This window comes from Fusibacter tunisiensis (genome assembly GCF_016908355.1).
GTDB classification, from domain to species: Bacteria; Bacillota; Clostridia; order Peptostreptococcales; family Acidaminobacteraceae; genus Fusibacter_D; species Fusibacter_D tunisiensis.
The window spans coordinates 1-56,980 of sequence record NZ_JAFBDT010000006.1 but is presented as its reverse complement, the minus strand read 5'-3'; the positions used below and the strand labels follow the sequence as shown (position 1 = coordinate 56,980).

Genomic DNA, 56,980 nt, shown 5'->3' with positions numbered 1-56,980 from the left:
CCTATTTTCTGAATGCGTTCATTCAGAAAATAGGGGGTTTATATTACGCGTCGCGCCAAGTTTCAAAACCTTCCATAACTTTGTCGTATGTTTGCTGGGAGATTTCAGGTAATTCCCCACCAAACGCTTTTTTCGCAGCTTCAAAGCCTTCTTTGAAAGCACCTATAAGGGTATCAATTTTTGAGGGGTCTCCGCCGGAAATGGCTTTTGCAAATTCTAAAATACGGTCAGACGTTTGTGTAACGCCCCAATATCCAGTTTCTGAAACGGCTTCTTGAGCCAAAGCTTGTGTCTCAGCGTCTACTTTTACTGTAACTTCTTTACCTTCTGCCAGGGATTTTAAAATTTCGTCAACTTTACCGCCCTGTTTTTCGATCATATTTTGAACCATTAGTTTAAAAGTTTCGGTATTTTTTGAAAATTCTTGTTTGATTTTAGCCAATTTTTGGGTGTCGATTTTATAAGTTCCAAAATCTTTTTGGTTTGTGTTTCCCAGTGTCAAAGTATCTTGTGGTGCAACATTTTCAGATTTATTTTCTGCTTTTTTTGGGGTGCGATTATGCATGGCATTTGAATGTTGCTGAATTTTAGCGTGTTCTAAAGATGTTCCTAATGTTTTCGTATCCATAACAGTTCCTCCTTGAAGCAAATCATGATAAAATAGTGACAATAGCAAATGCATCCTTGCATTAAATAGTATCGGCAAAATCTGCTGATAACTTTAGAGCATATCAATGAAAGGAATAACTGATGACTTCCAATGATAAAGAATCTTTAACTCAGAAAACGGTCAATCTTATAAGGGCATCTGTTAAAAATGGCTTTTATAAACCGGGAGATCGATTGCCAAACGAAATGGATTTGTCTCAAGAACTGGGAATATCTAGAGCGACATTGCGTGAAGCAATAAAAGTACTTGTAAGTGCGAATGTGCTTGAAGTGAAAAGGGGCATTGGTACATATATTTCCAATCCGCCAGGTGTATCAGATGATCCGTTGGGACTTTTTTATTTAAACCCAATAAAGGAAAAGAATCAGGTGGTGCGTTTAAGCAAAATGCTACTAAAAGAAGTGGGTGCTTATATTAAAGTAATGGCAGTGCAAAATCATATTGAGCTACCGGAAAATCCAGTTTCAGCTGATCACTCTGTAAAAGCTGTTTTTGGCTTGTTCAAGCATATAACAAATGAGATGGCGCTTGAAGTTTATTATAGAGTTCTAGTCTTGCTTGAAAATGCTCTACTTCAATTGGTTCAATCAGACCTTGACGTAACGGATTCTGTTTTATCAGGGTATGTTAATAGAATCTATAGTGCGGTCTATCAGCGTTCAGTAGAAACCTTAGCAGATGAAATAGACGGTTGGCTTGATATGTTTATCATTCAAGTGAAAGAGGTCGATTAAAATGGATATGTTTGAAATTCTAGCGGCGAAAGAACTGGAACAAAAGGCACCACTAGCAGAGCGTATGAAGCCTGAAAGTTTGGAAGATTTTTTTGGACAACATACTATTGTAGGGAAAGACAAACTCCTAACAAAGCTGATTGAAGCAGATCGTATGGGTTCAATTGTACTCTATGGGCCTTCGGGGAGTGGCAAAACATCTCTTGCGCGAATAATTGCGAAAAAAACAAAAGCGGAGTTTGTCAGTCTAAATGCAGTTACGTCAGGTGTAAAAGATATTAGAGATATGGTTCAACTTGCTAAAAACAACCTCTCCATGTACCAAAAAAGAACGATTTTATTTATTGATGAAATTCATAGGTTTAATAAAAGTCAACAAGATGCCTTACTGCCGTTTGTTGAAGATGGCACTTTGGTGCTTATTGGTGCAACGACTGAAAATCCATATTTTGAAGTAAATAGTGCCCTTTTATCTAGATCATCGGTTTTTCGTTTAGAGCGACTTGAAGTGTCGGATATTGTAAATATTTTAAAACGGGCACTTTCAGATGAAACTAAAGGAATGGGTGGATATGCTGTAGAAATAGAGCCTAAGGTCATTGACCACATCGCAGAAATTGCTGGTGGGGATGCAAGGCGGGCATTAAACGTGCTTGAACTTTCAATCTTATCTAAATCAGATTTGTCTGGGCGTATTGTTGTGACACATCAAGATGTTGAAGCGTGTGTACAGATGAATTACATGACATATGATAAAAGTGGCGATAGTCATTATGATATCGTTTCAGCCTTTATTAAAAGTATGAGAGGATCAGACCCAGATGCGGCGGTTTATTACTTGGGTAAAATGATTTACGGTGGAGAAGACCCTCGGTTTATAGCCAGACGAATTGTCATATGTGCATCTGAAGATGTTGGAAATGCCGACCCAATGGCGCTTGTTGTGGCGAATAATGCGGCGCAGGCTGTAGATTTCATAGGGATGCCCGAAGGGCGTATTGTTTTGGCACAAGCGGCCATTTATGTTGCAACAGCACCTAAGTCTAATGCGGCTTACAATGCGATTAACTCAGTTTTGGAAGATTTGGCGCATGCTGAAACAGGGACAATTCCTTATTATTTGAAAGATGGCACCAGCTTAAAACTTGAAAGAAAATATGGCCAATCAGGACAGGGTAAAAAGTACTTATACCCTCATGACTATGAGATGGGCTACGTCAAGCAGCAATACTTGCCAGATACAATTCAGGGCAAAAGATATTATGTACCAAAGACACTTGGCCACGAGAATAAGATTATTGCCTATTTGGAACAGACAAAATATAAGAAATAAGGGGTTGCTTGGCGTATAAAATGGGTATATATAAACGTAACTTATAGAAAATTATAATTAAGGTGGGAACTTATGAAAGCATTGGTAAAGTTGGGATATTTGGAACTGGCAACGTTCTGTTACCAATATGCAGTTGTTTTAAAGGCGGGGTTGCCGTATCTTGAAGCAATAGCACTTATTTCTGAAGAAGTAGAAGCGCCATTATTACCCATAGCTAAAGACATTTCGTTTCGCGTATCACAAGGGGAAGGACTGGCTGAAGCCCTCTCTGCACAAGATATATTTCCAGTTTATATGATTGAAATGATTAGAATTGCTGAAGTGTCTGGCCGTTTGCCTGAAACATTTGACAATTTATCGGTATATTATCAGAAACAGAATCAGATGCATCGAGATGTGAAAAATGCGTTGATGTATCCTGCCATTTTATTAGGGCTTATGACGGGTGTTATTTTGCTAATTGTTCTCAAAATATTACCTGTGTTTACAGATATTGTTGAATCCGCAGGGGGGCTCATTGAAGGCACTGAAAAAACTGTATTGTCCCTTTCTGTTGGGTTTCAGTGGGCAGTCCTTGGAATAATAGGTCTTTTAGGTGTTGGTTGTGCGATTTTGTTTTTTGTTCTAGGACGAAGGCAATCAAGTCCTCTTAAAGACAAATGGATGTTGGGGTTGCCTATTATTGGCCGGTTTACAAAATTATCTGCTATTATAAAGTTTGCCAGAGGCATGCGTATGCTTTTGAACAGTGGTATGGACTTGCACCAAGCCTTTGAAATGCTAATTCCAATGACAGATAATGAAACGATTCGCGCTGACTACCAAATCATTCAAGAAGCCCTTGAAGCAGGTGAATCTTTGTCAGATGCTTCTGAAAAGACGAACTTGTTCCCAAATTTATATCGAAAAATGATGCGTTTAGGAGAAAGAACTGGGACTTTAGACGATGTGTTTCTTCAAATATCAGAAATATATGAACTGGAAATGTCCAATCGACTTAAAAGAACAATAAATGCACTAGAACCCGGACTTGTGATATCACTTTCAATTATTGTTGGCATTATTATGTTGTTGGTACTTATGCCACTTATAGATATTATGTCGTCCATTGGATGATGGAGGCGTTTATGAACCGATTTTTTAGAATTCAGATGGTATGTGTTGCGGTAATTTTGTGTGGTATTTTTTTTCAACTGATTTCAGGAATAGCAACATTTGATCAGCAATCACAATTGGAGCGTGTAACAGTTGTAGAAGACGCAATATTAAGTGCGGCTGTGCAGTGTTATGCCATTGAAGGTGCTTACCCACCTAACATTCAGTATCTTGTTGAAGCGTATGGTCTTGTTTTAGATGAAAAACGGTTTATTTATCATTATGAGGCGATTGCTTCTAATATTAAACCAAAAATTTCCGTTTATAGGAGTTGGTAAAATGAAAGGCTCAACAAAAAAGCCACCTACGCAATTGTTTTTTGGACTTTTACTCTTTGTTTTATTTGGCGTGTTGTTGATGACATTAGCCGGTAGTGGAAGCTCAAGCTACACTGCATTGGTAGAACAAAAAAAACACGATGATCAACTTCGAATTGCATCCTCTTATTTGACCAATAAAGTAAGACAAAATGATGTGGAAGATTGCATCATTGTGTCGAAGGATTCTGAAACGGGACATGCCTTGTTAAAGGTTCTGGAAAATGGTGCAGACGCTTCTGTTATAACATGGATTTACTATCATGACGGCTATATCAAAGAAGCGACTTTTGTTGATGGCGCCGCTTTTGACCCTGAATTGGGCTTTGAAATTGCAAAGCTTGATGTGTTTGCTTTACAACATTATGAAGACAATATTATCTGTTTAGAACTTGGAATTTCAGGCTATGATATAAGAGATGTTTGGATTGCCTCTAAGACAGGATATATCGAGGAGGGGTTGCAATGAGACGAAGACGTGGGTTTTCAGTTATAGAAATAATACTTTCTCTTGCAATGATTTCTGTGTTTGCCATTGTATTTGTTCAATTGTTCTTAAAAGCACAGAGCCTCAATGAACGTGCCCATAATTTGGATCTTTGTGTAACGGTTGCTGTTGGCATCGCAGAACGTTTAGAAAATGATGGGGGTTTAACCGATCTTTTAACCTATGATGATTTATCAAAGGGAACGGTTAATCAAGAAAATGACCATGCTGTCTTTAAAATTGCCTATGATAATGACTGGCAAACGGTGGTTTATAACTCTGATGCGGCAGTATACCAGTTAAATTTAACTGAAGGTGTTGTAAATAAGAGGTTAAGGTCTTATAAAATAGATATTTTCGACGGGGAGTTGTTACTTTATGAACTCGATTTTGAACATTAAAAGTGAATCGGGAAGTGCGTCTGTGTTAGTGGTGATGGTTGCTTTAATGCTTTCTGTTTTTGGAATCCTTGGGTTGGTTACAGCCAATGCCAATTATAAAATGGCTTTTAAGAATGCAGAAAGTGTTCAACACTTTTATGCTATGGAAAGTGAAGCCAACAGGATTTATCGCGATCTTGAGCAAATGCATACGCAGATTGATTTAGAGTCTATGCCAAATTTCTTGACAGAAATTGAACCTGGTATTTTTTCCTACTCGGTAACAAGGGAAAATGACAGGGTATTTGAAGTTGGTTTAGATGCCGATTTACACATATTGTTTTGGCGCGAAGCTGCTAGAACATTTTTGTATGATGAGTCGCTCGATTTTGGTAATCCAGGAGGATTTTAATGTTTGATATAATTAAATTGCTTGAAGAAGCCGTAGCCCGAGATGCTTCTGACCTTTTTATTACAGTGGGCGTACCACCGACTTTTAAAATACATGGTAATTTGGTGCCATTTGGCGAAAAAAAGTTGACGCCTCAGGAATCCGAAAAACTGGTTAAGTCTTTATTTTCGAGAGATGAATTTTATGGCGAGTTTTTGGCTTTTGGCGAAAAAGACTTTTCGTTTTCTTTAAAAGGTGTTGGACGATTTAGAATTGATGCCTATACGCAAAGAGGGTCTCATGCAGCGGCTATACGTGTTTTAAAGTTTGAAAAATTGAATCCGGAAATGCTTGAAATACCTGGGACTGTATTGGATTTTAGAAAGCGAACTAAAGGACTTGTTTTGATTACAGGGCCAACAGGCAGTGGAAAATCGACGACATTATCCTGTATTATAGATCAAATTAATAAGGAAAGAGCGTGTCACATTTTGACGTTGGAAGATCCGATAGAGTATGTGCACCGCCATGATAAGAGCATTGTGGATCAAAGAGAAGTTGGAATAGACACACGCAGTTATGCAGATGGATTGCGATCGGCATTACGACAAGCACCAGATGTGATTTTAATTGGTGAAATGAGAGATCTTGAAACGATGTCTATTGCGTTAACTGCTGCTGAAACAGGTCATTTGGTTTTTTCGACTCTACATACCGTAGGCGCTGCGAAAACAATTGATCGAATTATTGATGTATTTCCTTCCAATCAACAGCAGCAAGTTCGTGTTCAGTTGTCTACAGTTTTACAAGGTGTTGTTTCTCAACAGTTGGTATCCGCCTTAAGTGGTGATCGGGTTCCTGCGTTTGAAATTATGTCAATGAATCATGCGATCCGAAATTTAATTCGCGAAGGTAAGGTGCATCAAATTGAAGCTGCAATGCATTCGGGATCAAAAGAGGGCATGGTTAATATGGATGCCGCGTTGGCAGACCTGGTGAAGGCTGAAAGAATTTCCATTGAAGAGGCTGAACTCCATAGCATTAGCTTGGACTCTTTAAAACGGTATTTATCAAGATAAGGTGGTGATTTTATGAAACTCAAAATAACAGTGGGTATTGCTTTGGTGATGATTTTAAGTATCTGGACAGGTGTTGTGACAGCTGAAATCAAAGAAATCGTTGATACAAGTTCACTTGAAAAAGGCATTGTTTCTATTGCCTATACAGGTGATGACGCTTCAATTTACAAAGTCCTTATTGCCAAGGGTGAAGAACGCATTATTTATCCTTTTTCGGCTGATGGTGTGTCAGAAACTTTTCCGCTTCAAATGGGGAATGGGGTTTATAAAATTGGACTGCTTAAAAATACAGGTGGAAGCAAATATGCTTATGTGACGTCTAAAACTGTCGATTTACAACTTGAAGATTCTACGGTTGTTTACTTGAATTCCATTCAAAATGTTAAATGGGATGAAGCAGATCCACCAATCTTATTTGGTGAGACCTTGTTAAAAGATGTTTCTTTAAAGCGTTCAAAAGTTAAAACTTTGTATGATCATATGATTGTGAATATGGACTATGACTATGATAAAATTCCGACTTTAAAACCTGACTATATACCGGACATTAACAGTACTTATGCTGAAATGAAGGGGATTTGTTATGATTACAGTGCTTTGTTTGCTAGTATTCATAGGAGTCAAGGGCTCCCTGTAAGGTTGGTTAAAGGCTATTCAAGATTTGTTGAAGGCTATCATGCGTGGAATGAAGTTTTTCTTAATGGTAAGTGGTACATACTTGATGCCACTGTGGACAGTACCTGGTACGGCACCAAGATAACTTATGAAATGTACAAGGATTCTGATGATTACACAAAAGTTTATGATTATTAAGTTCTGGAGGCAAATATGGTTTATGTTTTTTTTGCAGATGGATTTGAAGAAGTTGAAGCACTTTCTATTGTAGATGTATTAAGAAGAGCGGATATTGATGTTAGAATGGTGGGGCTGATTTCAAGTGTTGTAGAAGGGTCACATGGCATAAAAGTAGAGATGGATGATATTTTGGCAGATGTTGTTTTTGATGGTTCTGTAGAAGGGATGATACTTCCAGGAGGCATGCCGGGCACGGCGAATTTAATAAACTCTAATTCTTTAAAAGAACTCCTGCAAAAAGGGGAATCTGCTGGAATATTGATAGGCGCTATCTGTGCTGCGCCTAGTGCTCTTGCAGCATTTAATATTTATGAAGGCAAACGCGCGACCTGTTACCCAGGGTTTGAACATAAAATGAAGCATTATCAACTTGTATCAGACCGCGTTGTGGTGGATGGTCAGCTTATTACCGGAAAAGGAATAGGGACGGCTTTGGAGTTTGCTTTATCGATTGTGGGTGTTCTTAGAGATGATCTTTTGTCCGCTACTCTGGCCAAGAATATGATTATGAAATAGAAAATCCTGTCGTGGTATTTGTAAGGAATCCCACAACAGGATTTTTTTAACATAAAATTAATTGAGTTTTCGCCAATAGAGTTCTTTGGAAGGCTTGTTTTTGCTCCCTTTTGCAGTGAAATCTTCCTCATCATTAGACAGACCAACTGTAATCACTAAATCATAATGGCTGTATAAGTCTCCCAGTGTGTCTTCTTTTGGGGGTGCAAGGTCTGGATAGGTTGCGGAAGCTGCACCGGCAAGTGCTTTCAAGTAGAGAACAGCAAGTTCTTTTGAACGTGCTTCACTTGTGCCAGGTGCGACGATAATGGCAATGCCAAGCGTATCCCTTTGTGGAATGATGCCAGCGTCTTTTACGTCAACATTTTTTGTGATTTCATCTGTTGCAAGTTGGATCATTTCATCAGTAACAGGATAATCAATTTCAATTGTGTCGGTTTCTTCGGGATCAAATAGACTGCCTAAACCACCTTCTAGTGATTCTTTCCCTTCAAGATCAACGCTGAGTTCGTCATAGGGCGACGTGAAGCGTAATATTATAAAAAATAATAGAACAATGGCAAGTGGCACTGCTAAATGGATTGGCTTAAAGGTGTAGGATTTTTTGGGTTCTGGACCAATTTCTTTACCTTGTTCAGCCAATTTACGTTCCAACCGATCCTGAATAGATTCAAACCTACTTACAACACCAGAGACCTCCTGTGCATGTATTAATTCAATCGCCTGATTACAAATGGCGAGGGCTTCTTGGCATCGGTTTCTTTTTTCAAGGAGTCTAATGGCACTGTCATAGGTTTTGGATATTTTGGGCGTATAGTTTTCAAAGATCTCCAAGTAAATATTTAAGGCCACTTCTTCATTGATTCGTTCCATTTTTTGCGCTTTTTGTGTTAGTATGAATAATTCATTTGATTTTTCTGACATGGAATCACCTCTCTAAATAAATATCGGAAGAAATTAAATAAAGGTTTAACAAATTGTTCAAAAGTTTATTCCAAGATAAAGTTGACTCAAATAATCGGATATATTATAATAGGGATGATTTCATAGTAAATAACTAGGGATTAAAAAGGAGTGTATAGATTTGAAATTATCAACGAGAGGGCGATATGGTCTTAAAGCAATGTTTGACTTGGCGCTTTATTATGGTGAAGGGCCCATTTCTCTAGCCAGTATTGCAGAACGCCAGGCCATTTCTGTGAATTATCTGGAGCAATTAATTGCCCCGCTTAGAAAATCAGGACTTGTAAAGAGTGTGCGTGGTGCTCAAGGGGGCTATATGCTGGCCTTATCTCCTGAGTTGATAACAGTAGGTGCCATACTTACAACTTTGGAAGGGCCTTTAGCACCAACGGATTGTGTTGTAGAAGATGATGCGGACGCCCAATGCGATCAAGCACTTTACTGTGTAACGAAGGTAATTTACGAAAAAATTTATGAGAGTATTTCAAATGTGGTGAATGCGATAACCCTTCAACATATGTTAGAAGATTATGAAGTGAATCACACACAGTCATTGGTACATAACATTTGTGAATGCAAATAACAGATTAAATGGGGAGGTACACGATTTGAAACGCGTTTATATGGACAATTCAGCGACAACACCTGTAAAGCAAGAAGTGCTCGATACGATGCTGCCTTATTTTACAGAACATTATGGCAATGCTTCCAGTATTCATAGCTTTGGACAAGAAGCCAAAAAAACTTTGGAAGCTTCTAGGAAAATAATAGCAGATACACTTAATACGTCATCAGACACAATTTATTTTACAGGCGGTGGATCTGAGGCTGATAACTGGGCACTTAAAGGTGTTATGAAAGCAAATGCTCAAAAAGGCAAACATTTAATTACAAGCACAATTGAACATCATGGTATTCTTCACACTTGCAAAGCGCTTGAAAAAGAAGGGTATGAAGTGACTTATCTTGAAGTGGATTCAGATGGATTGATTGATTTGAAAGAACTTGAGCAAGCCATTCGTCCAGATACTGTTATGATTTCAATTATGTACATCAATAATGAAATCGGGACCATGCAACCCATAAAAGAGATAGGCCAAATTGCGCGTAAACATAAAGTGATTTTTCACACAGATGCAGTTCAAGCTTACGGAAATGTAGGCATTGATGTAGAAGCACTTCAGGTGGATTTGTTGTCTATTAGTGCCCATAAGATTTATGGACCAAAAGGGATTGGGGCACTCTATATTCGTAAGGGAATCCGCATTCAAAATTTAATTGAAGGTGGTGCTCAAGAAAGAAGAAGACGTGCTGGAACTGAAAATATTCCAGGAATTGTTGGTTTTGCAAAAGCTGCGGAATTGGCTCACGACAATTTAGAAGCCCATGTGGCAAAATTAATTGAAATGCGGGATCGGTTGGCCAAAGGCATTTTAGAAGCTATAGACTATTCCAAATACAATGGGCATCCGACTCAAAGACACCCAGGAAACGTCAATATTTGTTTTGAATTTATTGAAGGAGAAGCACTCCTCTTGAGTTTAAATGCAAAAGGTATCTCTGGATCAAGTGGTTCGGCATGTACATCTGGGTCCCTAGATCCATCACATGTACTAATGGCAATTGGCCTTCCACATGAAATCGCTCATGGTTCATTGAGACTGTCGGTGGGAGACTTCAACACGATTGAAGAGGTTGACTATGTAATTGAATCTCTGGTGGAAATTGTCCATAAATTGAGGATGATGTCGCCTTTATATGATAAAGTCAAGGGAGGAAAATAAGTGATGTATACAGATAAGGTCATGGATCATTTTATGAATCCACGAAATGTTGGGGAAATTGAAAATGCGGATGGGGTAGGCGAAGTTGGCAATGTAAAATGCGGCGATATTATGCGTATTTACTTAAAAGTTAACAATGACGTCATTGAGGATGTTAAGTTCAAAACGTTTGGCTGTGGTTCTGCTATCGCAGCTTCATCAGTTGCGACAGAACTTATAATGGGCATGACAATTGAAGAGGCACTTAAACTTACCAATAAGCAGGTTATAGAGGCACTTGGCGGTTTGCCACCAGTTAAAGTGCACTGTTCTGTTCTAGCAGAACAAGCCCTTAAAGCAGCTATTTATGATTATGCAACAAAAAACAATTTAACCTATGCTGGTCTTGAAGGCTATGACCCTTCAGAAGCTGATGACGATCATCATGATGTCGTAGACATAGATTTTTAGAAAAAGTATTGATGTTTTTAGGAAAATTGTGTAAACTAATTTAAATATGTATAGTGAAAAAGCGTTGATGGAGAAGAGTAGACCAAACCGTTAGAGAGTGCCGTCTGGTGAAAAGGTACATTTGGTTGAAGCAGCTCCTGAGCACTACTTCTGAAGTAACAGTAGGAAGTGGCGTTAGGCACACGATATAGTGCATTTTGACCTTCAAAGTGATTGGCAATTGCCAGTAAGCAGGGTGGTACCGCGATTTTTGTCGTCCCTGCATATAGATTTGAGGGTCTTTTTTATGTTTGGTTTAAAAGTTATTTAGGAGGTTATTGCCATGAGAAAAATGGGGTTAAATGAAATTAGAAAGGCATTTTTAGATTTTTATGCGGAAAATGACCATTATGTAACGGCGAGTTATTCACTTGTTCCTCAAACTGATAAAAGCCTACTGTTGGTAAATGCGGGTATGCAGCCCCTTAAAAACTATTTTACCGGAACTGAGACGCCACCAAGTTCAAGAATGGCAACGTGTCAGAAGTGCATGCGAACAGGTGATATTGAAAATGTTGGTGTTACTGCACGTCACGCAACTTTTTTTGAAATGCTTGGCAATTTTTCATTTGGAGATTACTTTAAGGAAGAATCTTTGAAACTTGGATGGCGCTTTATTACAGAAATTTTAGAAGTTCCAGAAGAAAAGTTGTGGCCATCTGTTTATTATGAAGATGATGAAGCCTTTGATATTTGGCGGGATGTTATTGGTGTTCCTGAAGAAAAAATCGTACGTCTGGGAAAAGCAGATAACTTTTGGGAAATTGGTACAGGACCTTGTGGCCCGTGTTCTGAAATTTATTATGACCGTGGTGAAGCTTACGGTTGTGGTGATCCGGAGTGTAAACCTGGCTGTGAATGTGAACGTTATTTGGAGTTTTGGAATCATGTGTTCACACAATATAATAAAGACGAAAATGGGAATTATACAGAACTCGAAAAGAAAAATATTGATACCGGAATGGGACTTGAGCGTATCGCTTGTATTATGCAAGATGTGGATACAATTTTTGAAGTGGATACCATTCGATATATTAGAGACCGTGTTATTGAAATGGCGGGCGCTCAATATGGAAAAGAACGCCAAACAGATATATCAATTCGGATTATAACCGATCATATTAAAGCAGTTGTTTTCATGGTTGGCGATGGAATTATGCCAAACAATGAGGGGAGAGGATATGTCCTTAGAAGGCTTTTAAGACGTGCTTCCAGACATGCAAAAATGTTGGGGATGACAAAAGCGGTTTTAACAGAACTTGTAGACGCGGTTATTGAGGCATATGGCGAAAGTTATGAAAATCTTGTTGCTCGAAAATCATTTATCAAAAGAATTGTAAAAATTGAGGAAGATCGGTTTCAAACAACAATTGATCAAGGTCTTAATATTTTAACAGAGTATATGGATGCCCTTAAAGCTGAACAAAAGACAGAGTTGAGTGGTGAAAATGCGTTCAAACTTTATGACACATATGGGTTTCCGCTGGAATTGACTATGGAAATTTTAGAAGAATATGACATGACAGTGAATCAAGTGGAATTTTCGCAGCACATGGCAGCTCAAAGAGAACGGGCCCGAACTGCTAGAGGAGATGGCGAGGCACTTGGCTGGGCAAGTGATGCAGTAGACGCCCTGCCAAAGGAAATACAGTCTAGATTTAATGGCTATGACTTTTTAGCCATGGAAGCGGAAGTGACAGCAATTGTAAGTGAGGAAATATTGGATGAAGCCTTTGAAGGTATGGACGTTTCTATTATTTTAAATGAAACCCCATTCTATCCTGAAGGTGGTGGCCAAATTGGTGATGTTGGATTTATTAAAGCAGATGGCTTTTTAGCAGAAGTCGTTGAAACCCGTAAAGGTGTTGAAAATCGAATTGTACATCATGTGAAAGTACTCGATGGACATATAAAGGTGTCAGATCGTGTGATGGCTTCTGTAGACGTAAAGAAAAGAATGGCCACTGCTCGCAACCATTCTGCTACACATTTGCTTCATAAAACCCTTCGTGAGTTGGTGGGTACGCACGTGGAACAAGCGGGATCTTATGTAGATGACACCCGTATGAGATTTGATTTTTCACATTTTGAACCCATTTCAAAAGAGACGCTTCTTAAAATTGAAACTCAGGTCAATCAGCAAATTTTTATGGCTTTGCCAATAGAAGCCAATGAAATGTCCATTGAATCTGCAAAAGATAAAGGCGCTATGGCTTTATTTGGAGAAAAATATGGTAAAACGGTTAGAGTTGTGACCATGGGTGATTATAGCATTGAACTCTGTGGTGGGACACATCTTAGAAATACGTCTGAGATTGGTTTGTTTAAGATTGTATCAGAAACAGGGGTTGCAGCAGGAACGAGAAGAATAGAGGCAATAACAGGTGAAGCTGTTTATAAATTAATGTTGGAGAACGATGATAAGTTAACGAGAGTCTCTGATTTGCTTAAAACATCGACGCATGATTTAGAAAGTAAAGTTCAAAGTGTTTTATCTGATATCAAGGTGCTTCAAAAAGAAAATGAACACCTAAAAAACAGATTGGCAAAACACGATCTTAAGCAAATTGAAGAATCTGTTAAAATGATTGGTGCGTTTCAAGTTATTACTGCACGTTTTTCAGATATGGATATGAACACGCTTCGAAACCTTGGGGATCAGCTTAAAAACAAATGGGAGTCTAGCGTTGTCGTGCTTGCAAATGAACACGAAGGAAAAGTAGAACTCCTTGCGATGGCATCTGATCTTGCAGTGAAAAATGGGGCACACGCTGGAAATATAATTCGAGAAGTGGCGAAAATCACTGGCGGTGGTGGCGGTGGAAAACCGAATATGGCCCAAGCTGGTGGTAAAGATGCCAACAAAATTGATGAAGCTTTACAAAAAGTTTATGCTTTATTGTCATAAAAAGGGTATAATGACACCATAAAAGGGGGTGTGGTTATGAATCATACTAGAAAATTCAGTGTTGAGGATTATTTGGAGCAAGGTGGCCGTAAAGAACTTCTTTTATATGTGTTTACAGCTCTAGAAGAAAAAGGATATAATCCCATTAACCAATTGGTAGGGTATTTGCTAACTGGAGACCCGACTTATATTACCACTTACAATGACGCACGAACTATGATAAAAAAAGTTGAACGCGATGAGATTTTGGAAGAATTAATTACACATTATATCGAGTGTAACAAAAAATGATTTACACACAACTTGGGAAAACAGGTATTGAGGTTTCAAAAATAGCTTTCGGAAGTTTGACCATGGGCCCTCTTCAACGGAATATGTCTGCTGAAGAGGGTGCATTTCTAATTGAATATGCCTTTCATGAAAAAGGCATTAATTTCCTAGATACAGCCGAATTGTATGAAACATATCCACACGTGGCATTGGCACTTAAAAACATTCCACGAAAAGCATATCGGATTGCTTCAAAAAGTTATGCCTATTCGCGTGAAACCGCAAAACGAAGTTTCGAAACTGCTCTTGAAGCCCTACAGACGGATTACCTAGATCTATTTATGTTACATGAACAAGTGGATGAATGGACATTTAGGGGCCATTATGAGGCAGTTGACTATTTTATGGAAATGAAGGAAAAAGGGGTGTTAAAATCTTTTGGCATATCAACCCATTATATTTCAGGTGTTCGTGCAGCAATAAAATTTCCTGAAATTGATGTGGTACATCCCATTGTAAATAAAAAAGGCCTTGGCATTTTGGATGGTGGTATTGATGAAATGGCTCAGGCGCTGATGACCTATAAAGCCCGGGGTGGCGGCGTGTTTGGTATGAAACCTCTTGGTGGTGGAAATCTCTTAAATTCTATTGATGAGAATTTTGAGTTTGTGCTTTCACGGCCTTATTTGGACGCGATTGCATTTGGGATGCAAAGTACAGATGAGATTGATTATAACGTAGCAAAAATTATGGGCGATCCGATAGATGAACAGTTGAAGCGTAGACTTAAAGGGCGCAATAAGTCACTACAAATTGCAGATTGGTGTATAAAGTGTGGTGCTTGTGTTGAAAAATGCGACCATAAGGCCTTAAGTCTAACTGAAGCAGGCATTGTGATTGACCATTCAAAATGTGTTTTGTGCGGCTATTGTGCTTCGGTGTGTCCGGAATTTTGTATAAAAGTGTATTAATAGTTGTTATCAATTGCAAATTAAGGTATACTGGAGGATAGAATTATGCGTATCATGGGATTGGATGTAGGCGATAAAACAATTGGAATAGCAATTAGTGATGCGCTTCAAATTACGGCTCAAGGTAAGGAAACACTTTTTAGAGAATCTCTAAAATCAGATATTGATCAGTTGGTTCAGTGGATTGTATCGTATGAAGTCCACAAAATCGTTGTGGGGTTGCCATTGAATATGAATGGATCATTGGGGCCTCAAGGTGAAAAAACAAAACAATTTGCAGAAAAACTTGAGAAAAAACTTAAGCATTCTACGAGAATTACAGAACCTGTGGAAATCGTTTATTGGGATGAACGTTTAACAACTCTTGGCGCAAATCGAATGCTTATAGAAACAGATATGCGTCGGGAAAAACGAAAAAAAGTTGTTGATACAGTAGCGGCGGTCTTAATTCTGCAGGGTTATTTAGATGGAAATCGAGAAGCTTAACATACAAAGTAAGAGGTGACTTATGAAAAAGGAAGAAAATTTATTTGAGGTTGTTTATAATAATGACCAAGACCATGAACACGTTCATGATGATGTCGTGGAGTTGTTTGATGAAAATGGAAATCCAGTACAGTTTAATATAATTGCAAACTTGGAACTGGATGCGGTAGAATATGCAATTTTATCAAATGTTGATGACGAAGAAGAAGTGCTTATTTTTAAAGTAACTGAAGAAGATGAAGGCTTTGTGTTTGAAAGCATTGAAGATGAAGCAACTCTTGATGCTGTCATTGAAGCCTATAATGAGTTGTTGGATGAGTTTGAAAACGAAGAGTAGCGCTCTGTGATAGGTTTATATGTGTTAAAATGAAATAAAAGAAATAAAAAGAAAGTGCCGAGGTGTTTATATGAGTTCATGTCATGATGATTATAAGAAAAAACTGAAAGAGGCGGGGTATAAACTTACGCCACAGAGAATTGCCATCATTAATGTCATATCAGAAAATAAAGGTGAGCACCTAAGTACTGAAGAAATATATGATATTGTGAAACAAAGAAATCCAGAAATGGGACTTGCAACTGTGTATAGAACGCTTCAAATGTTGGATGAACTTGAGGTGGTTTCTTCCCTTAACTTAGAGGATGGGTGTACACGGTATGAACTTTATTGTGATGATGGCGCCCATAACCACCATCACTTAATCTGCACAAAATGTGGCGCAGTTATTGAAGTTGAAGGTGACCTTCTGGATGAACTTGAAGATAAGATTGAAAAAGATTATAATTTCGAAATTCTCGATCATAAATTAAAGTTCTATGGAATATGTAGCAAATGTAAAAACCTTGTGTAACAACAGGGTTTGTTTTTCGTATTTGCTAAGTCACAAGTTCTTTGTTGTAGGATCTTATTACGTTTGGCAAGATCGGACAATATTTTAAGCCGAACAATTAAACAAAGAGGTGTTAAAATGACAAATCAAAATCAAAATCAAAATCAGCCCAAGCATAAGGGCAATCAATTTAAGCGTCGTAAAAAACCGGCGCAATCAAACAAGACAAATGAGCAAACACATTCGACGACTGAGTTGCTTAAAATCATTCCGTTGGGTGGAATGAATGAAATTGGCAAGAATATGACAGTTTATCAATACAAAGATGATATTTTTGTTATGGATTGCGGGATGGCGTTCCCAGAAGAAGACTTGTTGGGCATTGATGTTGTAATCCCTGACTTTACCTATTTGAAGCGAAATGCAAATAAAATAAAAGGCATCATTCTGACGCATGGACATGAAGACCACATAGGTGCATTACCGTATGTTTTAAAAGAAATAGATGCGCCAATCTACGGAACACGGCTAACACTTGGTCTTGTGGAAAACAAGATGAAAGAGCACCGTTTAAAGCCAAAGATGATTACCATTGTTCCTGGACAAGTTATCAGACTTGGCGCTTTTGAAATAGAGCCGATAAGGGTTTGTCACAGTATTGCAGATGCAGTGGCTTATGCGGTAACAAGTCCGATGGGCACAGTTGTTCACACTGGAGACTTTAAAATTGATTATACGCCAATAGATGGACAAAAAACGGACCTACATCGATTTGCCGAACTTGGACAAGCAGGTGTTTTGGCGCTCCTTGCAGATAGTACCAATGTGGTGCGTGAAGGCTATACAATGTCCGAAAGCACGGTTGGAGATACGTTTGAAGAAATATTTAGGCATGCAAGTAGCCGTATTATTGTCGCTTCTTTTGCATCAAATATTCACAGAGTACAGCAAATCATTAATGCTGCGGCCATGAACAACCGTAAAGTTGCTTTTTCAGGAAGAAGCATGGTCAATGTTACAAGTGTGGCCTTGGAACTTGGTTATTTAAAAGTGCCATCAGATACAATCATTGAAATTCGAGATATTGACAGATACCCTGAAAATGAATTGGTTGTTGTTACGACAGGGTCACAAGGTGAGCCAATGAGCGCACTTACACGTATGGCGAATTCAGAGCACAGACAAATGGAAATACAAAAAGGTGATCTTGTAATTTTGTCTTCATCTCCAATTCCAGGAAATGAAAAATCTGTTTATAAAGTGATCAATCAGTTGATTAAAAAAGGTGCAAAGGTTATTTATGAATCTTTAGCCGATGTACATGTATCAGGTCATGCAAAACAAGAAGAACTTAAATTGATTCATACCCTGGTAAAGCCCAAGTATTTTATGCCAGTTCATGGGGAGTATGTTCATTTAGACCGACATAGACAACTGGCGCTTGATTTGGGAATGCAAGACAAAAACATTTTCATAATGAGCAATGGCACAACAATGGAGTTTGATCAAAATGGCGCCAGATTTGGAAAATCTGTTCCAGCAGGTCGCGTATTTATTGATGGCTTAGGTGTTGGAGATGTTGGAAATATAGTGTTAAGAGACCGAAAACATTTATCGGAAGATGGCTTAATTATAGTTGTCGTCGCCATATCCAGTTCCACAGGCGAACTGATTAACGGACCGGATCTTATTTCAAGAGGCTTTGTTTATGTAAGGGAGTCAGAAGCCTTAATGGAAGGCGCTAAAAATGTCATTGAAGAGGAACTCAAAAAATGTTTTGACAAGAATATTAAGGATTGGGCTTCGTTGAAGTCTTCAGTTAAAGATACTTTAAGTCAGTACATTTATCAGAGCACAAAGAGATCTCCTATGATTCTGCCTGTTTTTATGGAAGTTTAGAAATGAGGTAAACTGATGAAGCGATTCATTTATATTATGGCCATCCTAGTGGTGGCCTTTTCTTTGAGCGGATGCGCTGCGGTACTTGAAAAATATTTTACACCTGTTGATCCAGAGAGCACTGAAGAATTGGTTGTAGAAATCCCTTCTGGATCCACAACAACAACTATAGGGACAGTTTTGTTTGATGAAGGATTGATTCAAAATGTCAATGCTTTTAAAGCGAAGGTAAGGCTCATGGAAGTTGATGGCAAAATGATGGCAGGAACGTACAAATTGTCACCTTCTATGGATGTTGAAACAATTATTGAGAAATTGGTTTCTGGAGAAACTTATGTTGAAACCTTTAAAATCACCATCCCTGAAGGGTATGAAGTTAGACAAATTGTTGATCTTTTAGCATCAAAAAACCAAATCGATCCAGATGCGTTTATTGAAGTGTTAAAAACACATCCGTTTGATTACAAATTTCTGGAAGGTGTTGATCGGTCCAACTTGTTAGAAGGATTTTTATTTCCTGATACCTATGAGTTTAAGAAGGGGGCAACTGAAGTTGAAATTGTAACCCGGATGTTAAACCGATTTGATTCTGTTTTTCAAGAAGCATATTATGTGCGCTCGGAAGAACTTAACATGACTGTTGAAGAGTTGGTGACGCTTGCGTCGATTGTTGAACGTGAAGCGATGGTTGATTCGGAGTTTAAATTGGTTTCAAGTGTATTCCATAACAGAATAAAAAAAGAATGGTTGCTCGAGTCGTGCGCCACAGTGCAGTATGTTCTACAAGAGCGTAAGCCAGTTCTTTCAATTGCTGATACTGAAATTGAAAGCCCTTATAATACGTATCTAAATGTTGGATTGCCACCTGCGCCCATTGCTTCGCCAGGGAAACGTGCACTGGAGGCTGCTCTTTATCCAGAAGAGACTTCCTATCTTTTCTTTGTGACCAAGGAAACAAATGATGGCAGTCATTACTTCAATGAGACGTATGAGGAACACTTGAGAGATGCTAGAAGGAGCAACTGATGACTCAAAAATCAAATATAGTAGACACTTATGTTGAAAAGTATATTCGATCTTTACTCCCGAAGTCTGATGGATTGCTGGCTGAACTAGAGACTTATGCTGAAATGCATCACATACCCATTGTGCATCCTGAAGTTGCTCAACATCTAAAGGTCTTAATTCAAATTCAAAAACCCAATCGTATTTTGGAAATCGGAACTGCGATTGGATATTCGGCGGCACTAATGGCGCTTGGGATGACAGGCGGACGTATTGAAACCATTGAACTTAAAGAAGAAATGATTGAAAAGGCCAAAGAAACATTTGAAAAATTAGAGTCTCCTGTAGATATTATTCAACATCAGGGGGATGCACAGATGGTCCTAAAAGAGATTGAAGGCACCTTTGATTTGATTTTTATTGATGCTTCAAAGGGCCACTATCAAACTTTTTTTGATTTGGCGCTTCCCAAACTGAGGCCTGGCGGCATTATTGTATCAGACAATGTGCTTTATAAGGGAATGGTTGCGACGGATGCCTATTTGGTTAAACGAAAAATAACCATTGTTAAGCGCATGCGTCGATTTTTAGCGTATATTTCTGACAAGCCAAATATTGAAACCACGATATTGCCACTTGGAGATGGGTTGGCAATTACTTATAAGAAGGAGGCCGTGAATCGGGCATGAAAAAAATTGAACTCCTTGCTCCGGCAGGTGATTTAGAAAAATTGAAATTTGCAATTTTATATGGTGCAGATGCTGTTTATATTGGTGGTGAAGTTTTTGGACTTAGAGCTGCTGCAAGGAACTTTTCTTTTGAGGACATGGAAGCGGGTATAGAATTTGCACATAGCCGTGGTAAGAAAGTTTTTTTAACTTTGAATATCATTCCACACAATGAAGACATTCATTATTTGGAATCTTATATTGAGACTGTGGGGCAAATGGGATTTGATGCATTTATATTATCAGATCCCGGCACACTGATGTATGTTCGGAAAGTGGCGCCAGATGTAGAGGTTCATTTAAGTACTCAAGCCAATAACACCAATTACATGAGTGCCCAATTTTGGCATGAACAGGGTGTGAAAAGAGTTATTTTGGCGAGAGAATTATCGTTAGAAGAAATATCGGAAATAAGAAAAAACACCCCAATGACACTTGAGTTGGAAGCCTTTATTCACGGGGCAATGTGTATTTCTTATTCTGGAAGATGTTTAATCAGCAATTATATGACAGGTCGAGATGCAAATCGAGGTGCTTGTGCCCAACCTTGTCGTTGGGAATACGAGTTGGTGGAAAAATCCAGACCTGATTCAGCTTACCCTATTGTTGAAACAGAGGCAGGGTCTTTTTTCTTTAACTCAAAGGATTTGTGCATGATTGGTGGAATTCCAGAACTTATGGCTTCTGGGCTGGACAGTTTAAAAATTGAAGGCCGGATGAAAAGTGTTTATTATGTGGCAAATGTGGTAAGAGCATATCGTAAAGCTATTGACGCGTTTTATGAAGACCCACAAGGGTATGTCTATCAGCCGGAATGGTATGATGAGATTAGAAAGGTATCGCATAGAGAATTTACAACTGGCTTTTATTATGGAAAAGCGGATGCAGAGTCACAATTATATGGGTCAAGCGCTTATATTAGGTCTTATGATTTTATTGGCGTTGTAAAGTCTTATGATCCAGAAAAAAAAGTGGCTTTAATCGAGCAGAGAAACAACTTTAAAGTTGGAGATGCCATTGAAATTATTGGTCCGAATTATTTTTATCACGAACAAACGGTTGACAAAATGTATGATGCACAAGGAAATGCCATTGAGGTGGCACCGCATGCACAGCAGTTGATTCAAGTTCCTATGGATCAGCCTGTTGATTCATATTTTATATTAAGAAAGGCAAAGGAGAAGGTAAATGGTTAAACCGATAGTAATTGGGGTTTCTGGAGGAACTGGTTCTGGGAAAAGTACTGTGGCACAGGCCATATTCAAGTCGTTACCAGATGAGAATATTCTGATTTTAGAACAGGATGCTTATTATAAAGATCAGAGTCATTTGTCTTTTGAAGAGCGGATTAAAACCAACTATGACCATCCATTGGCTTTCGATACAGATTTGTTGATAGAACATATTAAACAGTTATGTGATTTACAGCCAATTCAAAAGCCAATTTACAACTTTTCAAATCACAATAGAGAAGCGGAAGCAATTTTGGTGCACCCACGTGAAATTATTATTATTGAAGGCATTATGATTCTTGAAGATGAGCGTCTTAGAGATTTGATGGACATTAAAATTTTTGTAGACACAGATGCGGATGTTAGGATTATTCGAAGAATCACAAGAGATATTAATGAGCGTGGGCGAACGTTGGAATCGGTTATAGATCAGTATTTGACAACTGTAAAACCAGCCCATGAACAATTTATTGAACCCATGAAAAAATATGCAGATATTATTATCCCTGAAGGGGGTTATAATAAAGTTGCCATAGATTTGATGACAACTAAAGTCATGTCAATTATAAATGCCGGAGGTTTATAATGGAGTTGTTCCATGATTAATCAATTGATTCGAACTGGTGTGAATAAAGGGGCCACAACAATCCACATTGTCCCAGGGGCAAGACCGGTATTTCGGGTAAATGGAGAAGCTGTCACTATGATGTCAGATGCTGTTATGCGGCATGACGATGTTGTGGAAACATTAAATGCACTTTTTTCTGAATCACAGTGGGAAACTTTGAAGCGTGAGGATGCCCTAAGCTTTGGCTATTCTGTTCCAGAACTTGGACGGTTTAGAATTACGGTTGTAAAACAAAGGGGTTCTTTTGCCTTGGCGATTCGAATCTTAAAACTTAATATTCCAGACCAGGATGTTTTAGGATTAAACGCAACACTCTATACGCTAGTAGAACGTACAAGAGGACTTTTGCTTGTGGGGAGTGCATCTGGAATGGGAAAATCAACAACCATAGCTTCCTTGGTACAGTTCATCAATCGGTCCAAGCAGTGCGTGATTATGATGCTTGAGTCGCCTGTAGACTATTTGATCAGACATGATCAAGCAATTGTAATACAAAGAGATGTTGGGACAGATTGCGTGTCTTTTGAACAAGGCCTACAAGATGCCTTGCTTCAAGATGTGGATGTTGTTGTGATTTCTAATTTAGAGACGGAGGCAGCTAAAGATCTTGCACTTAAAATTGCTGAGTCTGGGAAATTGGTTATTGCAGGTGTTTCAGCCATAAACACAGTTTCAGTTTTAGATAATTTTATATATTCAGATCAAGAACAACGCCGGAATAGTCGAAAGCATAAGCTTGCAACCTTATTGCTAGGCGTGTTTACCCAACAGTTGGTTCCTGAGATTGCAAATGATGAACGCGTACTGGCTTATGAACTTCTGCTGATGAATTCTGTGGTTCGATCTCATATTATAGGTGAGAATATATCGGAAATCCACAACACCTTAATTGCAGGACGGCGTCAGGGCATGATGGCTATGGACTACAGTTTATTTGAACTGTATCAAAAACAGTTGATTTCTCGAGAAACTCTACAGACGTTTTGTTTTGATTCTGAACTGATAGCGAGATTAGAAAGATCATTATAATGAAAGAGAAAATATTTCTTATAGGAATGATGGGGGCTGGCAAAACTTCAGTAGGAAAGTGGTTGTCAAGGGAACTGAATGTCCCGTTTTTTGATACAGACGCCATGATTGAGACCCAACTTGGGATGTCTATTGCTGAGATTTTCAACAAGTGGGGCGAAGTGTATTTCAGGAAGTTAGAGCGAGAAATTCTTCAAACGTTTCGAGATAAAACAAAGTGCGTTGTATCAACTGGAGGGGGCATAGTTTTAGCTGAGGAAAACAGACAATTTCTTCGATCAAATGGGCGAGTTGTTTTTCTTCAAGCGGGCTCTGAAACGATTTCAAAACGTCTTCAAGGGGATGATACGCGCCCTTTATTAAAAGAACTTTCAATTGAAACATTAATTGAGCAAAGAAAAAAACTTTATGAAACGACCGCTCATTTTAATATTTTGACGGATGCAGACTCTATTTCTGAAATTGGTAGGCGGATATTGACAAAACTTTAATTTTTCAAGTATAATAAATGATGGTCTATAATTGAAAATTTTTGGAGGTTATGAATGATTGCTGCGAGTGATTTTAGAAAAGGCGTTACATTTGAAATAAACGGCGAACCTGTGGTTGTTGTAGATTTTCAACACGTTAAGCCTGGTAAAGGGGCTGCTTTTGTTAGAACGAAATACAAGAGTCTTTTAGCGGGAACGATTAGAGAACAAGCGTTTAACCCATCGGAAAAATTCCCTAGAGCGCATATAGAGACTAAAGAGATGCAATACCTTTATAACGAAGGGGACTTGTATTATTTCATGGATAATGAAACATATGATCAAATTCCGCTTTCAGCAGAACAAGTTGAAGATGCGATTTTGTATATTAAAGAAAATGACAATGCAACTCTAAAATTTTACAAAGACAAATGCTTTTTAGTTGAGCCACCTAATTTTGTCGTTTTAACTGTTGTTGAAGCTGAACCGGGTGTTAAAGGGGATACAGCAACAAATGTTACAAAAAAAGCAAAAGTGGAAACCGGCGCTGAAATATATGTGCCTACATTTGTAAATGAGGGTGATCGCGTAAAAATCGACACACGAACTGGAGAGTATTTGTCACGTTCAAATGATTAAAACAGATTTTCTGTTTTGATAAAACCCACTTAAGGAGGAAAACACATGAGCTATATGCACGAGAGGGTATCCTATCTCAAGGGATTGGCTGACGGTATGGAAGTGGACAAGGAAACTAAAGAAGGTAAATTGTTGCTTCAAATCATCGATATTCTTGAAGATTTTGCTGAAGAAGTTGAAGAGATTTACGATGAACTGGATGACTTAGGCGATGCAATCGTCGAGTTGGACGATTATGTGGATTCCATTGACGAAGATTTATCTGACTTGGAAGATGAATTTTACGAAGACGATTTTGAGGCGGATGAATTTGACTCTGAAATGGATGATTATGAAGAAGTTGAATGTCCTGAATGTGGGGAAATCATCTATGTAGATGGCAGTTTGATCGACAAGGAAGATGAGATTCAATGTCCATCTTGTGGCGTGATAATTGAATTTACAGATGATTGCGAGTGTTGTGGCGAAGAAGATTGCGAGTGCTGTGAAGACGAAAATTAATTTATGTTGTTATCTTGGACCCTGTCGTGTGCACCTACAAGACAGGGTCTTCAGATTTGTTTGTACTGAGGGTTTATGTTTGATATAATGTCAGTATATAACGAATGATTTAGGAGGCTTTTATGGCTGAAAATATGACAATTGATTCATTGAAGCATGGAAAAGTTAACATAGCGGATGATGTAATTGGTGTTATTGCTTCCATTGCTGCATCTGAAATTGGGGGAATTAAGGGCCTTAGTGGCACCATTTCAGAAGAAGTCATGGAAATGATGGGCAAAAAGAATTACCACAAAGGTGTTCAAGTTGAAATGATGGGAAACTTGGCAACTATTAATTTAAGTGTTGTAATGGATTATGGTACAAAAATTGATGAAACGGCTGTTTTGGTTCAAGAAAACGTTAAAACAGCTATTGAGTCTATGACAGGGGTATCTGTTAATGCTGTAAATATAACTGTTGAGGGCATCACTACTAAAAAAGAAGTATAATAGAGTGAAAAGCGACTGGCTTCTTGCGAAGTTGGTCATTTTCATGTAAGGAGGCTACATGAATCGCGCAAGAAGTCGTGAGGTGGCAATGGAAATTATGTATCAACTTGAAATACACAAAGCGTATGATCAGATAACCATGGCGTCACTACTCAGTCACTATGAAGAAATTTTAGACCTTGATTATGTAAATGGTCTTGTGAATAAATGGATAGAGAACCGAGAAACAGTGGAAAGTAAAATTTCAGAACATTTAAAGGGCTGGAAAATAGAAAGGCTTGCTAGAATTGATTTGGCAATATTAAGATTAGGCGTTACTGAGATGCTTTATGTTGAAAACGTTCCCAATAAGGTAAGCGTTAACGAGGCTGTTAATTTAGCGAAGAAGTATGTAGATGAAAAATCTGGCAAGTTTGTAAATGGTGTTTTGAGTCACTTTGTTGAAAACAAATAAGAGGTAGTCAATGATTCTTGGAATCGATACGAGTTGCTATACGACATCAATGTGTGTGGTAGATTCTGCAACAGGGGATATTGTTTTTGAGGAAAATAGAATCTTGAAAGTCAAGGAAGGAGCCCGTGGACTGCGACAGTCTGATGGCTTTTTTCAACATACGCACAATTTGCCTGAAATTTTTGCACGTTTAGGAAAATCCGTGAATGTACAAGATATTGAGGCCATAGGGGTAAGTACAATGCCTCGAAATGCACAAGAGTCTTATATGCCTGTATTTCATGCGGGGTTACTGTTTGCAAAAACTTTAGCCACTGCCTTAGAGTTGCCTATTTATGAGACGTCACATCAAGATGGACATGTTATGGCGGCGCTTGCCACCTGTGGCATTGAACAATTTCCACAGTCTTTTATGACCATGCACCTTTCAGGGGGCACAACCGAACTGCTCCATGTGTTTTTAGAGGGTGAAGGATTTGATATTAAAAAAGTAGGTGAATCACTGGATATCAGTTTTGGCCAGTTGGTGGATCGGTTAGGGGTTAAGATGGGATTCCCATTTCCAAGTGGCGTTCACATGGACCAATGTGGCATGCTATCAGAATCTAAAGCGCATTTTAAAGTCGCTTTTAAATTCCATTATGATTATAATATCTCTGGTCTTGAGAATAAATATATGAAACTATTGAACACATCTTCTAACAGCGAGGTGTGTCGGCATATCTTCAATACACTTGGTTATATGATTGAAAAGTGGATTGATGAAGCCTGCAAAGGATTGCCTGTTATCATTGCTGGGGGTGTGGCATCTAATTCCCATATAAAAGCCATGCTGTCTCATAAGTCCAATGTCTATTTTGCAAAAGCAAAGTATGCAAGAGACAACGCTTATGGGGTTGCTGAATTGACGAGAAGACACGTAAGAGGTGTAAAGAATAGTGATTAAAATGAAAGCCTATACAGTTACAGAAATCAATAGATATCTTAAACGGTTAGTGATGGCAGATCCTATACTAAATCATGTAAGTGTTGAAGGTGAAATTTCAAACTTTACCAGACATACCAGTGGACATTGTTATTTTACCCTTAAAGATGAAAGCTCTAGAATTTCTTGTGTTTTATTCGCACGAAATTTTGCAGCACATCATAAGACTTTAAAAAATGGCGATAAGGTCCACGCAAAGGGTCAAATTTCAATTTATGAACGTGATGGAAAGTATCAACTGTATGTCGCAGAAATTGAAAATATTGGTCTTGGGGCCCTGTACGCGCAATTTGAAGCTCTAAAACTCAAATTGGCCCAAATGGGTTATTTTGATGAAAAGCTTAAGAAAAAGATTCCTGAAATGCCGTCTAATATTGGCGTAATCACGTCGCCAACTGGTGCTGCAATTCAAGATATAAAATCAGTGGCAACGAGGCGTGCGGCTTATTCCAAACTCTTTATATACCCAGTTCGGGTACAAGGTGAATTTTCTTCGCATGAAATTGTAAAGGCAATTCAATACTTTAATCAAAAATATCCTGTAGATGTTATCCTATTGGCACGAGGTGGGGGTTCTATTGAAGAACTCTGGAGTTTCAACGAAGAAATTGTAGCACAGGCAATATTTGAGTCTAGAATACCAATTATTACAGGTATTGGACATGAAACGGATTACACAATCAGTGATTTTGTGTCTGACTTAAGAGCACCAACACCTTCAGCAGCAGCAGAAGTAGCCGTAAAATCAAAAGATGAAATTCAAATCGTGATCAATAAGACTTTGCAGAATATGGCCCTTAACGTAAACCAACGCGTGGCATTGATGCGGCTTAAATTGGACAGGTTCTCGGAAAAAGCCTTGATAAAATCTTGCTATTCTCAAATGGACAGTATGAAAGATCAAATAAATAGACTTGGAAAATCCAACCAGCAAACGGTTAAAGCGAATTTGTCGCTTAAGAAGTCAAATTTACTGGGTATGGGAAATATGTTGCAATCGTTAAGCCCCTTAAACACTTTAGAGAGAGGCTATGGAATTGTTCAAAAAGAAGGCGGTCTAGCGCTTGCAAAAAATATACACCCGGGGGATCAATTAAATATTCGATTGACAGATGGTATTCTAGAGGCCAATGTTTTGAACGTTCAATTGCTCGGAGATGAAGGAGGCAACAATGGCAACAAAAAAAATTAAATTTGAAGCTCAACTGAAGCGATTGCAAGAGATTTCAACTCAACTGGAAGACGGGGATTTACCTTTAGATGAAATGCTGAAGGCCTTCGAAGAAGGGATTAAGACTTACCGTTCTTGCAATGCACTTTTAGAGGAAACTGAAGCTAAGATACAGATGTTGATTTCGGATGATCAGGAGTTGTCGTCATGACCTATGAAGTTGAATTGAGAAAACGCATTGATTTGTTTGAAAAGCAAATTGAAACTAAATTGGGACTTGCCAAAGAAACACCCGCAGAAAAGAGAATTTATGAGGCCATGACTTATGCATTAAATGCTGGTGGAAAGAGGCTTCGGCCTATATTGCTGTTGGAAATTGCAACACAGTATGATGTCCCTTATGAAACGGCTTATCCATTTGCACTTGCCCTAGAAATGATTCACACGTATTCTTTGATTCATGACGATCTGCCCTGTATGGATGACGATGCATTAAGGCGTGGGAAACCCACTTGTCATATTAAATTTGGTGAGGCAGTTGCTGTGCTTGCTGGAGATGGCTTATTAAACTATGCGTCAGAAATTATGTTGGAAGCAATTATAAATCAAGAGTTTCAAAGATGTGGTGTTCTGGCAATGAATGCCATCTTGAAAGCATCGGGACCAAGTGGTATGATATTAGGGCAAGTGGCAGATATGACGTATGCTGAACAAAACATGCGTCATATTGATCTGGATTATATTAACCATTTGAAGACTGGCAAACTCTTAACGGCTGCTCTTGTAGCAGGCGCTCTTTTGGGCAATGCACCCAAATGTGACGTTGAAAAATTTAAAAAAATTGGTGAAGATGTTGGGCTTATGTTTCAAATGGTAGATGATCTTTTAGACATAAAAGGCAATTCAGAGAAAATGGGAAAAGAAACGCAAATGGATCAAAAAAATAAAAAAATCACCTATCCAGTTCTCATGGGAATTTTGGAGACAGAAACCCACATTTCAACTTTAAAAGAAACGATATTGCGACAGATTGAAGACTTAAGACTGAAATCGGATTTTCTGGTTGAGACGGTGAAGTTTCTTTCTGTAAGAGAGTATTGATTGGAGGCTGTATGCGCATTAACGCATTGTTGGATAATAAAGTTCTTATAGCGGCCTTTATCGCTTGGTTTATTGCACAATTTTTAAAAGTATTGATTACTTTTGTCATTGAAAAAGAGTTTAGATTTGAACGGTTACATGGCTCTGGTGGCATGCCAAGTTCTCATACCTCTACAATTGTTGCTGCATCAACTGCTATAGGCCTTTTGGAAGGTTGGGAGACCCCCTTTTATGGCCTGAGTCTAATTATGGCATTTATTGTAATGTATGACGCTTCAGGCGTTCGACGTTCTGTGGGGAAGCAAGCTAAGATTATAAATGATATTATCAAGGACATCTATAAACACAAACATTTGGAGGAAGAACACTTAAAAGAACTTGTTGGACATAAACCCACTGAAGTTGCAGTGGGGGCAATCTTAGGTATTATTATTGCAAATTTGGTCGTTTAAGACCTTTTGAGGCGCAGTATTCTAGTCAGAAAATCCAATCCTGAAGGCGGGGCTAAAAATTCGCTAAAGGGCACATCGATGAAGTTCCTGGTTTTTGCTTGAAACGCCCAGTTTCGGGTTGAAGTTGGGAGTAAGGGTAAGGGGGCAAGCTACAATGGCATGTAGAAATTGACCCTCAGCCTGTGGAGACTCGTTTTTACGAGATTAAACCTGCATGTGGTCGAAAGGCTTAGTGCAGAGTAGCCTGCCTTGAGTGGTGGTGGTAGACGATGGTTTAGGCGTTCTGGAATCGGCCAATTCCAGGATGCCATTTGCCACTCCAAACCTTCGCTGCAAAAGAGGCTAGGGATTGTGTGGACTGTTGAGGAAAGCTCCTAGACTGTATTCGGTCGATTGGGGATTGAAGTGTGGACTAAGTGGTAATTCAGTCTTGTATATGGTGACATTACAAAGTTGATTTTAATGGGAAACTACTATTTTGGCGACAAAATAGCAATCAATTGGGAAATCCTACTGAACCTAAGCCGCAGAATTAATCCAATCGGCCGCCTCAGATATACATAAACTTATTGTATTGGTGGTAAAATGAAAAGTAATATTAAAATTAATAAAAAATGGATCTTTCATACGTTTATCATGACATTTGGTTTAGCAGTTCTTTTTAGTATTATATCTGAACTGTTAATTCGTAATGTCAATATTTTTGTGGCGGTCTTACTCTTGCTCACCATTATTTTTATTGGTGTTTTTTTTGATGCTATTGGAATCGCAGTTGCTGCAGCTGATGAAAAACCGTTTCATGCCATGGCTGCATCAAAAGTTAAGAGCGCCAAGTATTCCATCAAACTCATAAAAAACGCATCTAGGGTGTCGAATTTTTGTAATGATGTTATTGGAGACATTGCTGGAATCATTAGTGGAACAACGATTGGTATCATAGTGGGCTTTTTTAATCAATATGATTTAGGTGAAATGACACAAGCATATCTTGCAATTGTTTTTAGTGGTATAGTTGCAGCGCTTACAGTTGGTGGGAAAGCAATTGGAAAAGAAATTGCAATTTCAAAATCTAAAGAGGTGTTGATATTAACAGGTAGAGTTGTATATGCATTTTCTTTGATTTTTAGTTTAGAGACTTATAAACATTTACCACCTTTTAGAAAGGAATAAATATGTATAAATATTTGGATGGCATTAAAGGGCCTCAGGATATTAAAACGTTATCTATAGATGAACTTAAAGTTTTGGCTTATGAAATTAGACATTTTTTAGTGGATTCTGTTTCGAAAACAGGTGGCCATATGGCTTCGAATTTGGGGGTTGTGGAACTAACCATTGCCTTGCATTATGTATTTGATAGTCCTAAAGATCATATGATTTGGGATGTAAGCCATCAGTCTTATGTTCACAAATTGCTGACGGGTCGCAAATCAGAATTTTCATCACTAAGACAACTTGGTGGGCTTAGCGGCTTTACGAAAAGATCAGAGTCTGAACACGATAAATTTGATACGGGACATAGCAGTACATCCATATCTGCGGGACTTGGCATAGCCATGGCTCGGGATTTAAAACATGAAACGTATGATGTCGTCTCTATTATTGGAGATGGTGCAATGACAGGTGGCATGGCTTTTGAGGCGATGAATCATTTGGGACATTCTGCTGTGAATCTAAAATTGATTTTAAATGACAATGAAATGTCAATTTCTGAAAACGTGGGTGGTCTGTCAAGAGCTTTAAATCGATTAAGAACAAATCAAACCTACTTTTCACTTAAAGGGATAACAAAAGGAAAATTGTCAAAAGTACCTTCTGTGGGTGACCCTATGGTTCGGTTTATTAGTCGATTAAAAGGTGGCCTAAAGTATTATCTTGTAAAAAACGGCCAATTTTTTGAAGACCTTGGAATTACCTATATAGGCCCTGTTGATGGCCATGATTTAGAAGCCCTAATTGCGCATTTAAAGATGATTCAAAAAACAAAAGAACCCGTTTTGCTCCATGTGTTAACACAAAAAGGAAAAGGATACGCTTTTGCTGAGCAGCACCCGAATCGTTACCATGGTGTTGGTCGTTTTGATTCGGCTAAGGTTATCGAAGCGGTTGAAAAAGAGGATTATTCAAAAGTATTTGGAGATACGCTGGTTGAATTGGCAACACACAACAGTAAGATTGTAGCCATAAGTGCCGCAATGATAGAAGGAACGGGACTCTCTAACTTTAGAAGACTTTTTCCAAAACGTATTTTTGATGTGGGCATTTCGGAACAACATGCTGTCACATTGGGTGCTGGGATGGCGACGCAAGGCGTAAAACCTTATATTGCCATCTATTCTACCTTTTTTCAGCGTGCCTATGATCAAATTATCCACGATGTGTGTATTCAAAATTTACCAGTTGTTTTTTGCATAGACCGAGCTGGAATTGTAGGAAATGATGGGGAGACGCATCATGGAATTTTTGACATTTCCTATTTAAATGCAATTCCAAATTTGAAAATTTTGTCCCCAAAAGATGGGAATGAGCTTAGAAACATGCTCACTTATTCGGCACAGTATTTTGAGGGCCCAATTGCCATTAGATACCCTAGGGGGATGGCGAATTTTTCCACACCTGTTTCGTCTGAAGGGTGGGAACCGGAAGTCATGATGACTGGAGAAAAGATTGCAGTTATTGCAACAGGGAAAATGAGTTTAATTGCACTTGAAGCGTCACAGAGGGTTGCAAGTGAAATTGGATTTTCACCGACAGTGATTCATGTTCCACAAATTAAACCAATGGCACATGATCTGTTGGAAAGTTTAGTCGCTGGACATAAATATATTATAACTGTGGAAGACCATACTGTTATTGGTGGCTTTGGTGATGCGGTTTTACGAGGCTTATCTGGGAAGATAAATAATGCTCTAACTTACCGAATTGGGTATAAAGATGAATTCATTGAGCAGGGGGATGTTTCAGACCTTCTAAGATTTCACGGACTAGATGCGGAAGGGATTGCAAAACAGATAAAAGAGGTGCTGAATGGCTAAAGAAAGAATAGATGTACTTCTTGTTGAAAAGTTTAACATTGAATCGAGAGAAAAAGCACAGAAACACATTATGGCAGGACTTGTGTTTGTGAATCAAATGCGTGTGGACAAGCCGGGAACCAAAGTTGATGTTGAATCTGTGATAGAGATCAAAGGCAATCCGATTCCCTATGTGAGTCGAGGCGGGCTAAAACTAGAAAAAGCCATTGACCTTTATGGCTTGAATCTTAAGGGTAAAGTTTGTATGGATATTGGTGCATCAACAGGTGGCTTTACCGATTGTATGCTTCAAAATGGCGCATCACATGTGTTTTCAATTGATGTGGGTTATGGTCAACTGGATTGGAAATTAAGAAATCACCCTCAAGTTACCAACATGGAACGGACGAATATCCGGTATGTTACATCAGAACAAATCAACAAGCAAGTGGATTTTATAAGCATTGATGTTTCTTTTATATCGCTATCACTTGTTTTGCCGGTTGCCTATGAACTTTTGGAAGAGGAAGGTGAAATTGTATTTTTAATCAAGCCTCAATTTGAAGCGGGTAGGGCCTATACAAAAAAGAGTGGGGTTATAAGGGATTCTAAAGTCCATGAACTCGTGATTGACAAAGTTTTGACATTTGCTGCATCTGCTGGTTTTTGTGTAAAAGACATTACGTTTTCACCTATAAAAGGGCCTAAAGGAAACATTGAATTTTTGGCGTATGGGAAAAAGACTCGTGTTTGTGATGACGCTTTTAACGGCGTAAAAAAATTGGTTAATGAGGCTCACGGCCAATTGCATGACTAAAACAATAGATTGAAGGAACGTATGGATTTTTTAAAAAAACTTTTAAAATTGTATATGATCTTTTTTAAAGTTGGCATTCTCACAATTGGCGGTGGGTATGCTATGTTGCCTATTTTAGAGCGTGAACTGGCGGAAGACAAAAACCTTCTAGATATGGAATCTATTCTTGAAAGTTATTCGCTTTCCCAAACGTTACCTGGCGTGGTTGCGTCAAACGCCTCCACTATGATTGGCTATAAACTTTATGGCATTCCAGGTGCAGTTGCAGCAGCACTCGGGGTTATTACACCTTCAATTATCATTATAACTTTTATCGCAATCGCTTATAAGAGGATTGGGCATTTGGAGGTTGTTCAAAAGATTTTCAGAGGGATTCGTGTGGTTGTTCTTGCCCTATTACTCGATTCGTTTACACGTTTGTTTAAAATGGCAGTTTTTGATAAAAAAACATTTGCAGTTATGGTTTTAGCATTTGGTGTTGTTTTTTTTGATTTGGTGTCACCCCTACTTGTAATTGTTATTGGTGCTTTTTTTGGCATTTATGCATATAGAGAGCGGGTGGGGTCATGAAACTCATCTTTTTTTTATTTGAATTCCTAAAAATCGGATTGTTTACATATGGCGGTGGCTTGGCGATGATCCCGATTCTTAGAGACATTTCTATTGAAAATGCATGGCTAACGGACAGTCATTTTACAGATTTGATTGCCATTTCTCAGTCAACACCTGGTCCCATTGCAATTAATATGGCAACCTATATTGGGTATAGGGAATTTGGTGTTTTAGGTGCACTTCTGGCATCAATTGTAATCATTGCACCTGCATTTATATTGGCAATATTATTGGGAAAATTTCTTTCAAAGTTTAACAGACATCCTGCTGTACAAGCTGCATTTGTAGGACTTAAAGCCACAGTAATTGGACTTGTGGGCACATCAGTGCTCCAGGTAGCTTTAGTTTCTCTTTATCACGGAGATGGGGGCGTTATTTATAGGCCATTAGAAGGAATTGACTTAAAAGCGCTTTTGATGTTTGGTGTTTTTTATTTATTGATTCGAAAATATCAAAAACATCCTCTTTTTTATATTGCAATGGGAGGCGTAATCAGTCTAGTCTTTTTTTAGAGAGATAATATTTTACTAAAATTTAATAGTATACTATAATAAGAGTGTTGGGGAGGGAAAAGTATGAAGTACACCAGGCATTCAAAAATTTTGGAAATCATTGAAAAAATGGATATTGAAACACAAGAAGAATTAGCACTGGAATTGCAACAATCTGGATTTAAGGTAACACAGGCAACAGTATCTAGAGATATTAAAGAGATGCGTTTGATTAAAGTTTTAACCAAAGATGGCCGTTATAAATACGCGTCAACAAAAGAAAAAGAAGGCGTTGTCAATGATCGGTTTTTGAAGATATTCAGAAATTCTATAACTTCAATTGATTATGCTGGAAATATTATTGTCGTGAAAACGCTTGTGGGATCTGCCGGTGGTGCAGCGGTTGCAATTGATGCATTTAATTTTAAAGAAATCGTCGGTAGTATTGCGGGAGATGACACCATTTTTTTATTGATTAAGGATGAATTGAAGCGTGACGAAATTATGAACCGTTTTAAGGAATTGCTTTCATAAGTTAACTGAGGGAGGCCTTATGCTGTTTGAACTGTATGTTAAAGATTTTATACTCATTGATGAAGCAGTAATTGATTTTAAAGAAGGTTTTAATACCATCACAGGTGAAACAGGCGCTGGTAAATCCATGGTGCTGGGTGCAATTGCTTTGGTACTTGGAGGACAGGCAAATAAGGACCATGTAAAGATTGGAAAAGAAACAGCAATTATACGTGCTGGTTTTTTTACAAATAAGCAAGTGAATTTATATTTAGAAAATAATGGATTTTCTGTTGATCCGGATATCATAACGATTACACGCGAGATTCAAGCAAAAGGAAAAAGTATTTCTCGTATTAATGGTCAAATTGCAACTTTAACGCATTTAAAATATGTCACACAGTTTTTGATAGACATACATGGCCAGCATGACAATCAGGTCTTGTTAAATCCCGATGAACAGTTAAATTTTTTGGATACTTATGGCACACAAGAAATATCTGACTTTCTGAATGAGGTGCATAAACTCTATTTAGAGTTGAATCAAATTCAGAAAGACATTCGAAACTTGGAACTTAAGAATAAAGATCGCCAGAGACAAATGGATTTTTTGATTTTTCAAGTCAATGAATTGGAAACAGCAGGCTTAGTTGACGGTGAAGATATGACACTGGAGCGTGAATTTAAAGTTCTTGGCGAACTTGACAGTATACAAGAGTTGTTTGAAAGAGCAAGAAACTGGTTATCCGGAGAATATGGAGATGGTGTTGTAACATCACTAGCCTCTTTTTCTGGCGCATTTCAAAAGGTAGCCGATTATAATGAGCCCCTTAAGAATTTTTCTGAACGGTTTAGCGAACTCTTTTTTATGATGGATGATCTTGCAAAAGAAGTGGTGCATTATCAAGACCAGTTGGAACAAAATCCGGAACGTTTGGATCAGGTTGAACGCAGATTGGATGAAATCAACCAACTGAAATCCAAATATAATTGTCAGACCATCGCTGAACTTAAATCACAACTTAAGAGACTTAGGACAGAGCTAGAGTCATATGAACAAGTGGCGTCTGATCTACAGACACAAAAGAAACGCTATGAGCTTATCCTGAAAAAATATGATGTTGCTAGCCATGAATTGTCTAAAAGACGTGAGAAAGCGGCACATTCTTTAGAGAAAGCATTGATGGCTGAACTTGTGGAATTAAACATGAAAGAAGCAAAGTTTAAGGTTCAGTTAACAGAAAAAACTATGCCAGGGCCAACAGGTGTTGACCTTATAGAATTTCAAATCTCCACCAATGCAGGGCATCCGCTTAGGCCGCTTAAAAAAGTTGTGTCAGGCGGTGAACTTTCTCGAATTATGCTTGGTATAAAAATTGTTCTTGGTCAAATGGATGCTATGCCAACTTTGTTTTTTGATGAGATTGATTCTGGAATCAGTGGTCTTACAGCCAATGTCGTTGGTGAAAAACTTGCGAAACTTTCACAGTATGCACAAATTATTTGTATTACCCATTTGCCTCAGATTGCTGTGTTTGCAGACCATCATCTTTTAATTAAAAAAAGTCAATTTGATGGTGAGACATTAACTGAGATAGAAACCCTATCAGAACACACAATCCAAGAAGAAATTGCAAGGCTTGTTGGCGGTTTCGAACATACTGAAACGACAAATCAACATGCGAGAGAAATGCTATTAAAAGCTGCTAAAAAAAAGGAAGCTTATACGTAATCTATAATGGGAGAAGGACAGATGACGCTATTTTTAGAACTCATCTATTCAACATTAGGCGCACTATCCATTGTTTATGGACTTGCCAATATTGTACCCGGTTTAAGGACACAGGATATTAGAAAACATATTATCCTGTTGGTTTTTATGGTTTTTTTTGTTTGTGTTTTTAGTTTAAATCAGTTAGTTTATGTGGTTATTTTTTATGGCTTTTTAATTTTCTATTTAAAATGGGTCTATGGTATAAGCTCTTTTATTGCCTCTTTATCAATTTTGTTTTTGTTCTTAATTGTCACTTTATCTTCTATGATGACGTCAAATCTAAATGTTCTTCTCTTTAAGTCAGTCGTTGATTATCGAGTTGTATTCTTCTACTCAAGTTATAAAGTTGTTTTTATTTACTGGATCTTATATTTGCTTTTGCTAAAATACTATCAAATGATTATGCGTATTTTCAAAAAAATTACACATTTTAACAAGGAAATGGAACGCACATTGCTTTTAAGCAATGTAATCGTTTTTGCATTTATTGTGTTTAACCAAAAAAATACATTTGTAAATTTGGTGAAAATTATATCCAGTGGCTTGGTGGAACAAGCAGAAAATGTTTCAATTGGCCTATATATGAACAGCAACTATATGCTCACAACAATTCTCACCTTTGCTGTTGTTATTTTGTTGAATCGATTGTTTATTGTTGACAATAATATGGAAAGTTATAAGGTGAAGGCTGAAACGGATCTCATGACAGGTGCCTTAAACAGAGAAGCTGGTCTTAACTTTCTTAAAGAATCTATGATGAATTCAATTGTACAGTCGTATGATTTGACTGTTGCTTACATTGATATAAATGATTTAAAACTTGTTAATGATAAGTATGGCCATAAAGAAGGCGATCTACTGATTAAAAAGATTACAGAAATAATTGAGACCAACCTTAGAGAAAATGATGTCGTGACACGGTTGGGTGGCGATGAATTTATGGTGATTTTTAAAAAGTGTGATGTCCATCAAGCCCGAAAAGTATGGTATCGTATTCAGGATGATATTTTTAAATTTAATGCATCTGGGCAATTTGTGTTTCCTGTTAGTGCCAGCGTTGGGTTTACCGAATATCATCCTAGAAAACACAACAACGTGATTCAACTCATTCATGAAGCCGATGCTGCAATGTACGAACAAAAGAAAACGTTAAAGGCAAATAGATTGTAGAAAAACCACAAAAGAAAGCAATATGTCTTTATTTATTTTAAGAAATGGATAAGATTAGAATAGGGGTTTGTTATGGAGAAGTCTGTTCAGGATTTTGAAGTGTTTTTAAGGGATCATAGGAATTTGTCCGACAACACAGTTCAATCCTATAAAAGAGATTTAAGGTATTTTGGCTATTATTTAGATGAAGAGAAGATTACAGAATTAACACACATTAAAAGTGTTGATTTGCTTAAATATGTGTTGAAACTTAAGAAATCAGGCAAGGCCAATGCAACTTTATCAAGAAATGTTGCTTCTTTAAGAACTTTTTTTGGATTTCTTCACAATAAAGGGTATATAGAAACTAATCCTTCATTAGAGTTGGAAGCACCTAAGGCTGAGAAGAAGATGCCTGCAGTGTTGACTTTAAGTGAAGTTGAAAAACTTATATCTAGTCCAGACATACGGACACCCATAGGCAAACGGGATAAAGCTATGATTGAGTTGCTTTATGCAACTGGAATTCGAGTTTCAGAGTTGATTGACTTAAACCTATCGGATGTGAATACGGCTATGGGATACATCAGATGTACACATCACTCTAAAAGCAGAGTTGTGCCGCTTGGTTCAATGGCATCAAAAGCAGTAGAATCATATTTGAATCTTGCTAGGACACAGTTGATTAACGAAGACAATGAAGCGTTATTTGTAAATTATTATGGGAAGCGGATGACACGTCAGGGATTTTGGAAGGTCGTTAAACGGTATTCTGAAGATGCTGGAATTGGCAAGAAGATTACCCCTCACACCTTACGTCATTCTTTTGCTTTTCATTTGGTTCAAAATGGCGCTGACTTAAGAGCAGTTCAGGAAATGATGGGGCACTCTGATGTGGCTTCTACACAAATATATCTTGAAATGTCGAATTCAAAAATCAAAGACGTTTATGAAAAAGCACATCCTAGAGCCTAAGATAGGCTCTAATTTTTTTTAAGAAAGAGGAGGAAATCTCATGATTAACAGAGTGATATTATTTGTTTTAGACAGTGTTGGAATAGGCGCTTTACCGGATTCTGAAAAATTTGGCGATGTGGGGGTTAACACGCTGGGAAGTGTTGCTAAATCTCCTGGGGCTTTTAAAATCCCAAACATGCTTAAATTAGGGCTTGGAAACATAGAAGGTGTTGACTATCTACCGGCTGAAAAAAATCCAATTGGCGCATTTGGTAGATCTATGGAAGCTTCAAATGGGAAGGATACTACTACAGGACATTGGGAAATTGCAGGGCTTTATATTGAAAAACCGTTTAAAACGTATCCGGATGGTTTTCCACCGCATGTGATTCAAGCTTTTGAAGAAAAAACAGGCAGAAAGGTTTTGTGCAATAAGCCAGCTTCCGGAACTGTAGTTTTGGAAGAATTGGGAGAAGAACATATGAAAACAGGCAACCCCATTGTTTATACTTCTGCAGACAGTGTTTTTCAAATTGCAGCTCATGAATCCGTGATTCCACTTGAAGAATTGTATACTATGTGTGAAATTGCACGGGAAATCCTAAGAGGGGATGATCAAGTTGCAAGGGTAATTGCACGTCCATTTGTTGGCGAGCCTGGTAATTTTCAAAGAACACCAAATAGAAGAGATTACTCTCTTAAACCTTTTGATAAAACTGTTTTAGACTTTGCGAAAGAGGCTGGTCTTGAAGTGAAAGCAGTTGGAAAAATTGTAGATATTTATGATGGTGAAGGGATAACGGAAGATGTACACACAACCGATAATATGGATGGTGTAGACCAAACGATCCATTATCTTAAGCAAGACTTTAAAGGAATTTTATTTACAAATTTGGTAGATTTTGATGCTAAATTTGGTCATAGACGTAATGTTGAAGGGTATAAGGCTGCTTTGGAAGAAGTAGACGCTCGATTGCCTGAAATGTTTGAGGCGATGCGTGAGGACGACATTTTAATCATCATGGCTGATCATGGCAATGACCCAGGGTATAAAGGTACAGACCATACACGTGAGTATATTCCAATTTTGGCATATGGAAAATCGGTTAAACAAGGTGTTGATCTTGGAACGCGTAAGACATTTTCAGACATTGCGGCAACCGTTTCAGATATTCTTGGAATTGATAAAACGCCATATGGAACCAGTTTTAAAGATGAAATTCTTTAGATTAGGAGGTATTTCATGATTGATTTAATGGTTAGAATTCAGGAAGCAAAAGCACATATTAACAGACATTTAGTTGAAGTTCCTGAAATTGGTTTGATTCTTGGTTCTGGATTAGGTGTTGTGGCAGATTCTATAGAATCACCCGTACAAATCCCATATAAGAATATACCTCATTTTCCTGTTTCAACGGTTGAAGGCCATGCGGGTCAGTTTGTAGCGGGAAGATTTATGGGAAAAAAAGTTATCGCGATGCAAGGCCGTTTCCATTACTATGAAGGGTATTCCATACAGGACATTACATTTCCAGTCCGGGTTATGAAAGCCTTAGGGGTAGAACATGTGATTTTGACAAATGCAGCAGGTGGCTTAAATCCAGATTTTACTGGAGGCAGTTTAATGCTGATTACAGACCAAATTAATATTATGGGTGTAAATCCTTTGATTGGTCCTAATGACTCTAACTTGGGACCGAGATTTCCAGATGTTTCTAATATTTATGACCATGCGTTCAATCAAAAAATTTTAGAAGCCTCAAAGACGATGGCTATTGATTTGAAACAAGGTGTTTATTTTTACTTCACGGGACCATCTTATGAAACACCTGCTGAAGTTAAGTTAGCCGCTATGCTTGGTGGAGATGCAGTAGGGATGTCTACTGCACCGGAAGCACTGGTAGCGGCACATATGGGAATGAAGGTTACAGGGATTTCATGTATCACAAATATGGCAGCAGGAATCCAGAAAACACCCCTGAATCATGCGGAAGTTGTTGAAGTCGCACAAAGGGTTCAAAGTACATTTATTCGTCTGGTAAGTCGAATTGTGGAAATAGCGTAAAGTGGAGGATAATAAATGAGAGCAGTTGATGTAATCAATAAGAAAAAACTAGGCGGTAGATTAAGCAAAGAAGAAATTGATTTTATGATTTTAGGCTATACAAAAGGTGAAATACCAGACTATCAAATGTCAGCCTTCTTAATGGCTGTATATTTTGTAGGAATGGAAGCTGAAGAGACTGCAGAACTTACAGATGCTTTTGTACGTTCTGGAGATACAGTAGATTTGTCTGCAATTCACGGCATAAAAGTAGACAAACATTCAACGGGTGGCGTTGGTGATAAAATTAGCCTTGTGGTAACACCACTTGTGGCTTCGGTGGGTGTCCCAGTTGCTAAAATGTCTGGTAGAGGGCTAGGGCACACTGGTGGAACCATTGACAAGCTAGAGTCTATTGAAGGGTTTAAGATAGAACTTACTGCAGATGAGTTTATTCACAATGTTAACACTTATAAAATGGCACTTGTGGGACAATCAGGGGATTTAACGCCAGCTGATAAAAAGATTTATGCTTTAAGAGATGTAACAGGGACAATAAATTCAATACCATTAATAGCCAGCTCGATTATGGGTAAAAAAATTGCGTCTGGTGCGGATGCTATTGTTTTAGACGTTAAAGTGGGCTCGGGCGCATTTATGAAATCCTTAGAGGAAGCGAAAGTACTTGCACGGACCATGGTAGACATTGGAAAATCGCTTAATAGAAAGACAGTTGCTGTTATTACAAACATGGATCAACCTTTGGGACATGAAGTTGGAAATGCAAATGAAGTGCGTGAGGCAATTGATGTTTTAAGTGGCAGAGGCGCAAAGGATGAGACTGAAGTTGCTCTAACCATCGCTTCCTATATGGCTGTTCTTGGAGGGGCATTTGATACTTTGGAATTGGCACGAAAACACTTTGAAAAAGTTATTGCTTCTGGTGACGCACTTGAACAGTTGAAAGTGTTTATTAAAATTCAAGGTGGTGATCCAAGTGTTGTTGATCACCCAGAAAAATTGCCTCAAGCGTCAAGACAGATTGAAGTAAAAGCAGGCATTGAAGGGTATGTAACAGGGTTTGATGCAGAAAAAGTCGGAATATCGGCCATGCTTTTAGGGGCAGGACGACGTACCAAAGAAGACAAGATTGACTATGCTGCTGGCATTACACTTAAGAAAAAAATGGGAGATCACGTGAACTTAGGAGATACCTTGTGTATCCTCCATAGTAATTTGGAAAACAATAAAGAGGCTGAAAAAATGGTGAAATCAGCATTTATCATGGGGAAAAATGCACCTGATCCAGTCCAGTATATCTATGAAATTGTAGAATAAAATCAAACCATCTGTAACGACTTCCGTTGCAGATGGTTTTTTTATTCATTATAATGGGAGAGGGGGCTAATTATGTGTGTAGATGCAGAATTTTTCAAAAACTTATTGAGTTTACAAGAAAATATGCCAATTGATCTGTACTTTGTTGGAGGCTGTATACGCAACCTTGTTCTTGGCCTCGATTCAAATGATATTGATTTTATTGTGATGGGTGATTTTGATCAATTTATTGAACGTTTGACTGCATTTTATCCAATAAGTCGATCTAAAATAAAAACAGCTCATTATAAAGGGACATTATTTACTTATGATTTTGCAGCCCCCAGGCGTGATTTTTACCCTAACTATGATGGGGTTCCAAATGTGATCTATAACGTAACACTTTTAGATGACCTTGAAAGAAGAGATTTTACGGTAAATACTGGTATTGTACCCTTGTCTGAAAAAACGATGGCGTGGTTCACGCAATTAAAACCCAAAAAAGCCGATGTGTTAAAGGCAATTCAATTGGCCCACCCACATTTTTGGCCAGATATAGATCGGCGATTTTTAAGAGTGCTTCATAAGGCGTCTTATAAGGAAGATCCTTCTCGATATTTGCGGGCAATAAAATATATGACGCTGTATAAATTTAGAATTATTGAGGATCAAAAGTCAATTTTTAACCCTGCTGTGGAAATTCTTTCTCTGAATCGCGGTAGGTTTTTAAAAATACTATGGCAAGATGCGCTTGAACCCTCTGGAGAACACCTTTTATGTGCTTACAGCCAGTATAATTTAATTCCAGATTTTCGTGATTTTACAAAACTTTTCTTTGAAATGCGTCCTGTTTTTGGCGCCGTATATGGTCTTTGGCCGTATGTTTATTTTCTCTGGGCTTTTAATCAAGAGTTTACGCTTTTACGGAACTTGGATTCCTATTTTACGCCTCTTATTAAAGAAATTGAATGTGTTGAAAAATGGGAGGCCCCTGCTGTTTTAGATAAAAATGGTTACGAGATTTACAAAATGTTGTATAATATGAGAGTTGAAAGCTTGATGTCGTGTGCCTTAACGGACATAAAGAAAGATCAAATCATTTATTTTATGACACATTTGGCCAGTTTTAAAGTTACGGCGACAGGATATGATTTAATTCGAATGGGAATTCCTAGAGGCCCTGAAATTGGCAAACTTCTGGAGATGCTTCTTAAGTATAAACTTGACCATTCACTTAGACTGTCATATGATGACGAACTTTTATGGATAAAGGGGATTTATGAAAATAGAGATAAAAGTAGATGCTTTTGAAGGACCACTTGATCTACTCCTTCATTTAATAACAAAAGATGAAATTGATATCTATGACATTCCAATTGTAAAGGTAACCAATCAGTACTTAAAAATATTGGATGAATTACCTGAAATGGATCTTGATATGACAACGGAATTTTTAGTCATGGCGTCTACGCTTTTAGAAATCAAATCAAAAATGTTGTTGCCTGATACCAATGCAGATATGGAAACATATGATTTTTCAGAGGAGGATCCACGACGTGAATTGGTTGCAAGGTTGATTGAGTACAAAAAATTTAAAGAAGCGTCAAATGCATTAAGGCATCGAGAGAGTTCTTTAGATGAACTTGTTTTTAAAGAGCAGGAAGAACTTGGTCTTTATGTGAAGGCAACAGATATGAATACGTTGAATGATGATTTAGAAAAAGAGTTATTGATAGAAGCTGTACAGAGACTTTTAACAAAAGCAGATCGTTATGATCACAATCGAAAATCATTTTTTAAGGGCATTAAAAGAGATCAATTTACAGTTGAAGAGAAGATAGACTTTATAGAGACCAATTTGTTTCAAAATTCAACGGTTTATTTTTCCAACTTATTTGGCTCGGTTAAAACGAGAGAGGAAATTGTGGTTACTTTTTTAGCTGTTTTAGAACTTCTAAAAATGAAACGCATAGCAATTCAGCAGAGTGGTCTTTTTGAAGATATAGAAATTGTAAGGAAAATTCATGAGGAGGATGTGTAATGGATCTCATAAATATGAAAGCCATTGACCAAGAAGTGGGCTATAAATCTATTATTGAGTCCCTTCTTTTTGTATGGGGGGAACCCTTAAGCGGGACAAAAATTGCAAGCATTTTAGAGGTTAAACCCAGTACGGTTGAAAAAATCATCCACGAAATGATGGCGCAATTTGAAAGTGAAAATAGGGGGGTTCAAATTGTTGAAGTTAATAAAAAATATCAATTGGCTTCACGAAAAGACAATTTCCCCTATATCGAGAAATTATGTGTGACGACTAAAAGCAAGGGATTATCAAATTCGGCTCTGGAAGTTTTGACGATTGTCGCTTATCAGCAACCCATTACGAAACTTGATATTGAACAGGTACGCGGCGTAAATTGTGACAGTCCGATTCAAAGTTTAATTGAGCGCGGACTGGTAGAAGTTGTTGGCAAATTAGAAAGAATAGGACGTCCACAAATATATGGCACAACAGATCTTTTTTTGAAGAGTTTTGGTTTTAAATCTTTAAAAGATCTACCCAATCTAGAAGACTTTGGTGGAAAAACGATTTTTGAATCTCTAAAAGAGAATGAGGAGGAGGGTGCTGAGGATGATCGAAATCAGAAAGCAGAATCCTGATGAAACACCAGCCATTTTGGCGCTTTTGAAAAGAAATGCGTGTGATAAATTTAGTGATTACGTACTTAAAGCCACTTGTTTTGTTGTTGTTGAATCTGGATGCATTCATGGTGTATGCAGTATCACTGAAAATGAGTCAGTCCCGATTATTGATTTTATTTTAGTAGACAGTAACCAGAGAGGCTTACAGTTTGGTGATGGTCTTTTGAGGGCTGCCCTTAATTATTTGGACCATACCAGGCATCCTCTTGTTTATGTGAAAAGCAACAGCAACACGAAGGCTTTTTTTGAAAAGGAAAACCTTGTTCTTCGAGACACTCTTGACCCGGATCCAGATTTTTCTTTCTTTGAAGTACACCTTCCAGATTTTTTTAACACGCCATGCAAGGGATCGCGCTAAACTGTATACAATGATACTATTAGCCAAATATACAAAATGAATGAAAAATTGCAAAATTATAAAAATTACGAGATAAAATGAATTTGTCCTTGCAAAACATATGACCTGTGTTATGATTAAAGAGAGTGTAAAGGAGGTCTTGCAATGGCTGAAAACAGAGAAAATTTGACGATTCATATTAAAGAAGATTGGTGTAAAGGATGTGGCATCTGTATCGCATTTTGTCCCAAGCAAGTTCTGGGATTTAATGAAAATGGAAAAGTGACCATGCTGGATAGGGAAAATTGTATTAAATGTGGCATGTGCCAAATGAGATGTCCAGATTTTGCAATTTTTCTAGGAGGTAAGGAAGATGTCTAAAACAGTTAAGTTTCTTCAAGGCAATGAAGCATGTGTCGAAGGTGCATTAATGGCAGGTATGCGATTTTATTCTGGATACCCAATAACACCATCAACTGAAATTGCTGAATTGTCAGCAGAAAGACTCCCACGATTGGGTGGAAAGTTTATACAAATGGAAGATGAAATTGGAGGCATTGCTGCAGCAATAGGTGCATCTTTGACAGGCGTAAAAGCAATGACAGCAACATCAGGTCCTGGTTTTTCTTTAAAGCAAGAAAACATCGGTTATGCAGCACTTGCTGAAATTCCGCTTGTTATCGTCAATGTTCAAAGAGGCGGTCCGAGTACGGGCTTACCAACTGCACCAGGTCAGGGTGATGTAATGCAAGCAATGTGGGGAACGCATGGCGATCACCCAGTTATTTGCTTAACACCAGATTCTGTAAAAGAAACATTTGATTTAACAGTAAGAGCTTTTAATCTGGCTGAAAAATATAGAACACCTGTTATTTTGTTAACAGATGAAATCACAGGTCATATGCGTGAAAAAATAGAAATTCCTGAAGTTTCAGAAATTGAGATATTTAATCGAATTCGGCCAGAAGCGGGGTCGGATTATAAAGCTTATAGAGTAGAAGAAGGGGATATCGTTCCTAAAATGGCGGATTTCGGGGCAGGCTACAGATATCATGTGACAGGATTAATGCATGATGAAACAGGTTTCCCGAGCAATAGTACTCAAAATGCCCAAAAACTCATGGACCGTTTGATGTCAAAAGTGTCAGATCATGTAGATGATATTGTAGATTTTGAAGAATTCTTAATGGACGATGCTGAGTATATGATTTTAGCTTATGGTGGTACTGCAAGAACTGCTAAGGCAGTGGTAAAATCGCTGAGAGAAGAGGGTGTAAAAGTAGGCCTTTTTAGACCGATTACACTTTGGCCTTTCCCTGAAAAAAAATTATTAGAGTACACTGGCAAAATTAAGGATATTTTAGTAACTGAATTAAATTATGGGCAGTTGAAACTCGAGGTTGAGCGTGTTGTGAAATCTGCTTGTTCAGTTCGATTCTATGGCAAGGCAAATGGGGAAATAATTACGCCAAAAGAATTAACTGACATATTCAAGGAGGTGCTCTAATGAATCAGCCTTTAGTAGAAAATTATTTTAGAACAGATAAATTGCCGCATATATGGTGTCCAGGCTGTGGACACGGTATAATTATGGCCTCTATAGCCAGAGCAATTGATAAGCTTAAACTCGACAAGGACAAAGTTTGTATCGTATCTGGAATTGGGTGTTCATCAAGAGCGCCGGGCTATATGGATTTTAATACACTTCATACAACGCATGGACGTGCTTTAGCTTTTGCAACTGGCGTAAAACTTGCAAATCCTGAATTGGAAGTTATTGTTATTGCAGGAGATGGAGATTTGTCTGCAATTGGCGGAAATCATTTGATTCATGCCTCAAGAAGAAATATTGGCCTTACAACGATTTGTTTTAACAACAATATTTATGGGATGACAGGTGGTCAATATTCACCAACAACGCCAACGCACGATAAGGGGACGACAGCACCTTATGGTAATATCGACAAGCCATTTGACATTACAAAACTTGCAGTCGGTGCTGGGGCAACTTTTGCAGCCAAAGGAACCGTTTATCATGTGAATCAATTGGATAAATATATTGAATCTGCCATTAAGCATAAAGGTTTTTCTTTAGTAGAGGCAATTTCAATATGTCCAACTTATTATGGACGAAAGAACAAAAAAGGTTCAGTTGTGGATATGATGAATTTCTTGAAAGACAGTTTTGTGGATCATAAAGTCGCAGAAAAATTGCCACCGGAGAAGAAACAAGGCAAATTCCTAATGGGAGAATTTGTAAATGTGGAAGAGCCGGAGTACACAGAACTTTACGATCAAATCATTGAAATGTTTAAATAGTTGACTGAAACTGTTGAAAGGAGATCGGATTGGTATGCAAAAACAACTTGAACTGAGATTAACAGGATCTGGCGGACAAGGCTTGATTACAGCGGGTATTATTTTAGCTGAAGCCGCGCTTAAGGATAATAAGAATGCAATTCAAACACAAAGTTATGGACCAGAGGCCAGAGGTGGTGCGAGTAAAGCGGAGGTTATTATCAGTGAGTCTGATATTGATTTTCCAAAAGTTACTTTGCCCAATATGGTTTTATCATTGACTCAGGTAGCCTGTAATAAGTATATTACGGACATCTCTGAAGACGGCATTATTATTGTGGATGAAACCTTAGAATTGCCAGAAGGCTTAACGGCTTCAAAAGTGATTAAAGCACCTATATTGAGAACAGCACGGACAGAAGTCGGTAAAGAAATAGTTGCAAATATTGTTGCTTTAGGACTGATTGTTGGACTAAGCAATGTTGTTACAAAAGAAAATCTTGAAAAAGCAATTTTGGCAAGAATTCCTAGAGGTACTGAAGACCTAAATAAGATGGCACTTCAGAAGGGATATGAATTGGCAAAAAACTATTAAATTAAAGAAGTGGTGACTGTATGGCAAAAGCGGATTTACTGGCTAGAATTAGACAAGAATATATTGGGCTAAGTAAAAGTCATAAAAAGATTGCAGATTATATACTTGAAAATTATGATAAAGTTGCATTTATGACTGCGTCTACTTTGGGCAAAAAAGTTAATATTAGTGAATCCACTGTTGTCAGGTTTGCTGGATCAATTGGTTATGAAGGTTATCCTGAGTTGCAAAGAGAACTTCAAGAAAGTATTAAGAGTAAACTGACGACGGTCCAAAGGTTTGAGATGTCTAAGGGACAAAATGATACGGATTGCTTGGCACGTGTGATGATGAGTGACATGGAAAATATTAGGCATTCAATCGAACATTTGGATGTGCCAATGATTGAGGTTTTTGTTGGACAGCTCATAAAAGCCAGAAAAGTTTATATATTGGGACTTCGAAGTTCATCGATTCTTGCCAATTACCTTGGTTTTTACTTAAATTTTATTTTGCCAGAGGTTGTTGTGATTCGAGAAACTGCACAGGACGTTTACGATCAATTGCTCAATATTTCTCAAGAAGATGTTTTGATTGCTTTTTCATTTCCAAGATATTCAAAGAGAACTTATGATTGTGTGGACTATGCACTCTCTAATGGGATTAATATATTGGGCATTACAGATGGCTTGAATTCACCACTTTATGATAAGACACCCTATTGTTTGACAGCCAAATATAATATGAATACTTTTGTGGATTCACTTGTTGCACCAATGAGTTTGATAAATGCCTTGATTATAGGAACAAGTATGAAAAAAGAAGGTGTTGAACAGAATCTCGCAAAGTTAGAACGTATCTGGGAAAACTATGGCGTATACAATAATAAATGATGTTTGCTTAAGTTATGAATATGCGATATAATCGTAGAGGACAAATACCACCAAAGGGTGGTATTTGTTTTTAAACGCTAAATACAAAGGAGAAAAAAAGTGATTCAAATTGCTGTTGATGGACCTGCAGGGTCTGGTAAGAGCACTGTGGCGCGTGAAGTGGCAAAGCGCCTCGGAATTGTATACTTAGATACAGGCGCAATGTACCGAGCTGTTACGTATCAGACTTTGATTGAAAAGCGTTCAGTTCAAAACGCTCATGACTTAGAAATAATTGTGGAAGCCTTGGAACTGGAAGTTGCCCCAGGACAAATATGGGCAAATGGAAAGAACGTGACTGAAGCAATTCGTCAACCTGAAATTAGTCGAAATGTATCATATGTGGCGATGGATGCCTATGTTCGTAAATGTATGGTCGACTTGCAACGCAAAATTGCTGGAACACAATCGGTGATTATGGATGGCAGGGATATTGGAACACATGTGTTGCCCAATGCAAAGTTCAAATTTTTTTTAACTGCAACAGCAGAAGAACGTGCAAAACGAAGACAAATTGAACTTGATAAAGCTGGATATTCAGTAGACTATAAGGCACTTGTAGATGAAATAAATGAGCGGGATCGTTTAGATTCAGAACGTGAAGTATCGCCACTTAAAATAGCTGATGATGCAGAAATTATAGATACGACGGAACTGACCACTGATCAGGTAATCGATTTGATTCTAAAAAAAATTGCGTATACAAATGAGTAGGTGTAAAATGGGTATGCTATATCAAATTTGTAAACACGGTGCTTGGGTCTACTACAAACTATTTTATAAAATGGAAGTAGAAGGACTAGACACTTTGGATACATCTGTAAATTATATTGTTTGTGCCAATCATATTAATCTTCAAGATCCTATTGTCATTGGTGCATTACTGCCTTTTGAAGGCAGGTTTATGGCAAAGAAAGAGTTGTTTAAAAATAGAATAGTGGCCAGTTTTTTATCAAAAATAGGTGTGTTTCCTGTCGATAGAGATGCCAATGATTTGACAGCGATTAAGAAAGCATTGTCTATTTTGAAAAATGGTGAAAGTCTTGGTATTTTTCCTGAGGGCACTCGAAATAAGGGGAAAACCCCACTACCTGTTAAATCTGGCGTTGCGATGTTGGCTGTAAAAACACAAACTTTAATTTTACCGGTTACCTTGGATTCACCTTATAAATTGTTTGGGCGTTTACGTGTTGTTTTTCACCCACCTGTGTCATTTGAATCTTACTATGGTCAGAAAGTTGCGTCAGCTGAACTTGAAAAAATGTCTGAGCAGATTATGAAGTCTATTTACAATGATATGAAGTATTATGGACAGCTACTGGACAAGTAGACTTTAAATATGGTATAATAACGAGGTTTATTATGAAAATTATGGTATCCAAACATGCTGGATATTGTTATGGTGTTAAAAGAGCGATTCGAATTTTGGATGAAGTGGTTGCATCAACTGCCAATCAAGATGAAAAAATATATACGCTTGGTCCAATAATTCATAATGAACAAGTCACGACGCTTTATAAATCAAAGGGCGTGACTATTATTAATGCAATTGAGGACATGACGGGGCAAAACGGTCTTTCAAATAAAATCGTAATCCGTTCACATGGTGCGCCGAAATCAGTATATGATCAAATTCAGGATATCAATGCTGAAATTTTTGATGCAACATGTCCTTATGTAAAAAAAATTCAAAATACGGTTTCAACTCATGCCTCTATTGGGTATAATATAATCATTGTAGGTGATGGCAACCATCCTGAAGTTGTTGGCATCAATGGTTGGTGTGACAATCAGGCAATTGTAGTGAAATCTGTAGATGCAGCACAAAAAATCAAACCTATGATTGGACCAGTTTGTGTTGTTGCACAGACAACTTTCAATATAAATGTTTGGAATGAAATTGTGGTTGTATTAAAAGAAAAATTTGAAAACTGTGTGATTCACAATACGATTTGTCTTGCGACAAATCAAAGGCAGACTGCATGTCGTGAACTTGCAAGTCAGGTAGACTTAATGATTGTGATAGGTGGCAAACACAGTTCGAACACATTAAAGTTGGCGAGTATCTGTAAAGAAATCGTCAATACGATTCACATTGAAACTAAGGATGATTTGGATCTTTCAATCTTAAGCGGCAATGAAGTCATCGGAATTACCGCTGGTGCTTCGACACCGGATTGGATTATCGACTCGGTTATCCTTAAAATAGAAAATGAAGGCGAGGTATTTTTTGATGGAAAATCATAATTCAATGGCTGAAATGATGGATCAAATCGAAGAATCATTGAAAATCCCAAGAAAAGGATCAATCGTTAAAGGAAGCATAATTCAAGTTAACGCTGACGTGATCATTGTTAACATTGGCTATAAATCTGACGGCGTTATTCCTAAAAACGAAGTTTCTGCTGAAACTGACTTTGATTTGAAAGAAAAGTTTAAAGAAGGCGACGAACTGGATGTTTATGTTGTCAGCCATGACAACGGAGAAGGCAACATTCTTTTATCGCTCAGAAAAGTAAGTATTGACAAGGACTGGGTTGAGCTTGAAGGCATTAATGAGCGCGACGAAGCAATTGAAGTTAAAGTTTCTGATTCAGTAAATGGTGGTTTAATAGCTTATTACAAAGAAATCAGAGGTTTTATTCCTGCATCTCAATTGTCTGATAGGTTTGTTAAAAACTTGAAACCTTATGTGGGACAAACTTTGAAAGTTAAAGCAATTGAAATCAACAAGCAAAAAAGACGTGCGGTTTTCTCACACAAAGAGTTTGCAATTTTAGAAAAACAAGCACAAAGAGAAGCATTTTGGAAGGATGTTGAAGTTGGTAAAGTCGTAGAAGGCGAAGTGAAGCGTATTACAAACTTTGGTGCTTTCGTAGACATTGGTGGTATGGACGGTTTGGTTCATGTGACTGAAATGAGTTGGGGGCGTATAAAGCCTGCATCAGAATTTGTTAAAGTTGGCGATAAAATCGATGTTAAAATTATTGACTTTAACAAAGAAGAGAACAAAATTTCATTAAGTATCAAGCAACTGACTGAAGAGCCATGGTCAAATTTTGAAAACAAGTATGAAATTGGAGGCATCTACGAAGGTAGAGTTGTCAACTTGACAGACTTTGGTGCGTTTGTTGAACTTGAGCCTGGTATAGAAGGTCTTGTACACGTATCTCATATTGCAAAAGAGCACGTGGAAAAACCAGCTGACGTGTTAAAGGTTAATGACCTTGTAGAAGTGAAAGTACTTGAGTTCGCTGCTGATGAGAAAAAAGTTAAACTGTCTATGAAAGAAGTTCAAGAAGTTCAAACAGTTGAAGAAACAACAGAAGAATCAACTGATGAAGTTGAAGAAGACGTAGAAGCTTAATTCATAACATGATTAAATCCCAGTGCAGCAAAAGCGAGCTGGGATTTATAATATAATGCGTGGAGGATCCCTATGGAAGGATATGATCAGTTTAAAGAGAAAATTTTTGCAAAAACGAAACTTGACCTGTCTTTATATAAAGAAAGGCAGATGAAAAGACGTATTGAATCCCTAATTTCTCGACATGGGCTTCAAGATTTCGAATCTTATTTTCAACTGATGAATCGTGATAAGGATGTGTACGACGAGTTTGTCAACTATTTGACAATAAATGTATCTGAGTTCTATCGCAATCCTGCCCAATGGGAAATGTTAAGATCAGAGGTTTTTCCAGCTATTCTTAAGCGAACAAAACGCCCTAAAATATGGTCTGCTGCTTGTTCTACTGGGGAGGAACCGTATTCTCTGGTAATGTGCTTAAGCGAATTTTTGCCACTTAGAGACATTAAAATTCTTGCGGTTGATTTTGACAGTGAGGCTTTAAACAAAGCGCAGATTGGCATGTATAATGAAAAAAGCATTAAAAATGTGCCACCTGCCTATGTTGAACGTTTTTTCGAACCTGTAGGTAAAGGGTATCGAATCAAGGATGACGTTAAAAATTGTGTGGAATTCAAAAAGATGAATCTTTTACGAGATGACTATCCAAAGGGATTTGACCTTGTCGTATGTCGAAATGTCATGATTTATTTCACTGAAGAGGCCAAAGACGAAATGTATCGTAAATTTTACGAGTCTCTATCACCAGACAGTTATTTCTTCGTAGGGAGTACAGAACAAATTATACAGCCACAAAGATATAAGTTTGAGTCCAATCGTACTTTTTTCTATTATAAAAAGTAAACTTAAGCATCTGGAAGAGATTTCAGATGCTTTTTAAATGCGACAAAAATGTAAAAAAATGGTGCAAACTCTGTTTTGATATGTTAAAATAAATACATCAAGATATTGATATGATTAAATAATAAGTTACTATTTCTTGCGTATATTTAAAGTTTAGCATTTTTATGCCGATAATAATAAGTGAGACTGTTACAGAATCGGGTCATTTTTCACAAAAGGTTGCATTATGATGATAGATGTCATAAAGTAAGTATATATGGTACTTTTTTAATGTACAAAAAAATTATTATACTATATGGTGGGGAAATGTTGAAAGCATCTTTGAACAGCATCCAAAGGGGTGCCATAATTGCACAAGACGTATATGGAAATGACGGGATTCTTTTGATTAAAAGAGGAACCGAATATCGTGAAACCTATGCCCCTCGTTTTAAAGAGGCAGGTGTTCAGGAAATTTTCATAGAACCTTCTGGTGAATTGACAAAGGAAAGTGTGGCTCAAATTAGACAGTCACTCAATATCCATGATGTCGTTCAAGAGAAGACGCGTTTGCACGCCCAAAATCAGATTAAGAAAACGATGCTACGCTTTAAAACAGTCACCAACAGTGATATCCAAAAAATTACAGGTATTGTGGAAGAAATGATTGAACAATTGTTGGAACAGAAAGACTTCGTTTTTGCCCTGTCTCAACTGAGATCAGTTGATGATTATACATACCAACATTCAGTAAATGTAGGTGTTTTGGCTTTGATTATAGGGATTGATTTAAAGCTAAATCGCGTACAGTTAAAAGACCTTGGAACAGGGGCTATACTTCATGACATTGGGAAGATAATGATTTCGGAGGAAATTATTAAGAAACCAGGCAGACTTACAAAAGATGAATTTTCTGAAGTTAAGAAGCACACCTTGTTTGGATATGAAATATTAACCCAAACCAATATATCTGAAGAGGCCGCTCAAATTGCTTTACACCATCATGAAAAATATGATGGGACAGGTTATTGTTGGGGATTAAGGAATACAAAGATCCCGCTTTATGCACGCATAGTTGCGGTTGCGGATGTTTATGATGCAATGTCAAATGATAGAATTTACCAGAAAAAGTTGCGGCCTGATAGAGTTTATCGGGAAATAACACATTTGGGAAATACACATTTTGATACTCAAATTATGGAGACTTTTGCCAAGCACATTAACATTTATCCCAATGGAACAGGTATTATTTTAAATTCAGGTCATCGAGGCATTGTACTGTATCAAAACAAACTATATCCTGAAAGCCCTGTTGTGCGTGTTTTTACACCAAATGAGCAGAATTTTAGGAAAATGTATTTTGATTTGGATTTGTCAATGAATACAAAATGGTTTATTGTGGATACGTATTAAGTCTACTATAAATGGTATAGACGTGTGTTATGATATAGAAAGGGGAACAGAAAACATGTGGACAAGAGAAATGTTAAAGACTGAAGCAAAGTCTTTTTTAAAGTCGAATTACTTAAAAGCTTTTCTTGTAAGTTTATTGCTTTTATTTGTGGGATCCGGTTCATCGGGTGGGTCATCGAGCAATACAAATGTGAGTACGGATTTTACAATGCAAGAGGGTGCTGGATTTTGGCAAAGTGTCATTGAGTCATCTTCTTTTGGATTTTTATGGGGATTCGGGTTGGTTATTATCCTATTGCTAATTGTTGGCTCTATTGCTTTCCGTGTGTTTGTAGGGTACCATTTGGAAGTTGGAGGCAGAAAATTCTTCGTGCGAGGTGCTGAAGCTGACGTAGATTTATCGCATCTTACAAGTTCCTTTGTAAGTGGCTCCTATTCAGGTGTACTGACATCGATGCTATACAGAGCAGTCATTAATTTTTTATACTATTTATTATTGATTATTCCGGGCATTATAAAATCTTACGCATTTTCGATGGTGCCATATATCCTTGCAGATAATCCGGAAATTGGCTATAAACGTGCTTTGGAATTGAGTGAAGATATGACCAGTGGCCACAAATGAAATATGTTTGTACTAGATTTATCTTTTATTGGGTGGTATTTATTGGGGGCACTTGCTTTTGGTATTGGAACACTTTTTGTGAACCCTTATGTGGACGCTACAAAAGCGCAACTTTATTTAACGCTCCGAAAAGAAGCCGTGGTAAGTTCTGTCTGTTCTGCTGACGAGTTGAAACTTCAGGTTTCTTTTGAGGATGAATCTGAATCAGATGATTGGTACGAATATGAGTAAACTTAAAGGATTGAAGCACATTTGTTCTTCAATCCTTTTTTGCGTTTTGAACTTATTTTTTTAATCAGGAGAAAGAAAAAACTAATTATGTTCATGTACATTTGAAACCACTCTTGTTATAATGATGTCGAACAAATTAAATCCAAAATATGTTGGAGGTCTTAATGAAATCTTTATCACGAAAAAATTTATCAATTTCAGAATCAATGACATTGGCGATATCTGCCAAAGCGAATCAAATGAAGGCTGAAGGGGCTGATATAATCAGTTTTGGGGCAGGAGAACCCGATTTTAACACACCTGAATATATCCGAACTGCAGCGATTAAGCAAATTGAAAAAGGTGGCAACGGCTATACAGCAGCTTCTGGTTTACCTGACTTGAAACGCGCCATTGCATCAAAACTTAAGAGAGACAATGGTCTCACATACGCAAATAATCAAATTGTAGTTTCTTCAGGCGCCAAGCATTCACTTTTTAATGCCCTTCAAGCAATTTGCAATCCCGGAGATGAAGTGATCATACCGTCTCCATATTGGGTGAGTTATTATGAGTTGGTTAAGCTTGCAGATGCAGAGCCTGTACTCGTAGAAGGCGATGCTAAAGTTTCCTTTAAAGTGACTCCAAGTCAACTTGAAGCTGCCATTACACCTGCAACTAAGGCATTGATGCTTAACAGCCCAAATAATCCAACAGGGACTGTTTATACAGAGAGTGAGCTTAAAGCCATAGCTGACCTTGCGATTAAACACGACTTATATATCATATCTGATGAAATCTATGAAAAATTAATATATGGTGAAACACATGTGAGTATCGCTAAGTTTGCCTATGATCATACAATTTTAGTAAACGGACTGAGTAAGGCCTATGCGATGACAGGTTGGCGGATTGGGTATACAGCCAGCTCAGTTGAGATTGCTAAAATTATGAGTAATATTCAGTCTCATGCAACATCTAATCCAAATACAATTGCACAGTATGCCAGTATTGAGGCATTGGATGGCGACCAATCTCCAATTGAAGAGATGCGTCTCGCATTTGATGAGAGAAGAAAGTACATGGTAGAACGTGTACGTAACATAGATAAGATTTCATGCGTAGAGCCTAAAGGTGCATTTTACGTCATGGTAGACATTTCACACTATTTAGGACTTGAAATAGAAGGGAAAAAAGTTGAATCCTCTATAGATTTTGCGTCACTATTACTTGAAAAGGCAATGGTTTCTGTTATACCTGGAATTGCCTTTGGTGTGGACGCTTATATAAGATTATCCTATGCAACAAGCATGGAAAATATTAAAGAAGGTTTAAACCGAATTGAAGCATTTTGCAATAAATATTAATGCAATATTAGAACGACATATCTTTAGCAGTTTGGCTTAAAGATATGTTGTTCTTTTTTTAAAATCAGGCCTGTGATAAAATTGAAATACGAAATATTTAAAGGGGAATATTATGGGAGACCGGGTCAAGAGTATTGAAAAAACACTTTTAACTAAAATAGCCGAGAAGTCCCCCGCCTCTAAGCCACCTTGCTCACGGAGTGAGAGTGCAGGTGGGGGATGAATCGGCTTGTTTTTGACC

Annotated in this window: 65 protein-coding genes, 1 pseudogene and 1 other annotated feature; of the genes and pseudogenes, 64 read left to right on the top strand and 2 right to left on the bottom strand. The window is 37.8% G+C overall.

All coding sequences use genetic code 11. The features are described 5' to 3' along the window. Positions 1-43: 43 nt before the first annotated feature. Entirely contained in the window at positions 44-628 is a 585-nt protein-coding gene (locus tag JOC49_RS05575) for a hypothetical protein (protein WP_204663258.1), read from the bottom strand. A 122-nt stretch (positions 629-750) separates the two neighbouring features. Here JOC49_RS05575 and JOC49_RS05570 point away from each other — a divergent pair, with 122 nt between their 5' ends. The 10 genes from JOC49_RS05570 to JOC49_RS05525 all read left to right on the top strand — a co-directional run bounded on the left by JOC49_RS05570 (position 751) and on the right by JOC49_RS05525 (position 7,917). Continuing rightward, on the top strand, positions 751-1,404 hold the full coding sequence (locus tag JOC49_RS05570; protein WP_204663256.1) for a FadR/GntR family transcriptional regulator: 654 nt from the start codon (positions 751-753) through the stop codon (positions 1,402-1,404). Between the two features lies 1 nt (position 1,405). Next, positions 1,406-2,737 (top strand): replication-associated recombination protein A, encoded by a 1,332-nt coding sequence (locus JOC49_RS05565; RefSeq protein ID WP_204663254.1) that lies wholly within the window; start codon positions 1,406-1,408, stop codon positions 2,735-2,737. Positions 2,738-2,809: 72 nt separating this feature from the next. After that, positions 2,810-3,853 carry a type II secretion system F family protein gene (locus tag JOC49_RS05560; protein WP_204663252.1) on the top strand — a complete coding sequence of 348 codons (1,044 nt, stop codon included), beginning with the start codon at positions 2,810-2,812 and terminating at the stop codon, positions 3,851-3,853. An 11-nt stretch (positions 3,854-3,864) separates the two neighbouring features. Beyond that, a complete protein-coding gene (locus JOC49_RS05555; RefSeq protein WP_204663249.1) occupies positions 3,865-4,170 on the top strand; it encodes a hypothetical protein in 306 nt (101 codons plus the stop codon). A gap of 1 nt (position 4,171) precedes the next feature. Then, entirely contained in the window at positions 4,172-4,678 is a 507-nt protein-coding gene (locus JOC49_RS05550) for a DUF4860 domain-containing protein (protein ID WP_204663247.1), read from the top strand. Continuing rightward, positions 4,675-5,097 (top strand): type II secretion system protein, encoded by a 423-nt coding sequence (locus tag JOC49_RS05545; RefSeq protein WP_204663245.1) that lies wholly within the window; start codon positions 4,675-4,677, stop codon positions 5,095-5,097. Before JOC49_RS05550 ends, JOC49_RS05545 begins: the two co-directional genes overlap by 4 nt. Then, a complete protein-coding gene (locus JOC49_RS05540; protein WP_204663243.1) occupies positions 5,075-5,488 on the top strand; it encodes a hypothetical protein in 414 nt (137 codons plus the stop codon). The genes JOC49_RS05545 and JOC49_RS05540 overlap by 23 nt, the downstream gene beginning before the upstream one ends. After that, positions 5,488-6,546: a type IV pilus twitching motility protein PilT gene (locus JOC49_RS05535; protein WP_204663241.1), complete on the top strand. Its 1,059-nt coding sequence runs from the start codon at positions 5,488-5,490 to the stop codon at positions 6,544-6,546. Before JOC49_RS05540 ends, JOC49_RS05535 begins: the two co-directional genes overlap by 1 nt. Before the next feature lie 12 nt (positions 6,547-6,558). Beyond that, a complete protein-coding gene (locus JOC49_RS05530) occupies positions 6,559-7,359 on the top strand; it encodes a transglutaminase-like domain-containing protein (protein ID WP_204663239.1) in 801 nt (266 codons plus the stop codon). A 15-nt stretch (positions 7,360-7,374) separates the two neighbouring features. Next, on the top strand, positions 7,375-7,917 hold the full coding sequence (locus JOC49_RS05525) for a DJ-1 family glyoxalase III (protein WP_204663237.1): 543 nt from the start codon (positions 7,375-7,377) through the stop codon (positions 7,915-7,917). A gap of 57 nt (positions 7,918-7,974) precedes the next feature. On the opposite strand, the gene JOC49_RS05520 is transcribed toward JOC49_RS05525, so the two are convergent. Further along, on the bottom strand, positions 7,975-8,841 hold the full coding sequence (locus tag JOC49_RS05520; RefSeq protein WP_204663235.1) for a hypothetical protein: 867 nt from the start codon (positions 8,839-8,841) through the stop codon (positions 7,975-7,977). Positions 8,842-9,001: 160 nt separating this feature from the next. On the opposite strand from JOC49_RS05520, the gene JOC49_RS05515 reads away from it, so the two are divergent. The 54 genes and pseudogenes from JOC49_RS05515 (at position 9,002) to JOC49_RS05250 (ending at position 56,739) form a co-directional block, all read left to right on the top strand. After that, positions 9,002-9,463: an RrF2 family transcriptional regulator gene (locus tag JOC49_RS05515; RefSeq protein WP_204663233.1), complete on the top strand. Its 462-nt coding sequence runs from the start codon at positions 9,002-9,004 to the stop codon at positions 9,461-9,463. Positions 9,464-9,488: 25 nt separating this feature from the next. Further along, positions 9,489-10,664 carry a cysteine desulfurase NifS gene (gene nifS / locus JOC49_RS05510; protein ID WP_341534655.1) on the top strand — a complete coding sequence of 392 codons (1,176 nt, stop codon included), beginning with the start codon at positions 9,489-9,491 and terminating at the stop codon, positions 10,662-10,664. Then, positions 10,665-11,114: a Fe-S cluster assembly scaffold protein NifU gene (gene nifU, locus JOC49_RS05505; protein WP_204663231.1), complete on the top strand. Its 450-nt coding sequence runs from the start codon at positions 10,665-10,667 to the stop codon at positions 11,112-11,114. It begins immediately after the preceding gene. A gap of 55 nt (positions 11,115-11,169) precedes the next feature. Continuing rightward, positions 11,170-11,378 (top strand) — a binding site (T-box leader). Between the two features lie 58 nt (positions 11,379-11,436). After that, positions 11,437-14,061, top strand: a complete 2,625-nt coding sequence (gene alaS, locus JOC49_RS05500) for an alanine--tRNA ligase (protein ID WP_204663229.1) — start codon at positions 11,437-11,439, stop codon at positions 14,059-14,061. A 36-nt stretch (positions 14,062-14,097) separates the two neighbouring features. After that, positions 14,098-14,352, top strand: a complete 255-nt coding sequence (locus tag JOC49_RS05495; protein WP_204663228.1) for an IreB family regulatory phosphoprotein — start codon at positions 14,098-14,100, stop codon at positions 14,350-14,352. Continuing rightward, the gene (locus JOC49_RS05490) at positions 14,349-15,302 is read left to right on the top strand and encodes an aldo/keto reductase (RefSeq protein ID WP_204663226.1); all 954 of its coding nucleotides are present in this window, start codon (positions 14,349-14,351) and stop codon (positions 15,300-15,302) included. The genes JOC49_RS05495 and JOC49_RS05490 overlap by 4 nt, the downstream gene beginning before the upstream one ends. Positions 15,303-15,347: 45 nt before the next feature. Further along, the gene (ruvX, locus tag JOC49_RS05485; protein WP_204663224.1) at positions 15,348-15,788 is read left to right on the top strand and encodes a Holliday junction resolvase RuvX; all 441 of its coding nucleotides are present in this window, start codon (positions 15,348-15,350) and stop codon (positions 15,786-15,788) included. A gap of 22 nt (positions 15,789-15,810) precedes the next feature. Then, positions 15,811-16,125 (top strand): DUF1292 domain-containing protein, encoded by a 315-nt coding sequence (locus JOC49_RS05480; protein WP_204663222.1) that lies wholly within the window; start codon positions 15,811-15,813, stop codon positions 16,123-16,125. 70 nt (positions 16,126-16,195) lie between these two features. After that, positions 16,196-16,639 (top strand): Fur family transcriptional regulator, encoded by a 444-nt coding sequence (locus JOC49_RS05475; protein ID WP_204663220.1) that lies wholly within the window; start codon positions 16,196-16,198, stop codon positions 16,637-16,639. 117 nt (positions 16,640-16,756) lie between these two features. Beyond that, positions 16,757-18,517 carry a ribonuclease J gene (locus JOC49_RS05470; RefSeq protein WP_204663218.1) on the top strand — a complete coding sequence of 587 codons (1,761 nt, stop codon included), beginning with the start codon at positions 16,757-16,759 and terminating at the stop codon, positions 18,515-18,517. A gap of 15 nt (positions 18,518-18,532) precedes the next feature. Next, complete coding sequence (gene mltG, locus JOC49_RS05465; RefSeq protein WP_204663216.1) at positions 18,533-19,543, top strand: endolytic transglycosylase MltG; 1,011 nt, start codon at positions 18,533-18,535, stop codon at positions 19,541-19,543. Next, positions 19,543-20,211: an O-methyltransferase gene (locus tag JOC49_RS05460; RefSeq protein ID WP_204663214.1), complete on the top strand. Its 669-nt coding sequence runs from the start codon at positions 19,543-19,545 to the stop codon at positions 20,209-20,211. Before mltG ends, JOC49_RS05460 begins: the two co-directional genes overlap by 1 nt. Continuing rightward, positions 20,208-21,446, top strand: a complete 1,239-nt coding sequence (locus tag JOC49_RS05455; protein WP_204663212.1) for a peptidase U32 family protein — start codon at positions 20,208-20,210, stop codon at positions 21,444-21,446. The genes JOC49_RS05460 and JOC49_RS05455 overlap by 4 nt, the downstream gene beginning before the upstream one ends. After that, a complete protein-coding gene (gene udk / locus JOC49_RS05450) occupies positions 21,439-22,068 on the top strand; it encodes a uridine kinase (RefSeq protein ID WP_204663210.1) in 630 nt (209 codons plus the stop codon). The genes JOC49_RS05455 and udk overlap by 8 nt, the downstream gene beginning before the upstream one ends. Before the next feature lie 12 nt (positions 22,069-22,080). Further along, positions 22,081-23,139 carry a type IV pilus twitching motility protein PilT gene (locus tag JOC49_RS05445; RefSeq protein ID WP_204663209.1) on the top strand — a complete coding sequence of 353 codons (1,059 nt, stop codon included), beginning with the start codon at positions 22,081-22,083 and terminating at the stop codon, positions 23,137-23,139. Further along, positions 23,139-23,630: a shikimate kinase gene (locus tag JOC49_RS05440; RefSeq protein WP_204663207.1), complete on the top strand. Its 492-nt coding sequence runs from the start codon at positions 23,139-23,141 to the stop codon at positions 23,628-23,630. Before JOC49_RS05445 ends, JOC49_RS05440 begins: the two co-directional genes overlap by 1 nt. A 54-nt stretch (positions 23,631-23,684) precedes the next feature. Beyond that, positions 23,685-24,248 carry an elongation factor P gene (gene efp / locus JOC49_RS05435; RefSeq protein WP_204663205.1) on the top strand — a complete coding sequence of 188 codons (564 nt, stop codon included), beginning with the start codon at positions 23,685-23,687 and terminating at the stop codon, positions 24,246-24,248. Between the two features lie 45 nt (positions 24,249-24,293). Beyond that, a complete protein-coding gene (locus JOC49_RS05430; protein WP_204663203.1) occupies positions 24,294-24,749 on the top strand; it encodes a CD1247 N-terminal domain-containing protein in 456 nt (151 codons plus the stop codon). A 122-nt stretch (positions 24,750-24,871) separates the two neighbouring features. Continuing rightward, positions 24,872-25,240, top strand: coding sequence for an Asp23/Gls24 family envelope stress response protein (locus tag JOC49_RS05425; RefSeq protein ID WP_243423612.1), 369 nt, complete (start codon positions 24,872-24,874; stop codon positions 25,238-25,240). Between the two features lie 58 nt (positions 25,241-25,298). Beyond that, on the top strand, positions 25,299-25,694 hold the full coding sequence (nusB, locus tag JOC49_RS05420) for a transcription antitermination factor NusB (protein ID WP_204663201.1): 396 nt from the start codon (positions 25,299-25,301) through the stop codon (positions 25,692-25,694). Positions 25,695-25,704: 10 nt separating this feature from the next. Beyond that, on the top strand, positions 25,705-26,640 hold the full coding sequence (locus JOC49_RS05415; protein WP_204663199.1) for a tRNA (adenosine(37)-N6)-threonylcarbamoyltransferase complex transferase subunit TsaD: 936 nt from the start codon (positions 25,705-25,707) through the stop codon (positions 26,638-26,640). A 1-nt stretch (position 26,641) separates the two neighbouring features. Then, positions 26,642-27,871, top strand: a complete 1,230-nt coding sequence (xseA, locus tag JOC49_RS05410) for an exodeoxyribonuclease VII large subunit (protein ID WP_243423618.1) — start codon at positions 26,642-26,644, stop codon at positions 27,869-27,871. Beyond that, complete coding sequence (xseB, locus tag JOC49_RS05405; RefSeq protein WP_204663195.1) at positions 27,852-28,061, top strand: exodeoxyribonuclease VII small subunit; 210 nt, start codon at positions 27,852-27,854, stop codon at positions 28,059-28,061. Before xseA ends, xseB begins: the two co-directional genes overlap by 20 nt. Further along, the gene (locus JOC49_RS05400) at positions 28,058-28,951 is read left to right on the top strand and encodes a polyprenyl synthetase family protein (protein ID WP_204663193.1); all 894 of its coding nucleotides are present in this window, start codon (positions 28,058-28,060) and stop codon (positions 28,949-28,951) included. The genes xseB and JOC49_RS05400 overlap by 4 nt, the downstream gene beginning before the upstream one ends. Positions 28,952-28,962: 11 nt before the next feature. Continuing rightward, on the top strand, positions 28,963-29,403 hold the full coding sequence (locus JOC49_RS05395) for a divergent PAP2 family protein (RefSeq protein ID WP_204663191.1): 441 nt from the start codon (positions 28,963-28,965) through the stop codon (positions 29,401-29,403). Between the two features lie 585 nt (positions 29,404-29,988). Then, positions 29,989-30,573, top strand: a complete 585-nt coding sequence (locus tag JOC49_RS05390; protein ID WP_204663189.1) for a hypothetical protein — start codon at positions 29,989-29,991, stop codon at positions 30,571-30,573. Between the two features lie 2 nt (positions 30,574-30,575). Further along, positions 30,576-32,438, top strand: a complete 1,863-nt coding sequence (gene dxs, locus JOC49_RS05385) for a 1-deoxy-D-xylulose-5-phosphate synthase (protein ID WP_204663187.1) — start codon at positions 30,576-30,578, stop codon at positions 32,436-32,438. Continuing rightward, positions 32,431-33,234 carry a TlyA family RNA methyltransferase gene (locus tag JOC49_RS05380; RefSeq protein ID WP_204663185.1) on the top strand — a complete coding sequence of 268 codons (804 nt, stop codon included), beginning with the start codon at positions 32,431-32,433 and terminating at the stop codon, positions 33,232-33,234. The genes dxs and JOC49_RS05380 overlap by 8 nt, the downstream gene beginning before the upstream one ends. Positions 33,235-33,255: 21 nt before the next feature. Then, positions 33,256-33,804 (top strand): chromate transporter, encoded by a 549-nt coding sequence (locus JOC49_RS05375; protein ID WP_204663183.1) that lies wholly within the window; start codon positions 33,256-33,258, stop codon positions 33,802-33,804. After that, positions 33,801-34,358, top strand: coding sequence for a chromate transporter (locus JOC49_RS05370; RefSeq protein ID WP_204663181.1), 558 nt, complete (start codon positions 33,801-33,803; stop codon positions 34,356-34,358). Before JOC49_RS05375 ends, JOC49_RS05370 begins: the two co-directional genes overlap by 4 nt. Before the next feature lie 63 nt (positions 34,359-34,421). Then, the gene (locus JOC49_RS05365) at positions 34,422-34,871 is read left to right on the top strand and encodes an arginine repressor (protein WP_204663179.1); all 450 of its coding nucleotides are present in this window, start codon (positions 34,422-34,424) and stop codon (positions 34,869-34,871) included. 19 nt (positions 34,872-34,890) lie between these two features. Continuing rightward, entirely contained in the window at positions 34,891-36,582 is a 1,692-nt protein-coding gene (gene recN, locus JOC49_RS05360) for a DNA repair protein RecN (RefSeq protein WP_204663177.1), read from the top strand. A 21-nt stretch (positions 36,583-36,603) separates the two neighbouring features. Beyond that, a complete protein-coding gene (locus JOC49_RS05355; RefSeq protein ID WP_204663175.1) occupies positions 36,604-37,794 on the top strand; it encodes a GGDEF domain-containing protein in 1,191 nt (396 codons plus the stop codon). A gap of 72 nt (positions 37,795-37,866) precedes the next feature. Beyond that, positions 37,867-38,748 (top strand): site-specific tyrosine recombinase XerD, encoded by an 882-nt coding sequence (gene xerD / locus JOC49_RS05350; protein WP_204663173.1) that lies wholly within the window; start codon positions 37,867-37,869, stop codon positions 38,746-38,748. 40 nt (positions 38,749-38,788) lie between these two features. Next, positions 38,789-39,958 (top strand): phosphopentomutase, encoded by a 1,170-nt coding sequence (locus tag JOC49_RS05345; RefSeq protein ID WP_204663171.1) that lies wholly within the window; start codon positions 38,789-38,791, stop codon positions 39,956-39,958. 18 nt (positions 39,959-39,976) lie between these two features. Beyond that, positions 39,977-40,795 (top strand): purine-nucleoside phosphorylase, encoded by an 819-nt coding sequence (locus tag JOC49_RS05340; RefSeq protein ID WP_204663391.1) that lies wholly within the window; start codon positions 39,977-39,979, stop codon positions 40,793-40,795. A 15-nt stretch (positions 40,796-40,810) separates the two neighbouring features. Further along, complete coding sequence (locus JOC49_RS05335; RefSeq protein ID WP_204663169.1) at positions 40,811-42,112, top strand: pyrimidine-nucleoside phosphorylase; 1,302 nt, start codon at positions 40,811-40,813, stop codon at positions 42,110-42,112. A 72-nt stretch (positions 42,113-42,184) separates the two neighbouring features. After that, complete coding sequence (locus JOC49_RS05330; RefSeq protein ID WP_204663168.1) at positions 42,185-43,402, top strand: tRNA nucleotidyltransferase/poly(A) polymerase family protein; 1,218 nt, start codon at positions 42,185-42,187, stop codon at positions 43,400-43,402. Beyond that, a complete protein-coding gene (locus JOC49_RS05325; protein WP_204663166.1) occupies positions 43,371-44,132 on the top strand; it encodes a segregation and condensation protein A in 762 nt (253 codons plus the stop codon). The genes JOC49_RS05330 and JOC49_RS05325 overlap by 32 nt, the downstream gene beginning before the upstream one ends. Next, positions 44,132-44,752, top strand: coding sequence for an SMC-Scp complex subunit ScpB (gene scpB / locus JOC49_RS05320; RefSeq protein WP_243423611.1), 621 nt, complete (start codon positions 44,132-44,134; stop codon positions 44,750-44,752). Before JOC49_RS05325 ends, scpB begins: the two co-directional genes overlap by 1 nt. Further along, entirely contained in the window at positions 44,724-45,152 is a 429-nt protein-coding gene (locus JOC49_RS05315) for a GNAT family N-acetyltransferase (RefSeq protein ID WP_204663164.1), read from the top strand. Before scpB ends, JOC49_RS05315 begins: the two co-directional genes overlap by 29 nt. 144 nt (positions 45,153-45,296) lie before the next feature. Further along, a complete protein-coding gene (locus JOC49_RS05310; protein ID WP_204663162.1) occupies positions 45,297-45,512 on the top strand; it encodes a 4Fe-4S dicluster domain-containing protein in 216 nt (71 codons plus the stop codon). Continuing rightward, a complete protein-coding gene (locus tag JOC49_RS05305) occupies positions 45,505-46,638 on the top strand; it encodes a 2-oxoacid:acceptor oxidoreductase subunit alpha (protein ID WP_204663160.1) in 1,134 nt (377 codons plus the stop codon). The genes JOC49_RS05310 and JOC49_RS05305 overlap by 8 nt, the downstream gene beginning before the upstream one ends. Continuing rightward, positions 46,638-47,450 carry a 2-oxoacid:ferredoxin oxidoreductase subunit beta gene (locus JOC49_RS05300; protein ID WP_204663158.1) on the top strand — a complete coding sequence of 271 codons (813 nt, stop codon included), beginning with the start codon at positions 46,638-46,640 and terminating at the stop codon, positions 47,448-47,450. Before JOC49_RS05305 ends, JOC49_RS05300 begins: the two co-directional genes overlap by 1 nt. A gap of 34 nt (positions 47,451-47,484) precedes the next feature. After that, entirely contained in the window at positions 47,485-48,024 is a 540-nt protein-coding gene (locus JOC49_RS05295; protein ID WP_204663156.1) for a 2-oxoacid:acceptor oxidoreductase family protein, read from the top strand. Positions 48,025-48,044: 20 nt separating this feature from the next. Further along, complete coding sequence (locus JOC49_RS05290; RefSeq protein ID WP_204663154.1) at positions 48,045-48,896, top strand: MurR/RpiR family transcriptional regulator; 852 nt, start codon at positions 48,045-48,047, stop codon at positions 48,894-48,896. 99 nt (positions 48,897-48,995) lie between these two features. Then, positions 48,996-49,649, top strand: a complete 654-nt coding sequence (gene cmk, locus JOC49_RS05285) for a (d)CMP kinase (protein ID WP_341534654.1) — start codon at positions 48,996-48,998, stop codon at positions 49,647-49,649. A gap of 13 nt (positions 49,650-49,662) precedes the next feature. Further along, positions 49,663-50,265 carry a lysophospholipid acyltransferase family protein gene (locus JOC49_RS05280; protein ID WP_204663152.1) on the top strand — a complete coding sequence of 201 codons (603 nt, stop codon included), beginning with the start codon at positions 49,663-49,665 and terminating at the stop codon, positions 50,263-50,265. Positions 50,266-50,297: 32 nt separating this feature from the next. After that, the gene (ispH, locus tag JOC49_RS05275; protein WP_204663149.1) at positions 50,298-51,182 is read left to right on the top strand and encodes a 4-hydroxy-3-methylbut-2-enyl diphosphate reductase; all 885 of its coding nucleotides are present in this window, start codon (positions 50,298-50,300) and stop codon (positions 51,180-51,182) included. After that, the gene (gene rpsA, locus JOC49_RS05270) at positions 51,169-52,302 is read left to right on the top strand and encodes a 30S ribosomal protein S1 (RefSeq protein WP_204663148.1); all 1,134 of its coding nucleotides are present in this window, start codon (positions 51,169-51,171) and stop codon (positions 52,300-52,302) included. The genes ispH and rpsA overlap by 14 nt, the downstream gene beginning before the upstream one ends. A gap of 72 nt (positions 52,303-52,374) precedes the next feature. Further along, positions 52,375-53,145, top strand: coding sequence for a CheR family methyltransferase (locus tag JOC49_RS05265; protein ID WP_204663146.1), 771 nt, complete (start codon positions 52,375-52,377; stop codon positions 53,143-53,145). 306 nt (positions 53,146-53,451) lie between these two features. Continuing rightward, the gene (locus JOC49_RS05260) at positions 53,452-54,537 is read left to right on the top strand and encodes an HD-GYP domain-containing protein (RefSeq protein ID WP_204663144.1); all 1,086 of its coding nucleotides are present in this window, start codon (positions 53,452-53,454) and stop codon (positions 54,535-54,537) included. Positions 54,538-54,592: 55 nt separating this feature from the next. Next, a pseudogene (locus JOC49_RS05255) lies at positions 54,593-55,393 on the top strand (DUF975 family protein). 164 nt (positions 55,394-55,557) lie between these two features. After that, on the top strand, positions 55,558-56,739 hold the full coding sequence (locus JOC49_RS05250; RefSeq protein WP_204663142.1) for a pyridoxal phosphate-dependent aminotransferase: 1,182 nt from the start codon (positions 55,558-55,560) through the stop codon (positions 56,737-56,739). Positions 56,740-56,980 lie beyond the last annotated feature (241 nt).

Excerpts from the sequence above, each read along its gene's own strand:
- JOC49_RS05575 (WP_204663258.1), bottom strand. The coding sequence starts at position 628 with ATGGATACGAAAACATTAGGAACATCTTTAGAACACGCTAAAATTCAG.
- JOC49_RS05570 (WP_204663256.1), top strand. The coding sequence starts at position 751 with ATGACTTCCAATGATAAAGAATCTTTAACTCAGAAAACGGTCAATCTT.
- JOC49_RS05565 (WP_204663254.1), top strand. The coding sequence starts at position 1,406 with ATGGATATGTTTGAAATTCTAGCGGCGAAAGAACTGGAACAAAAGGCA.
- JOC49_RS05560 (WP_204663252.1), top strand. The coding sequence starts at position 2,810 with ATGAAAGCATTGGTAAAGTTGGGATATTTGGAACTGGCAACGTTCTGT.
- JOC49_RS05555 (WP_204663249.1), top strand. The coding sequence starts at position 3,865 with ATGAACCGATTTTTTAGAATTCAGATGGTATGTGTTGCGGTAATTTTG.
- JOC49_RS05550 (WP_204663247.1), top strand. The coding sequence starts at position 4,172 with ATGAAAGGCTCAACAAAAAAGCCACCTACGCAATTGTTTTTTGGACTT.
- JOC49_RS05545 (WP_204663245.1), top strand. The coding sequence starts at position 4,675 with ATGAGACGAAGACGTGGGTTTTCAGTTATAGAAATAATACTTTCTCTT.
- JOC49_RS05540 (WP_204663243.1), top strand. The coding sequence starts at position 5,075 with ATGAACTCGATTTTGAACATTAAAAGTGAATCGGGAAGTGCGTCTGTG.
- JOC49_RS05535 (WP_204663241.1), top strand. The coding sequence starts at position 5,488 with ATGTTTGATATAATTAAATTGCTTGAAGAAGCCGTAGCCCGAGATGCT.
- JOC49_RS05530 (WP_204663239.1), top strand. The coding sequence starts at position 6,559 with ATGAAACTCAAAATAACAGTGGGTATTGCTTTGGTGATGATTTTAAGT.
- JOC49_RS05525 (WP_204663237.1), top strand. The coding sequence starts at position 7,375 with ATGGTTTATGTTTTTTTTGCAGATGGATTTGAAGAAGTTGAAGCACTT.
- JOC49_RS05520 (WP_204663235.1), bottom strand. The coding sequence starts at position 8,841 with ATGTCAGAAAAATCAAATGAATTATTCATACTAACACAAAAAGCGCAA.
- alaS (WP_204663229.1), top strand. The coding sequence starts at position 11,437 with ATGAGAAAAATGGGGTTAAATGAAATTAGAAAGGCATTTTTAGATTTT.
- JOC49_RS05495 (WP_204663228.1), top strand. The coding sequence starts at position 14,098 with ATGAATCATACTAGAAAATTCAGTGTTGAGGATTATTTGGAGCAAGGT.
- JOC49_RS05490 (WP_204663226.1), top strand. The coding sequence starts at position 14,349 with ATGATTTACACACAACTTGGGAAAACAGGTATTGAGGTTTCAAAAATA.
- ruvX (WP_204663224.1), top strand. The coding sequence starts at position 15,348 with ATGCGTATCATGGGATTGGATGTAGGCGATAAAACAATTGGAATAGCA.
- JOC49_RS05480 (WP_204663222.1), top strand. The coding sequence starts at position 15,811 with ATGAAAAAGGAAGAAAATTTATTTGAGGTTGTTTATAATAATGACCAA.
- JOC49_RS05475 (WP_204663220.1), top strand. The coding sequence starts at position 16,196 with ATGAGTTCATGTCATGATGATTATAAGAAAAAACTGAAAGAGGCGGGG.
- JOC49_RS05470 (WP_204663218.1), top strand. The coding sequence starts at position 16,757 with ATGACAAATCAAAATCAAAATCAAAATCAGCCCAAGCATAAGGGCAAT.
- mltG (WP_204663216.1), top strand. The coding sequence starts at position 18,533 with ATGAAGCGATTCATTTATATTATGGCCATCCTAGTGGTGGCCTTTTCT.
- JOC49_RS05460 (WP_204663214.1), top strand. The coding sequence starts at position 19,543 with ATGACTCAAAAATCAAATATAGTAGACACTTATGTTGAAAAGTATATT.
- JOC49_RS05455 (WP_204663212.1), top strand. The coding sequence starts at position 20,208 with ATGAAAAAAATTGAACTCCTTGCTCCGGCAGGTGATTTAGAAAAATTG.
- udk (WP_204663210.1), top strand. The coding sequence starts at position 21,439 with ATGGTTAAACCGATAGTAATTGGGGTTTCTGGAGGAACTGGTTCTGGG.
- JOC49_RS05445 (WP_204663209.1), top strand. The coding sequence starts at position 22,081 with ATGATTAATCAATTGATTCGAACTGGTGTGAATAAAGGGGCCACAACA.
- JOC49_RS05440 (WP_204663207.1), top strand. The coding sequence starts at position 23,139 with ATGAAAGAGAAAATATTTCTTATAGGAATGATGGGGGCTGGCAAAACT.
- efp (WP_204663205.1), top strand. The coding sequence starts at position 23,685 with ATGATTGCTGCGAGTGATTTTAGAAAAGGCGTTACATTTGAAATAAAC.
- JOC49_RS05430 (WP_204663203.1), top strand. The coding sequence starts at position 24,294 with ATGAGCTATATGCACGAGAGGGTATCCTATCTCAAGGGATTGGCTGAC.
- JOC49_RS05425 (WP_243423612.1), top strand. The coding sequence starts at position 24,872 with ATGGCTGAAAATATGACAATTGATTCATTGAAGCATGGAAAAGTTAAC.
- nusB (WP_204663201.1), top strand. The coding sequence starts at position 25,299 with ATGAATCGCGCAAGAAGTCGTGAGGTGGCAATGGAAATTATGTATCAA.
- JOC49_RS05415 (WP_204663199.1), top strand. The coding sequence starts at position 25,705 with ATGATTCTTGGAATCGATACGAGTTGCTATACGACATCAATGTGTGTG.
- xseA (WP_243423618.1), top strand. The coding sequence starts at position 26,642 with ATGAAAGCCTATACAGTTACAGAAATCAATAGATATCTTAAACGGTTA.
- xseB (WP_204663195.1), top strand. The coding sequence starts at position 27,852 with ATGGCAACAAAAAAAATTAAATTTGAAGCTCAACTGAAGCGATTGCAA.
- JOC49_RS05400 (WP_204663193.1), top strand. The coding sequence starts at position 28,058 with ATGACCTATGAAGTTGAATTGAGAAAACGCATTGATTTGTTTGAAAAG.
- JOC49_RS05395 (WP_204663191.1), top strand. The coding sequence starts at position 28,963 with ATGCGCATTAACGCATTGTTGGATAATAAAGTTCTTATAGCGGCCTTT.
- JOC49_RS05390 (WP_204663189.1), top strand. The coding sequence starts at position 29,989 with ATGAAAAGTAATATTAAAATTAATAAAAAATGGATCTTTCATACGTTT.
- dxs (WP_204663187.1), top strand. The coding sequence starts at position 30,576 with ATGTATAAATATTTGGATGGCATTAAAGGGCCTCAGGATATTAAAACG.
- JOC49_RS05380 (WP_204663185.1), top strand. The coding sequence starts at position 32,431 with ATGGCTAAAGAAAGAATAGATGTACTTCTTGTTGAAAAGTTTAACATT.
- JOC49_RS05375 (WP_204663183.1), top strand. The coding sequence starts at position 33,256 with ATGGATTTTTTAAAAAAACTTTTAAAATTGTATATGATCTTTTTTAAA.
- JOC49_RS05370 (WP_204663181.1), top strand. The coding sequence starts at position 33,801 with ATGAAACTCATCTTTTTTTTATTTGAATTCCTAAAAATCGGATTGTTT.
- JOC49_RS05365 (WP_204663179.1), top strand. The coding sequence starts at position 34,422 with ATGAAGTACACCAGGCATTCAAAAATTTTGGAAATCATTGAAAAAATG.
- recN (WP_204663177.1), top strand. The coding sequence starts at position 34,891 with ATGCTGTTTGAACTGTATGTTAAAGATTTTATACTCATTGATGAAGCA.
- JOC49_RS05355 (WP_204663175.1), top strand. The coding sequence starts at position 36,604 with ATGACGCTATTTTTAGAACTCATCTATTCAACATTAGGCGCACTATCC.
- xerD (WP_204663173.1), top strand. The coding sequence starts at position 37,867 with ATGGAGAAGTCTGTTCAGGATTTTGAAGTGTTTTTAAGGGATCATAGG.
- JOC49_RS05345 (WP_204663171.1), top strand. The coding sequence starts at position 38,789 with ATGATTAACAGAGTGATATTATTTGTTTTAGACAGTGTTGGAATAGGC.
- JOC49_RS05335 (WP_204663169.1), top strand. The coding sequence starts at position 40,811 with ATGAGAGCAGTTGATGTAATCAATAAGAAAAAACTAGGCGGTAGATTA.
- JOC49_RS05330 (WP_204663168.1), top strand. The coding sequence starts at position 42,185 with ATGTGTGTAGATGCAGAATTTTTCAAAAACTTATTGAGTTTACAAGAA.
- JOC49_RS05325 (WP_204663166.1), top strand. The coding sequence starts at position 43,371 with ATGAAAATAGAGATAAAAGTAGATGCTTTTGAAGGACCACTTGATCTA.
- scpB (WP_243423611.1), top strand. The coding sequence starts at position 44,132 with ATGGATCTCATAAATATGAAAGCCATTGACCAAGAAGTGGGCTATAAA.
- JOC49_RS05315 (WP_204663164.1), top strand. The coding sequence starts at position 44,724 with ATGATCGAAATCAGAAAGCAGAATCCTGATGAAACACCAGCCATTTTG.
- JOC49_RS05310 (WP_204663162.1), top strand. The coding sequence starts at position 45,297 with ATGGCTGAAAACAGAGAAAATTTGACGATTCATATTAAAGAAGATTGG.
- JOC49_RS05305 (WP_204663160.1), top strand. The coding sequence starts at position 45,505 with ATGTCTAAAACAGTTAAGTTTCTTCAAGGCAATGAAGCATGTGTCGAA.
- JOC49_RS05300 (WP_204663158.1), top strand. The coding sequence starts at position 46,638 with ATGAATCAGCCTTTAGTAGAAAATTATTTTAGAACAGATAAATTGCCG.
- JOC49_RS05295 (WP_204663156.1), top strand. The coding sequence starts at position 47,485 with ATGCAAAAACAACTTGAACTGAGATTAACAGGATCTGGCGGACAAGGC.
- JOC49_RS05290 (WP_204663154.1), top strand. The coding sequence starts at position 48,045 with ATGGCAAAAGCGGATTTACTGGCTAGAATTAGACAAGAATATATTGGG.
- JOC49_RS05280 (WP_204663152.1), top strand. The coding sequence starts at position 49,663 with ATGCTATATCAAATTTGTAAACACGGTGCTTGGGTCTACTACAAACTA.
- ispH (WP_204663149.1), top strand. The coding sequence starts at position 50,298 with ATGAAAATTATGGTATCCAAACATGCTGGATATTGTTATGGTGTTAAA.
- rpsA (WP_204663148.1), top strand. The coding sequence starts at position 51,169 with ATGGAAAATCATAATTCAATGGCTGAAATGATGGATCAAATCGAAGAA.
- JOC49_RS05265 (WP_204663146.1), top strand. The coding sequence starts at position 52,375 with ATGGAAGGATATGATCAGTTTAAAGAGAAAATTTTTGCAAAAACGAAA.
- JOC49_RS05260 (WP_204663144.1), top strand. The coding sequence starts at position 53,452 with ATGTTGAAAGCATCTTTGAACAGCATCCAAAGGGGTGCCATAATTGCA.
- JOC49_RS05250 (WP_204663142.1), top strand. The coding sequence starts at position 55,558 with ATGAAATCTTTATCACGAAAAAATTTATCAATTTCAGAATCAATGACA.